The sequence below is a fragment of the Williamsia sp. genome (assembly GCF_036566845.1).
Taxonomy (GTDB): domain Bacteria; phylum Actinomycetota; class Actinomycetes; order Mycobacteriales; family Mycobacteriaceae; genus Williamsia.
Genome location: NZ_DATCVM010000109.1, coordinates 1 through 54,909 on the forward strand (window position 1 = coordinate 1; position 54,909 = coordinate 54,909).

The 54,909-nt window shown below is 65.6% G+C and carries 51 protein-coding genes, 2 pseudogenes and 1 riboswitch; of the genes and pseudogenes, 17 read left to right on the plus strand and 36 right to left on the minus strand.

The window, feature by feature from the left end; genetic code table 11:
- Nucleotides 1-471: 471 nt before the first annotated feature.
- Both VIQ49_RS09840 and hpt read right to left on the minus strand, forming a co-directional pair.
- Nucleotides 472-1,833, minus strand: coding sequence for an amidase (locus tag VIQ49_RS09840; protein WP_331883846.1), 1,362 nt, complete (start codon nucleotides 1,831-1,833; stop codon nucleotides 472-474).
- A gap of 10 nt (nucleotides 1,834-1,843) precedes the next feature.
- Nucleotides 1,844-2,419 carry a hypoxanthine phosphoribosyltransferase gene (gene hpt, locus VIQ49_RS09845; RefSeq protein WP_331883949.1) on the minus strand — a complete coding sequence of 192 codons (576 nt, stop codon included), beginning with the start codon at nucleotides 2,417-2,419 and terminating at the stop codon, nucleotides 1,844-1,846.
- A gap of 291 nt (nucleotides 2,420-2,710) precedes the next feature.
- Here hpt and VIQ49_RS09850 point away from each other — a divergent pair, with 291 nt between their 5' ends.
- Nucleotides 2,711-3,337 carry an ammonium transporter gene (locus VIQ49_RS09850; protein WP_331883849.1) on the plus strand — a complete coding sequence of 209 codons (627 nt, stop codon included), beginning with the start codon at nucleotides 2,711-2,713 and terminating at the stop codon, nucleotides 3,335-3,337.
- A 9-nt stretch (nucleotides 3,338-3,346) separates the two neighbouring features.
- Here VIQ49_RS09850 and tilS read toward each other — a convergent pair whose 3' ends face one another.
- From tilS to dacB, 3 genes are read right to left on the minus strand one after another with little or no spacing between them, the layout of a single operon-like run.
- Nucleotides 3,347-4,315, minus strand: coding sequence for a tRNA lysidine(34) synthetase TilS (gene tilS / locus VIQ49_RS09855; protein ID WP_331883851.1), 969 nt, complete (start codon nucleotides 4,313-4,315; stop codon nucleotides 3,347-3,349).
- On the minus strand, nucleotides 4,294-5,310 hold the full coding sequence (locus tag VIQ49_RS09860) for a zinc-dependent metalloprotease (protein ID WP_331883853.1): 1,017 nt from the start codon (nucleotides 5,308-5,310) through the stop codon (nucleotides 4,294-4,296). The genes tilS and VIQ49_RS09860 overlap by 22 nt, the downstream gene beginning before the upstream one ends.
- Nucleotides 5,307-6,617 (minus strand): D-alanyl-D-alanine carboxypeptidase/D-alanyl-D-alanine endopeptidase, encoded by a 1,311-nt coding sequence (gene dacB / locus VIQ49_RS09865; RefSeq protein WP_414731612.1) that lies wholly within the window; start codon nucleotides 6,615-6,617, stop codon nucleotides 5,307-5,309. Before dacB ends, VIQ49_RS09860 begins: the two co-directional genes overlap by 4 nt.
- Before the next feature lie 189 nt (nucleotides 6,618-6,806).
- Here dacB and VIQ49_RS09870 point away from each other — a divergent pair, with 189 nt between their 5' ends.
- Nucleotides 6,807-7,319 (plus strand): inorganic diphosphatase, encoded by a 513-nt coding sequence (locus VIQ49_RS09870; protein ID WP_331883856.1) that lies wholly within the window; start codon nucleotides 6,807-6,809, stop codon nucleotides 7,317-7,319.
- A gap of 63 nt (nucleotides 7,320-7,382) precedes the next feature.
- Here the strand turns inward: VIQ49_RS09870 and VIQ49_RS09875 are convergent, their stop codons facing one another.
- Complete coding sequence (locus VIQ49_RS09875) at nucleotides 7,383-7,859, minus strand: MarR family winged helix-turn-helix transcriptional regulator (protein WP_331883859.1); 477 nt, start codon at nucleotides 7,857-7,859, stop codon at nucleotides 7,383-7,385.
- 161 nt (nucleotides 7,860-8,020) lie between these two features.
- Between VIQ49_RS09875 and alc the strand changes: the two genes are divergently transcribed.
- Complete coding sequence (gene alc / locus VIQ49_RS09880) at nucleotides 8,021-9,046, plus strand: allantoicase (protein ID WP_414731608.1); 1,026 nt, start codon at nucleotides 8,021-8,023, stop codon at nucleotides 9,044-9,046.
- Nucleotides 9,047-9,082: 36 nt separating this feature from the next.
- On the opposite strand, the gene VIQ49_RS09885 is transcribed toward alc, so the two are convergent.
- The 6 genes from VIQ49_RS09885 to VIQ49_RS09910 form a co-directional block, all read right to left on the minus strand.
- Nucleotides 9,083-9,577: a hypothetical protein gene (locus VIQ49_RS09885; RefSeq protein ID WP_331883862.1), complete on the minus strand. Its 495-nt coding sequence runs from the start codon at nucleotides 9,575-9,577 to the stop codon at nucleotides 9,083-9,085.
- Nucleotides 9,574-10,389 (minus strand): aminotransferase class V-fold PLP-dependent enzyme, encoded by an 816-nt coding sequence (locus VIQ49_RS09890; RefSeq protein ID WP_331883865.1) that lies wholly within the window; start codon nucleotides 10,387-10,389, stop codon nucleotides 9,574-9,576. The genes VIQ49_RS09885 and VIQ49_RS09890 overlap by 4 nt, the downstream gene beginning before the upstream one ends.
- Nucleotides 10,390-10,418: 29 nt before the next feature.
- Nucleotides 10,419-10,534: riboswitch (SAM riboswitch) on the minus strand.
- Nucleotides 10,535-10,601: 67 nt separating this feature from the next.
- Entirely contained in the window at nucleotides 10,602-11,201 is a 600-nt protein-coding gene (locus VIQ49_RS09895; protein WP_331883867.1) for a DedA family protein, read from the minus strand.
- 96 nt (nucleotides 11,202-11,297) lie between these two features.
- Complete coding sequence (locus VIQ49_RS09900; RefSeq protein WP_331883869.1) at nucleotides 11,298-12,506, minus strand: O-succinylhomoserine sulfhydrylase; 1,209 nt, start codon at nucleotides 12,504-12,506, stop codon at nucleotides 11,298-11,300.
- A 37-nt stretch (nucleotides 12,507-12,543) separates the two neighbouring features.
- Entirely contained in the window at nucleotides 12,544-12,957 is a 414-nt protein-coding gene (locus tag VIQ49_RS09905; RefSeq protein WP_331883871.1) for a rhodanese-like domain-containing protein, read from the minus strand.
- Complete coding sequence (locus VIQ49_RS09910; protein WP_331883874.1) at nucleotides 12,954-13,457, minus strand: hypothetical protein; 504 nt, start codon at nucleotides 13,455-13,457, stop codon at nucleotides 12,954-12,956. The genes VIQ49_RS09905 and VIQ49_RS09910 overlap by 4 nt, the downstream gene beginning before the upstream one ends.
- Before the next feature lie 214 nt (nucleotides 13,458-13,671).
- On the opposite strand from VIQ49_RS09910, the gene VIQ49_RS09915 reads away from it, so the two are divergent.
- Nucleotides 13,672-15,060, plus strand: coding sequence for an FAD-dependent oxidoreductase (locus tag VIQ49_RS09915; RefSeq protein ID WP_331883876.1), 1,389 nt, complete (start codon nucleotides 13,672-13,674; stop codon nucleotides 15,058-15,060).
- A 90-nt stretch (nucleotides 15,061-15,150) separates the two neighbouring features.
- Here VIQ49_RS09915 and VIQ49_RS09920 read toward each other — a convergent pair whose 3' ends face one another.
- The 11 genes from VIQ49_RS09920 to VIQ49_RS09970 form a co-directional block, all read right to left on the minus strand.
- Complete coding sequence (locus VIQ49_RS09920) at nucleotides 15,151-15,573, minus strand: hypothetical protein (protein WP_331883878.1); 423 nt, start codon at nucleotides 15,571-15,573, stop codon at nucleotides 15,151-15,153.
- A gap of 147 nt (nucleotides 15,574-15,720) precedes the next feature.
- On the minus strand, nucleotides 15,721-16,200 hold the full coding sequence (locus VIQ49_RS09925; RefSeq protein ID WP_331883880.1) for a DUF456 domain-containing protein: 480 nt from the start codon (nucleotides 16,198-16,200) through the stop codon (nucleotides 15,721-15,723).
- Nucleotides 16,201-16,212: 12 nt separating this feature from the next.
- The gene (purT, locus tag VIQ49_RS09930) at nucleotides 16,213-17,646 is read right to left on the minus strand and encodes a formate-dependent phosphoribosylglycinamide formyltransferase (RefSeq protein ID WP_414731613.1); all 1,434 of its coding nucleotides are present in this window, start codon (nucleotides 17,644-17,646) and stop codon (nucleotides 16,213-16,215) included.
- 174 nt (nucleotides 17,647-17,820) lie between these two features.
- Nucleotides 17,821-18,147, minus strand: a complete 327-nt coding sequence (locus VIQ49_RS09935) for a UBP-type zinc finger domain-containing protein (RefSeq protein WP_414731614.1) — start codon at nucleotides 18,145-18,147, stop codon at nucleotides 17,821-17,823.
- 49 nt (nucleotides 18,148-18,196) lie between these two features.
- On the minus strand, nucleotides 18,197-19,774 hold the full coding sequence (locus VIQ49_RS09940; RefSeq protein ID WP_331883885.1) for an adenylate/guanylate cyclase domain-containing protein: 1,578 nt from the start codon (nucleotides 19,772-19,774) through the stop codon (nucleotides 18,197-18,199).
- A gap of 118 nt (nucleotides 19,775-19,892) precedes the next feature.
- Complete coding sequence (locus tag VIQ49_RS09945) at nucleotides 19,893-20,561, minus strand: response regulator (protein ID WP_331883888.1); 669 nt, start codon at nucleotides 20,559-20,561, stop codon at nucleotides 19,893-19,895.
- Nucleotides 20,558-22,189, minus strand: coding sequence for a sensor histidine kinase (locus tag VIQ49_RS09950; RefSeq protein WP_331883890.1), 1,632 nt, complete (start codon nucleotides 22,187-22,189; stop codon nucleotides 20,558-20,560). Before VIQ49_RS09950 ends, VIQ49_RS09945 begins: the two co-directional genes overlap by 4 nt.
- Nucleotides 22,190-22,373: 184 nt before the next feature.
- A complete protein-coding gene (locus VIQ49_RS09955; protein WP_331883893.1) occupies nucleotides 22,374-23,789 on the minus strand; it encodes a CitMHS family transporter in 1,416 nt (471 codons plus the stop codon).
- A gap of 143 nt (nucleotides 23,790-23,932) precedes the next feature.
- Nucleotides 23,933-24,565 carry a TetR/AcrR family transcriptional regulator gene (locus VIQ49_RS09960; RefSeq protein WP_331883896.1) on the minus strand — a complete coding sequence of 211 codons (633 nt, stop codon included), beginning with the start codon at nucleotides 24,563-24,565 and terminating at the stop codon, nucleotides 23,933-23,935.
- Between the two features lie 18 nt (nucleotides 24,566-24,583).
- On the minus strand, nucleotides 24,584-26,404 hold the full coding sequence (locus VIQ49_RS09965) for a hydroxysqualene dehydroxylase (protein ID WP_331883898.1): 1,821 nt from the start codon (nucleotides 26,402-26,404) through the stop codon (nucleotides 24,584-24,586).
- Nucleotides 26,405-26,616: 212 nt separating this feature from the next.
- Nucleotides 26,617-27,903 (minus strand): adenylosuccinate synthase, encoded by a 1,287-nt coding sequence (locus VIQ49_RS09970; protein WP_331883900.1) that lies wholly within the window; start codon nucleotides 27,901-27,903, stop codon nucleotides 26,617-26,619.
- Nucleotides 27,904-28,133: 230 nt separating this feature from the next.
- Between VIQ49_RS09970 and VIQ49_RS09975 the strand changes: the two genes are divergently transcribed.
- A complete protein-coding gene (locus VIQ49_RS09975) occupies nucleotides 28,134-28,808 on the plus strand; it encodes a hypothetical protein (RefSeq protein ID WP_331883902.1) in 675 nt (224 codons plus the stop codon).
- Nucleotides 28,805-29,593: a site-2 protease family protein gene (locus VIQ49_RS09980; protein WP_414731610.1), complete on the plus strand. Its 789-nt coding sequence runs from the start codon at nucleotides 28,805-28,807 to the stop codon at nucleotides 29,591-29,593. Before VIQ49_RS09975 ends, VIQ49_RS09980 begins: the two co-directional genes overlap by 4 nt.
- Nucleotides 29,594-29,674: 81 nt before the next feature.
- Here the strand turns inward: VIQ49_RS09980 and VIQ49_RS09985 are convergent, their stop codons facing one another.
- From VIQ49_RS09985 to VIQ49_RS09995, 3 genes are all read right to left on the minus strand, one after another.
- On the minus strand, nucleotides 29,675-30,595 hold the full coding sequence (locus VIQ49_RS09985) for a cation diffusion facilitator family transporter (protein ID WP_331883904.1): 921 nt from the start codon (nucleotides 30,593-30,595) through the stop codon (nucleotides 29,675-29,677).
- A gap of 86 nt (nucleotides 30,596-30,681) precedes the next feature.
- Nucleotides 30,682-31,785, minus strand: a complete 1,104-nt coding sequence (locus VIQ49_RS09990) for an FUSC family protein (RefSeq protein ID WP_331883963.1) — start codon at nucleotides 31,783-31,785, stop codon at nucleotides 30,682-30,684.
- 25 nt (nucleotides 31,786-31,810) lie between these two features.
- Nucleotides 31,811-32,227: a DUF3151 domain-containing protein gene (locus tag VIQ49_RS09995; RefSeq protein ID WP_331883906.1), complete on the minus strand. Its 417-nt coding sequence runs from the start codon at nucleotides 32,225-32,227 to the stop codon at nucleotides 31,811-31,813.
- Between the two features lie 163 nt (nucleotides 32,228-32,390).
- On the opposite strand from VIQ49_RS09995, the gene VIQ49_RS10000 reads away from it, so the two are divergent.
- A complete protein-coding gene (locus tag VIQ49_RS10000) occupies nucleotides 32,391-34,028 on the plus strand; it encodes a hypothetical protein (RefSeq protein WP_331883909.1) in 1,638 nt (545 codons plus the stop codon).
- A 54-nt stretch (nucleotides 34,029-34,082) separates the two neighbouring features.
- Nucleotides 34,083-34,637 (plus strand): hypothetical protein, encoded by a 555-nt coding sequence (locus tag VIQ49_RS10005; protein WP_331883911.1) that lies wholly within the window; start codon nucleotides 34,083-34,085, stop codon nucleotides 34,635-34,637.
- Between the two features lie 23 nt (nucleotides 34,638-34,660).
- Here VIQ49_RS10005 and fbaA read toward each other — a convergent pair whose 3' ends face one another.
- Nucleotides 34,661-35,698: a class II fructose-bisphosphate aldolase gene (gene fbaA / locus VIQ49_RS10010; protein ID WP_331883914.1), complete on the minus strand. Its 1,038-nt coding sequence runs from the start codon at nucleotides 35,696-35,698 to the stop codon at nucleotides 34,661-34,663.
- A 125-nt stretch (nucleotides 35,699-35,823) separates the two neighbouring features.
- On the opposite strand from fbaA, the gene VIQ49_RS10015 reads away from it, so the two are divergent.
- Nucleotides 35,824-36,552: a VTT domain-containing protein gene (locus tag VIQ49_RS10015; RefSeq protein ID WP_331883916.1), complete on the plus strand. Its 729-nt coding sequence runs from the start codon at nucleotides 35,824-35,826 to the stop codon at nucleotides 36,550-36,552.
- A 72-nt stretch (nucleotides 36,553-36,624) separates the two neighbouring features.
- Here VIQ49_RS10015 and VIQ49_RS10020 read toward each other — a convergent pair whose 3' ends face one another.
- A complete protein-coding gene (locus VIQ49_RS10020; protein ID WP_331883918.1) occupies nucleotides 36,625-38,478 on the minus strand; it encodes an alpha/beta hydrolase in 1,854 nt (617 codons plus the stop codon).
- A gap of 325 nt (nucleotides 38,479-38,803) precedes the next feature.
- On the opposite strand from VIQ49_RS10020, the gene VIQ49_RS10025 reads away from it, so the two are divergent.
- The gene (locus VIQ49_RS10025; RefSeq protein WP_331883920.1) at nucleotides 38,804-39,619 is read left to right on the plus strand and encodes a tyrosine-protein phosphatase; all 816 of its coding nucleotides are present in this window, start codon (nucleotides 38,804-38,806) and stop codon (nucleotides 39,617-39,619) included.
- A 12-nt stretch (nucleotides 39,620-39,631) separates the two neighbouring features.
- On the opposite strand, the gene VIQ49_RS10030 is transcribed toward VIQ49_RS10025, so the two are convergent.
- Nucleotides 39,632-39,760, minus strand: coding sequence for an AMP-binding enzyme (locus VIQ49_RS10030; protein ID WP_414731611.1), 129 nt, complete (start codon nucleotides 39,758-39,760; stop codon nucleotides 39,632-39,634).
- Between the two features lie 161 nt (nucleotides 39,761-39,921).
- Here VIQ49_RS10030 and VIQ49_RS10035 point away from each other — a divergent pair.
- Nucleotides 39,922-40,038 (plus strand): annotated as a pseudogene (locus VIQ49_RS10035) (short-chain dehydrogenase); the annotation flags it as partial.
- A 121-nt stretch (nucleotides 40,039-40,159) separates the two neighbouring features.
- Here the strand turns inward: VIQ49_RS10035 and VIQ49_RS10040 are convergent.
- The 5 genes from VIQ49_RS10040 to VIQ49_RS10060 form a co-directional block, all read right to left on the minus strand.
- Nucleotides 40,160-40,819: an RNA methyltransferase gene (locus VIQ49_RS10040; protein WP_331883922.1), complete on the minus strand. Its 660-nt coding sequence runs from the start codon at nucleotides 40,817-40,819 to the stop codon at nucleotides 40,160-40,162.
- A complete protein-coding gene (gene pyrE, locus VIQ49_RS10045) occupies nucleotides 40,820-41,386 on the minus strand; it encodes an orotate phosphoribosyltransferase (protein WP_331883924.1) in 567 nt (188 codons plus the stop codon).
- Nucleotides 41,379-42,302: a hypothetical protein gene (locus tag VIQ49_RS10050; protein ID WP_331883926.1), complete on the minus strand. Its 924-nt coding sequence runs from the start codon at nucleotides 42,300-42,302 to the stop codon at nucleotides 41,379-41,381. Before VIQ49_RS10050 ends, pyrE begins: the two co-directional genes overlap by 8 nt.
- 92 nt (nucleotides 42,303-42,394) lie before the next feature.
- A complete protein-coding gene (locus VIQ49_RS10055) occupies nucleotides 42,395-42,874 on the minus strand; it encodes a hypothetical protein (protein ID WP_331883928.1) in 480 nt (159 codons plus the stop codon).
- 65 nt (nucleotides 42,875-42,939) lie between these two features.
- Nucleotides 42,940-44,019, minus strand: coding sequence for a D-2-hydroxyacid dehydrogenase (locus tag VIQ49_RS10060; RefSeq protein WP_331883930.1), 1,080 nt, complete (start codon nucleotides 44,017-44,019; stop codon nucleotides 42,940-42,942).
- An 86-nt stretch (nucleotides 44,020-44,105) separates the two neighbouring features.
- Here VIQ49_RS10060 and VIQ49_RS10065 point away from each other — a divergent pair, with 86 nt between their 5' ends.
- The 6 genes from VIQ49_RS10065 to VIQ49_RS10090 all read left to right on the plus strand — a co-directional run bounded on the left by VIQ49_RS10065 (nucleotide 44,106) and on the right by VIQ49_RS10090 (nucleotide 53,715).
- Complete coding sequence (locus tag VIQ49_RS10065; protein WP_331883932.1) at nucleotides 44,106-45,368, plus strand: aspartate aminotransferase family protein; 1,263 nt, start codon at nucleotides 44,106-44,108, stop codon at nucleotides 45,366-45,368.
- A gap of 7 nt (nucleotides 45,369-45,375) precedes the next feature.
- A complete protein-coding gene (locus VIQ49_RS10070; RefSeq protein ID WP_331883935.1) occupies nucleotides 45,376-48,402 on the plus strand; it encodes an FAD-binding and (Fe-S)-binding domain-containing protein in 3,027 nt (1,008 codons plus the stop codon).
- A 13-nt stretch (nucleotides 48,403-48,415) separates the two neighbouring features.
- Nucleotides 48,416-49,921 carry an NAD-dependent succinate-semialdehyde dehydrogenase gene (locus VIQ49_RS10075; protein WP_331883937.1) on the plus strand — a complete coding sequence of 502 codons (1,506 nt, stop codon included), beginning with the start codon at nucleotides 48,416-48,418 and terminating at the stop codon, nucleotides 49,919-49,921.
- A gap of 90 nt (nucleotides 49,922-50,011) precedes the next feature.
- Nucleotides 50,012-51,211: a M24 family metallopeptidase gene (locus tag VIQ49_RS10080; protein WP_331883940.1), complete on the plus strand. Its 1,200-nt coding sequence runs from the start codon at nucleotides 50,012-50,014 to the stop codon at nucleotides 51,209-51,211.
- Nucleotides 51,212-51,250: 39 nt separating this feature from the next.
- Nucleotides 51,251-52,507, plus strand: coding sequence for a PLP-dependent aminotransferase family protein (locus VIQ49_RS10085; RefSeq protein ID WP_331883943.1), 1,257 nt, complete (start codon nucleotides 51,251-51,253; stop codon nucleotides 52,505-52,507).
- Entirely contained in the window at nucleotides 52,504-53,715 is a 1,212-nt protein-coding gene (locus tag VIQ49_RS10090) for a M20 family metallopeptidase (protein ID WP_331883945.1), read from the plus strand. Before VIQ49_RS10085 ends, VIQ49_RS10090 begins: the two co-directional genes overlap by 4 nt.
- A gap of 143 nt (nucleotides 53,716-53,858) precedes the next feature.
- Here VIQ49_RS10090 and VIQ49_RS10095 read toward each other — a convergent pair whose 3' ends face one another.
- Together VIQ49_RS10095 and VIQ49_RS10100 are read right to left on the minus strand one after the other, a co-directional pair.
- The gene (locus tag VIQ49_RS10095) at nucleotides 53,859-54,239 is read right to left on the minus strand and encodes a hypothetical protein (RefSeq protein WP_331883947.1); all 381 of its coding nucleotides are present in this window, start codon (nucleotides 54,237-54,239) and stop codon (nucleotides 53,859-53,861) included.
- 302 nt (nucleotides 54,240-54,541) lie between these two features.
- Nucleotides 54,542-54,909, minus strand: a pseudogene (locus VIQ49_RS10100) (MFS transporter); the annotation flags it as partial.

Consider the following 54,909-nt stretch of genomic DNA (forward strand, 5'->3'; position numbering starts at 1 on the left):
GACCGCGCTCACACGGAGTGACTTCACCGGTACGCCGCGTACGGTCCATGACCAGAAAAGAGCCGGCCGTGGTGAACGGCGAAGCACCCGGATCACAGGGCGTGGGCCCGAAGGTCTCGCCTGTCGACAGATCCAGCGAGTCGTCAAGACACTGCCCGGTGCCGCGAGGCCCAAGGTCGCGAGTCGTCGTGTCGAAAATCTCCGTGCCATGGTGGCCAAATCCCAATAGGCGGAGCGCCACAGACAAACGTGATCACCGCTGCGATCAGCAGGACATAATCAACGAACGCATCTGGCCGGCAATCGCCTTCCGGCTGAACAGCTTTGCCGTGGATTCGACCTACGGGACCACCGATCCCCGTCCGCGCCGCAACGCGACGTTGTCCCCCATCGATCCCCGCCCCCGGTTTCACAGTGTCCCGTGACATGGGACGCACGGAGGGCGCGGGCGTTTCCGGTGAGTTCTCCGGCTCAGAAGCCGGGTGCGACTCGCTGCCAGGGGCGGGCGGCCTCGATCTGAGCAGCCAGCGTCAGCAGCAGGGCCTCAGACCCGGGACGGCCGGCGAAATGCACGGCCAAGGGAGTACGGGTCACCGGGTGAACACCGAACGGGACCGACATCGCCGGCCATCCCAGCATGTTGAACAGTCCGCAGAACGGCGCATAGTTGACGTTGGCCCACATGTTCGCCGCCCATCCCCTGGCACTCCACTCCTTGGCCGGCGGCGGTGACGTCGCCAGTGCGGGGGTCAGGAGTACGTCGGCCTTGTTGCGGTCGAGGTACGCGAGCACTTTTCGTTCGATCTTGCCGACCTGCTTGTCGTCGACCAGATCGAAGCGGGTGACGGTGCGGCCCAGTGAAGTGTGAACTTTGCTGCGCCGCTGCAGCTTTCCCAGATCTCCACCGGATGCCGCGACGTCGTCGGCATCGGCAGCCGCACCGGCCAGCCATCGCATCAGCAGCGGCGCGGGATTGGCGGGATACGGCAGGTCCGCGTGAGGCACGTGGTGCCCCAGCCCGGCCAGCAGGGAACTGCAACTCGCCTGCGCCTGCGCCCAATGCTGGTCGGTTTTGCCGACGGCCAGCGGAAAGTTTTCTGCCACAACAATTCCCAGCGGGCCCGGATCGGTCGAGAGACCCGCCTGGGCAAGATCCGGTGCGGCGGCCATGACCGACAGCATGAGTGCGGCATCGCCGACCGTGGTGGCCAGTGGTCCGTTCTCGGCCATACCGAACCAGCCGTTGCCACCCATCTCCGACGGCACCACACCGCGGCCCGGCTTGAAGCCGAACAGCCCGCAGTCGGCCGCCGGGATCCGGATCGACCCCAGCCCGTCGTTGCCGTGGGCGATGTCGACCTGGCCGCTCGCGACCGCCGCCCCGGCTCCACCCGACGAACCACCGGGGGTTCGCTTGGTATTCCACGGATTTCGCGTCACCGTGTCTTGATTGTCGGTGGTCCCCCACAAGCACAATTCCGGTACCGCCGTGGTCCCGACAACAATTGCCCCGGCCGCCCGCAGCCTCCGAACGACGGTGTGATTTCCCAGCTGAGGCGCCCGGCTGGTGGCCTGCGATCCGATCGTCATGATCTCGCCGGCGATCGGGATGTTGTCCTTGATGGCCACCGGAACACCGGCCAGTGGCAGGTCCGCGAGTTGGGGGTGGGCGGTCAGGACTTCGGCTTCGGCGACCGCCCGGTCGGCCCGGACTGCGACAAATGCACCCAGTTCCGGGTCCCGCTCGGAAATGCGGGCCAGCGCCGCACGGGTGACCTCGACTGGGTCAAGCCGTCCCGCGCGTACTCCGGCGGCGGTCTGGACTGCAGTCATCGATCACCTTTTAGTCTGTGTAGACGGACGGATTCAATCGGCCGACGTAGGGCAGGTCGCGGTACCGCTCGGCGTAGTCGAGACCGTAACCGACAACGAACTCGTTCGGGATGTCGAAACCGACATCGGCCACCGGCACATCAACCCGTACGGCGTCGGGTTTGCGCAGCAGTGTGCAGACCTCCAGCGACCGCGGATGGCGGGTCCGGAGGTTCTTGATCAACCACGACAGGGTCAGACCCGAATCGATGATGTCTTCGACGATCACCACGTCGCGATCATTGATGTCGCGGTCGAGATCTTTGAGGATGCGCACCACACCCGACGACGACGTCGACGAACCGTACGAACTCACCGCCATGAACTCGAGTTGCGAGGGGATCGGGAGCGCCCGGGCGAAGTCGGTCATGAACATGACCGCACCTTTGAGGACCCCGACGAGAACGAGATCGTCGGGAGCGTCGCGATATCGCGAGGCAACACTCTGGGCCAGTTCGACGATCCGCTCCTGGATCTGCTCCTCGGTGACCACTACCGCTTCGATGTCATTGCCATATGGATCGCGCTGCGTCGTCACAAACAACATCATGCCTCAAACGCCGCGGTGGCAATTGCACGGGGCGAACAATCCGCCCGTGCACAACGTGTACACCGAACGAATGAACTTCACGATCATAAAGTTTTCGCGATCTCAGTTTGCTTTACTGGCTAGATCCACGAACCGCTTCGATTTTCACGGTTACGGGAACGGTCGGCCAAAAGTCGGACACCCATTCGATCAATCGGACACCCTTTCGATTCAATCGAAATCGGAGACGTGGACGCATCGTTCACCTTTCGGGTGACTTTTGTCACCCGCCGATCCCAGGACGTACCCATGAAACGCAGAAATGGATTGATCGCACTTTGTGCAGCAGCGGTGACCGCAGCCGGGTTCATCACGGCAATTCCGGCAAATGCCGCACCCACACCTACCGACATCAGCTACGAAGCCGAGATCGTGGACAACAGCAAGATCGTCTTCACCACCGATATAGGTTCACTCCGCACCAATGACGATGAGCTCGAGATCGTCGATTCCGCCGGCAACGTGGCCGCCACCGTTCCCCTTTTCTTCAATCTCGACGACCTGCAATTCCCGATTGCAACAGAGGTCGACGGGCGCACCGCCACCCTCACCCCGGTGGTGGACCGGTCCGCTGCGACACCTGTCGCGGCGCCCACCAGCAGAGAAGAACGTGACATGCAGGCGCTGGAGACACTGGGGACCTACGTATCGGTCTCCGTGGCGATCGGCGGGCTGGTCGGCACCATCATCGGCGCCGGGATCGGTTGTGTGGCCGGGCTACCGGCGGCAGGAGTCGGCTGTCTCCCGGGCGCCGTCACCGGTGCCGGTATCGGCGGCGTCCTCGGCACCATTGCCGTCGGCGGACCCACCCTGATCGGTGCCGCCATCAATTACTTCAACACGATCAATTCGCCGTTCGTGCCGCCGAAATCCTGATCAGGCCTCTCAGCGGTCGCGGTGCTCGATCACAAGTCGGGCGCCGCGTCGCGCGACCTGAGTCCGGAACGCGGGTTGCCCACCGATCGCGACAGCACCTTGCCCGTGCCAGCCCGTGATCAGTGCATCCACCGCCCGGACAACGGTTTCGGTGGGTTCGGTGGCCCCGTTGGCAAGAAGCCAGCGGCGTAGCAGTCGCAGCCTGATCGCCCCTGGCAACACCTCGAGGTCGCGGCATTCGGCGGTGTCGCCCGCGACCACTGCCGAATGGTCGTCGACCATGCCTTCCAGCACGTCCACATCGAACTGGAGGTGCCGCGCGGTGCGGGCCAGCGCCTCGGCGACGCCACCGGAGAGCACCTCCTCCAGCAGTGGCATCACCTCACGCCGCAACCGGACGCGGGTGAACCGCGGGTCCTCGTTGTGCGGATCGTCGTACGGCGTCACATCGAGTTCGGCACAGGCGGCCACCGTCGTCGCACGTCGCACACCGAGGAGGGGGCGCGCGAACGGCGGTGCCCACGGCCGCATCCCGGCCACCGACCGGGCTCCCGAACCACGCGCGAACCCCAATAGAACGGTTTCGGCCTGGTCGTCGAGTGTGTGCCCGAGGAAAACGGGCCGGTCAGCGCGGTGCGCCTCGAACGCGGTGTATCGCGCGCGGCGGGCCGCGGCTTCCGGACCACCACCACCGGTGACGTCCACGGCGACGATCACCGGCTCCGCACCCAGCATCTCGGCCACCGCGGCCGCCTTGTCGGCCACGTCAGCCGAACCGGCCTGCAGACGGTGGTCGACGATCAGTGCCCGCACGTCGAGCCCGGCCCGCACCGCGGCCGCGGTCAGCGCCGTCGAATCGGGACCGCCGGAGAGCCCGACGCAGACCGGTGGACCGGTCAGGTGCTCTTCGGCGAAAGCCTTTACCGCCCTGACGATCTCGGAGACCGCACCGGAGGTCACAACACGCGGTCGATCCACGCCCGCGGGGCCTGGATCTCGGCGGGCAGCGGCATCGTCTCCGGTCCGGTCCAGATCGTGTTGAAACGCGTCATGCCGACCGTGTCGACCACCTCGTCCACAAACGCCTTGCCCCGCGTGTACTGCGCGATCTTGGCGTCCATTCCCATCAGCGCGCGCAGCAACCGTTGCACGGGGTTCTGGGGCCTGGCGCGACGCTTGTCGAACGCGGCACGAATACGGTCGACGGTCGGCACCTTCGCCGGGCCCACCGCATCCATCACGTGGTCGGCGTGCCCTTCGAGCAGCGTGCCGAGCATCATCATCCGGTTGAATGCCTCGTACTGCTCGGGCGACTGGAGCAGTTGCATCGCACCCACGATGCCCTTCTCACGCGGCAGGTCGCTGCGCAGCGACGCAGTGATCCGACCCACCATCTCACCGGTCGACTCGGTGTCCTCCGCCGTGAGCGCCTCGACGTTCGATTGCATGTATCCGCGCAGCCACGGGTTCGCCGAGAACTGCACCCGATGGGTCACCTCATGCAGGCAGACCCACAGGCGGAAGTCCGCCGGCACCACCCGCAACCCACGTTCGACCGCAATGATGTTGGGCGTCACCAACATCAGCACGCCGTCGTGGCCACTGGCCGGGTCCGGCGTGAACGGGTCGTACTGACCCAGGATCGCACCCGAGAGCAGTGCCAGCAGTCCGCCGGCCTGCACACCCGCGATCCGTCCGGTGATCCCGGGTGCTCCATCGGATTCGCCCGGGTCGAGCATCGCCGACATGGACAGCGCCGCTGCCTCGATCCACTCACCACGGTCGAGGACCCTGGCAGCGGGCACCGGAAGTCCGTCGGCCAGACCGGTGATCTCCCGCACCGGGGCCTCCGAAGCCACCGCTGCTGCCGCGAGTTCCTTGCGGGCGGCCTCGGTGGTGTACGCGGTGGTCAACGGACCCGGCCGGGCGACCTTCTTGCCCACCGTGGCCGCGAGGTTCCAGTCGATACTCATCGGCAACCGCACTCCCGAAGGGCCACAGCCACCTCGTCGAGCGCGGGCCTGGCCTCCGTCGGACCGGTTCCGTTGGACATCAAGGCAAAACTCAGCACGCGACCTTCTCTCGTCTGCACAACACCGGCCAACGCACTGGCGACCGTCAAAGTTCCGGTCTTTGCACGAATCCATCCGGCGCCGTCTGAGTTCTCGAGAACAAAACGCTCCGCAAGGGTTCCGGTGGCGCCCGCCACCGGCAGCATGTCCAGGATCGGCCGCAGTTTCGGCTGGGCCGTCCCCGCACCGGCGACCAGCACCTTGTCGAGCAATCCGGCCGATACCCCGTTGCCTTCCGACAATCCGCTGACGTCCTCAAAAGCAGTGCCGTTCATGTTGAAGCCGTTGTCACTCAAAACTTTTCGGACCGCGTCGATCCCGCCGGCCAGTGTCGGCCGTCCACCGATGGCCTTGGCGATCTCGATGGACACGGTCTCGGCGAGCACGTTGTCGCTCGCGCGCATCATGTCTCCGAGCCGGGTCACCAGCGGCGCAGAGGTGACCGAGGCGACCACGGCGCCACCGGCAGGCACTGTTCCGGAGGTGACGGGGCTGTCGACGCCGAGTGCAGCGGCCAACGCCGACCCGGCTGCCAACGCCGGTGTCGCGGTGCGCGGTGAGTCGATCTCCAAGGGCTCGACCCGTCCGGAATCGGCGATGAGCGCTTCGATCGGCGTGATGTTGCCGGCGGCGATCTCGACCGGATCCCAACTCGTCGCCATGGTCGGCCCGTTGAAGGCGCTGGTGTCGACCGCCACCGAGGTGACGTCGATGCCGGCCCTCTTGATCTGATCGGCCAGCGCGGCGATCCGCGGTGCGTCGGTGAAGAACGTTTCCTCGCCCTCCGGCTGTACGGACAGTGTCGGGTCTCCGGCACCCACCAGGATCACCTGTCCACCGGTACCGGCAACCACCGTGGTGGTGATCCGCTGATCGTGTGGCAACGCGAGCAGTGCGGCCGACGCCGTGAGGATCTTGATCGTCGATGCCGGCACCATCTGCTGATTCGGGGTCTGCGACCACAGCGTCTGTCCGGTGATCGCGTCGGAGACCTCACCCGACAAGTCGCCCAGACCAGGATTCGAGAGTGCTTCGGCGAGACCGGCGGTGATCCCGGCCGTCGTCGGCAGCGGCGCATCGACTGCCACCGGGTTGATCTGGGGGATCAGCGACACCGGCGATGGCTGCGCGGATGCACCTGCGGGAAGACTGTTGTGCCGCTCGTCAACCCGCAATGCGATGACCAGCACGATCGCTGCCACGATGATGAGGACTGCGACAGGAAGTAGCGTCCACAGGAGCCCCTTGCGTCTTCGCGAACTGCCTGGCACCAAATACCTCCGGTCGAAGTTCTTGCCGCTCGCGGCGGGCCCGAGTCTCCACAGTATCGTTGAGTCGATTTGCTGACCGGCTAGCCAGAACACATTCAGTGGGCAAGAACATACGAGGAGTACAACGTGGACTTCGACGTCACGATTGAGATCCCCAAGGGACAACGCAACAAGTACGAAGTGGACCACGAGTCGGGGAAGATCTACCTCGACCGGTACCTGTACACATCGATGGGTTATCCCGCCGACTACGGCTACATCGACAACACACTCGGCGAGGACGGCGACCCCTTGGACGCCATGGTCCTGCTCCCCGAGTCCGTCTACCCCGGCGTGATCGTCCGAGCTCGGATCATCGGCATGTTCCGCATGACCGATGAGGCCGGCGGCGACGACAAGCTGCTCGCGGTGCCCGCCGGAGACGTCCGCTGGGACCACATCCAGGACATCGGCGATGTCTCGGACTTCGAGCTCGGAGCGATCGCCCACTTCTTCGAGCACTACAAGGACCTCGAGCCCGGCAAGGACGTTCAGGCCGGCGGCTGGACCGGTCGGGTCGAGGCCGAGAAGGTGGCCCAGGAAGCGATCGAACGCCTGGCCGAACATCCCGACGAGGTCAACGAGCCCTCGCGCGGCTGATCCCCGGCATGAGAAAGGCCCGACCCGCCCCTGTGAGGTCGGGCCTTTTTCGTCGGTGCGGGCTCAGCCCTGGGTGCTTTCCGCAGGCACGTTGTACTCGGTGAGGCTGCGTTCGGCGGCGACGACGTAGCGGCCGAGCAGCCTGGTCAATGTGTCCAAATCGCTGTCGTCCCAGTCCGACAGCATCTTCACCAGCTCTGTCGAGCGGCGGGTCTTGAGTTCGGCCACCCGTTCGGCCCCTGACTCGGTGACCACGAGAATCGTCGCGCGACCGTCACTCGGGTCGGCTTCGCGGCGGACGTATCCGAGTTTGACCAGATGGGCCACGTGGCGGCTGATCGTCGATGGGTCGCTGAAGAGTGCATCGGCGAGTTCTCCGGAGCGCGCCGGAGCCTCGTTCAGGCGGAACAAGCAGTGATACGCCGCGGTTTCGACGACTTTGTCGGCGGTTCGCCACTTGGTGACCGCCAATCGGTCACGGATCCGCAGGTGCCTCGCAAGGACCTCGATGAGGTCCGAAATCTGATCGTCTCGCGACATCGTCTCCGACTTGATCCTTCCCGAGTTCAACGAGTTTCGGCGTACAACTAGTTGGTACGTGAAAGTATGGCCCGCGCCACAGCGCTTCCGCAACATCGGTCCGAAGAAGATCGGTGTAGCCAAGTCGCCCTCCGCCGGCCCGACCACTAGCCTCAGATGTCGTGACTCCTTCGCCGCCGAACTCGCGCCCCCACTTCACTTCGATGCCCGACCTCGCTCTACGCGCCCTCGGCGGAGCCGTCCTGTGGACCAACGACGACCTGTTCGCAGAGTCGGAGAACCTCATCAAGACACCCGACGCCGAATATCAGCCCGCGACGTTCGGGCACAAGGGCCAGGTCTACGACGGCTGGGAAACCCGGCGTCGCCGTGAAGCGGGTGTCGACCAGGCGATCATCCGCCTCGGCGTTCCCGGCGTCATCTACGGCGTGGTGGTCGACACGTCCTGGTTTGTCGGCAACTACCCGCCTTACATCTCGGTGGAAGCTGCTGCGGCCGAAGGCATTCCGACCACGGATGACCTTCTCCAGAACACCAAGTGGCAGACGATCGTCGACCGCGTCCCGGTCAACGGCGACACCCGCAACCCGTTCCGGGTGGATTCCAAAGAACGCTTCACCCACGTCCGCCTCTCGATCCATCCCGATGGCGGGGTGGCCCGGTTCCGGGTGCACGGTCGCGGCACCCCCGACCCGAAGTTCTTGTCGTACGGCCACTTCGACCTCGCCGCACTCGAGAACGGCGGCTTGATCACCGCCTGCTCCAACATGTTCTACGGCTCGCCGAACAACCTCCTGATGCCCGGCCGAGCCCGCACGATGGGTGAGGGCTGGGAGACCTCACGCCGCCGAGACGACGGAAACGACTGGGTGCAGGTGAAATTGGCCGGCGAGTCGACGATCGGTCTCGCCGAACTCGACACCAGCTACTTCCTCGGCAATGCGCCGGGGTCGGCGATGATCCGCGGCCGAGACGGCGACGACGGTGAGTGGTTCGAGGTCTTGAAACGGACGGCGCTGCAACCCGATACCCGCCACCGGTTCCTGGTGGAGGCCGACCGCCCGATGACCGAGGCGCGCCTCGACATCTACCCGGATGGTGGCATGGCCCGGCTACGGCTGTACGGATCGTTGACGGAGAAGGCCCGCGCAGAGATCATCGATCGCTGGGAGAACGGCGAGAGCTGACGCCGCTCGCCAGGCTCCCTCGTGGGGCGTGGTGAATCAGGCTGCGGCGGCCCGCTGCAGCAGCCCGGGCAGCACCTTGTCTGCGATGAGCCGGGCCGAACCCGAGCCCTGCCCCCGATCGAGTGGCCGCAGGATGACTGCGTCGGCGACCTCCGCGGCGTAGACGTCGAGAATCAATGTGAGCAGACCATTGGCGGTCCCCACGTAGCGCACGGTGTCACCGAACCGCGACTCTCCCAGGCGGATGAGCTCGGCGCGCGCGGCGGCCGCGTCCTCGGCGATCACGACATCGATCTCCAGCGCCACTACCAGGTCGGCGGGGTCATCGCCCAAGGCCTGCCAGCCCGCCCGCAGCGCAGCACGTTCTTTGATGCCACCCCGCAGTTCCGGCTGACGGATCCGGCGAACCACCGAACTCCGGGCCTCGGCGGGACGGGGCCCGCTCCAGGCGAGGGGATGTTCGTCACCATCGATGGCAACCTGCAACTCGGGACGAGTTCTGGGTGTGTGGGGACGGCGGTCTTCGGTCATGACTTCTCCTGCTCAAGAACGTTCTCTGCGAGTGAGTTCAGTTGCCGGGCGAGATCCTCGATGCCGGTTGCGGCATCCCAGCGAACGGCCACGGGCTCGGAATGGCCCGCGACGGCCAGTGAGGCGATTCCCACGCGGTCGCGGGCATCGGTCCACAGCTGTAGCCGGCGGATACCGGGAAACCGACCGATTTCGTCGTCAAGCCAATCGGACAACGCCTGCTCATGGAGCCCGGCCCATTCATAGCCGTGCTCCGGGATCAGGTCTCGGGCCAGCGGCAGGGCGGTGCCGCCGTGGGTGGGGTCGCGGGTGTCCGCGAGCCAGTCGGCACGACCGACGACCACGGCAGGTCCGGCCACCGATGATCCGGCTACTGACGGCCCGGACCACACCAGGTAGTCGATGCCGTGGCTGGTGAGGTTCACCGCGCGCCGGGCGAGGATCTCGCTCGCGTCGACCAGGATCCGTCCACCGCGCCGGTGCGCGATCGCTGCCAACGCGGCCAATGGCAGCACTTCGCCGGTGGCCTTCGCGACTGCGGGCACGATCAGGAGTGCGGCCGGCCGTCGTTCGAGTTCACTGTCCACGGCGGCCAGCGTGGTCGACAGATCGATCTGAGCCGGCACCACACGGCGGGCACCGGACGCGAGGTCGGCGGTCAGATCAAGAGTCAGGACGTCACCGGGCGCTGCATCGGAGACCAGCGCGACGGCTTCGGCGAGGTCGGATACCGGCAGAACCCGGTCGGTCGGGCGGGCCTTCACAATTCGGGCGATCTCTACCCTGAAATCGCTGGTGGAGGAACTCGTCACCCGCCATCCCTTCGATCAGGACTCCGGGGAGTCCGCGCTTGCCGCCGTCTGAACAGACCGCAGCCAGGTTGTCACCCGGAGCACCCCGCCGCGAGAGGAGGGTTGCCGGTCAGCAAGCCGGGGCTTGTCGCTGACACTCATCACCATCAACAACATTGCCGCCCCGCTGATTTCCATGTCAATCGAGCGGCCCATTAAACGCGGCGTGAATGTTATTCCGCGCTGGCAGCGGTGTTTTGTGATCCGCTCCGGTTCCGCCACCAATGAAATGCGAAGTAGCCGAGCATCACGACACCGGCACCGACGGCCAGGTAGAACAGCAGGTTCGCACCGACCGTCTCACCGAGCGCATAGCCGGTCACACACACGACGATCACCCAGACGACACCGCCGACGACGTTCGCGAACAGGTACTGCCGGGTCGGCATCTGGCTCATCCCGGCCACAAACGGGGTCACCGTGCGGACATATCCGATCCAGCGCGCTCCGACCACCGTCGCGATGCCACCATCTCGGATGAGCGCCTCGGCGCGGGCCCAGCGTTGCTCCCCGACCCAGCCACCGAGCCGCGATCCGGTGATGCGGTCACCGGACCGGCGCCCGAACCAGTAGCCGGTCCAGTCCCCCAGAACGGCCGCCACGCAGGCACCGACGATGAGCCATCCGATGTTGGTGTCACCGATCGCCGCCGCCACCGAACCGGCCAGCATCACCGTCTCACCGGGCAGTATCAGCCCGAGCAACAACGCGGCCTCGCCATAGACGACTCCGAACACGACGAGATATATCGCCCACGGTGGTGTCGACTGCACAATCGAGATGACCCAATCGGCCAGAGAATGAAGGATGTGCGCTCCGATCTCCCGTGCCCGGCGACCGTTCGGCGGCGCGCCGTTCGCGATGCCGGGTCAGAGGGCCTGATCCAGATCTTTCAACAGATCGTCGACGCCTTCTAGTCCCACCGAGATGCGAACCAGTGAATCGGACAAACCGATCGCCGCCCGCCCTTCGGGGCCCATCGCGCGATGCGTCGTCGTGGCAGGGTGTGTGATCAGCGACTTCGAGTCGCCGAGGTTGTTCGAAATGTCGACGATCTTCAGTCCGTCGAGCAATTCGAAGGCACGCGCCTTGCCGGAGACCGGACCATTGTCGGCGAGTTCGAAGGTCACCACGGTGCCGCCACCCGACATCTGCTTCTTCGCCAGGTCATGTTGCGGATGCGATCCGAGGAACGGGTACCGCACCGCGGCCACCCGCGGGTCGGCCTCCAGGAACTCGGCGATGCGCAGGGCCGAGGCCGTCGAATGGTCCACCCGAAGGCGCATCGTCTCGAGGCCCTTGAGCAACGTCCAGGCATTGAAGGGGCTCAGCGCGGGGCCGGTGTGGCGCATCAGCGTCTGCACCGGACCGTCGATGTACTCCTTGGTGCCCAGTACCGCCCCGCCCATCACGCGGCCCTGACCGTCGATGTGCTTGGTGCCCGAGTACACGATCACGTCGGCGCCGAGTTCGAGACCGCTCTGGAGCAGGGGGGTGGCGAAGACGTTGTCCAGCACCACCTTTGCGCCGGCTGCGTGGGCGAGCTCGCACACGCGTTCCACGTCGACCAGGGTCTGCATCGGGTTGGACGGGGTCTCGAAGAACACCGCGTCGGTCGGCTTCGACAAGGCCTGTTCCCACTGCTGCAGGTCTTCACCGTCGACGAAGACGGTCTCGATACCCCAGCGCGGAAGGATCTCGTTGCACACCACAAAGCACGAACCGAACAGGCTGCGTGCCGCCACCAGCCGGTCACCGGCCTTGAGCAGGGCGCCGAGCGCCACGAACACTGCCGCCATGCCACTCGCCGTGGCGAAGCACGCCTCAGCGCCCTCGAGCTGACGGAGTCGCTCCTGGAACATGGCCACGGTCGGGTTGCCGTAGCGGGAGTAGACGAATCGTTCGTCCTCACCGGTGAACGCGCGCTCGGCCGCGGCCGCAGACGAGTAGACGTACCCCGAGGTCAGGTACATCGCTTCGGAGGTCTCCTCGAAGCCGGACCGCATGAGCCCCCCGCGCACGGCGAGGGTGTCGGGCGAAAGCCCCTCGGGCAGGTTGGCGTTCAACTGATCCTCCATAGCGCGGTGTCGGCCTTGATCGAGAATGTGGCGTTGGTCACGATTGGCGCCATGGGAGGCCGGTTGCCTTCCATCCGACTACACCGCGATGCCCTGCGGGGTCGATGGCGCCTTCGAATCCGTCGAGAACGTTGTAGGCCTTGGCGACCCCATCAGCGGTCGCGGCCTCGGCGGCCCCGATCGAGCGATGACCGGAGCGACACAGGAAGACCACTTGCTGGTCGTCCGCGACCCCCGCCGCGCGCAGTTCGCCGACGAAGTCGGAGTTGCGGGCACCGTCGGGAAAACTGACCCACTCGACGAAGACCGTCTTCTTGGCAAGACCCGACAGGTCCGGCACGCCCACGTAACTCCACTCGGCCTGCGTCCGACAGTCCACCAGCACCGACGTCGGATCCTCGGTGAGGATCTTCCAGGCCTCTTCTGGGGTCAGGTCGCCTGCGTATGTCATGCGCAAACCTTCCAATTGCCGTCCTCGTTGACGAGAACAATAGGGGTGATCTTGGTTTCGCTCTTGTGTTCCCGGAACCAGTGGACGTTGGCCGTTGCTCGATCGCCGTTGACGACGGTCTCCGAGATGTTGCTCACCTCGATCTTGCCGTCAGCGTCACGCGCGTCCCGGTTCTCGTTGGTGAACGCTTCCTGGGTTGGGAAGTCGGCGGAATTCAGCTCGGCGGAACAGAAGACGGCGCGGTAGCTCGTGTAGTTGATCGCGTTCTGCGCCGTGTAGTAGTCGTTGACGACGCGGGTCACCTTCGCCTGGTCCGTCAGGCGTTCCTCAGCCGGTCGGAGTACCTGCATGAGAACGATCGCGATCAGGACAACCACCATGATCGTGGCAGCCACGAGGAACGGCCAGATCGTCCGTCGCTCGTCGTCGAAAACTTCTGGTTCCGTCTTTTTGCCCCCCACCGACCGCGCGCGGCCGGCTCCGGAGTCACTTCCTGCCATGGCCGCGAGCTTAACGCCCGTATTTGCCCGAGCTGCCACCAGCGTGAGACGGTGGGCGAGATATTTGGGCAGCCAAACCTTACTTGACTGCCCGTTAAACCGCCGTTTTTGGTTCCGGCCAGGTCCAGCGCCTACCGTGGGGTGAAAGTAGCCACACCAGGTCGCGTCAGTGACGTCCGCCTGGACTATCCGCACGAGAAAGCAACTGCGACTCATGAGCGATCAGAACCGCCCGCTTCGCGTGGCCATCATCGGTGCCGGCCCCGCCGGTATCTATGCCGCCGACGCATTGATGAAGTCGGACAAAGCCAAAGACCGTGGTGTCTCGATCGACCTGTTCGAGCGGATGCCGGCCCCATTCGGCCTGATCCGATACGGCGTGGCCCCCGACCATCCGCGGATCAAGGGCATCATCAACGCCTTGCACAAGGTCCTCGACAAGCCCCAGATCCGGTTGATCGGCAACGTCAACTACGGCAGCGACATCGCGCTCGAAGATCTGCAGTCGATGTACGACGCCGTGATCTTCTCCACCGGCGCCACCGACGACCGGGTCATGCAGATCCCCGGCATCGAGCTGGACGGTTCCTACGGCGCCGCACAGTTCGTCGCCTGGTACGACGGACACCCCGATTTCCCGCGCACCTGGCCGCTGGAAGCGGAGAAGGTCGCCGTCATCGGCGTCGGCAACGTCGCCCTCGACGTCGCACGCGTGCTCGCCAAGACCGGCGACGAACTCCTACCCACCGAGATCCCGGCCAACGTCTACGAAGGCCTCAAGGCCAACAAGGCACTCGAAGTCCACGTCTTCGGACGCCGCGGCCCCGCACAGGCCAAGTTCACCCCGCTCGAACTCAAAGAACTCGACCACTCCCCGACGATCGACGTGATCGTCAACCCCGAGGACATCGACTACGACGAGGGCTCCACGGTCGCGCGGCGGTCGTCAAAGATCACCGACCAGGTCGCCACGATCATCGAGCAGTACGCGATCCGCGACCCCAAGGGCCGCCCACACAAGCTGTTCCTGCACTTCTTCGAGTCCCCCACCGAGATCCTCGGCGAAGACGGCAAAGTCGTCGGCCTGCGGACCGAACGGACCGAACTCGACGGCACCGGCAACGTCAAGGGCACCGGCACCTTCACCGACTGGGAACTCGGCGCGGTCTACCGGGCCGTGGGTTACCTGTCGGACAACCTCCCGCAGATCCCGTTCGACGACCAGGCCGGGGTCATCCCCAACGAGGCCGGCCGAATCTTCGACCAGGGCTCACACATGACCGGCATGTACACCACCGGCTGGATCAAACGCGGCCCCGTCGGCCTCATCGGCCACACCAAGGGCGATGCCAACGAGACCGTCGACTGCCTGCTCGACGACATGCACGAAGGCAAGCTCCTCGATCCGGCCGAGCCGGGCGAGGACGCCATCGTGAAATACCTCGACGCCAAGAGCGTCGCCTACACCACCTGGGACGGCTGGTACCGCCTCGACGAGCACGAACGCGCACTCGGAGCCGCCGAAGGTCGTGAGCGCGTCAAAGTCGTCGAACGCGACGAGATGTTCGCCGCCTCCGAGCCCCACAAGGTCGAAAAGGGCTGAGGCCCCCAACCCAAAATTCGCTCCACCTGCTCGCGTGTGCTCCTGTTGCGACAGGAGCGAACGCCGGGAGGTGGAGCGAATTTGGTGGTGCTAGTTGTCGCGACGCTGGACGTTGGCCCAGTAGCCGATGTTGTTCTGCAAGGGATCGATGTTGCTGGAGATGGTGTAGCCCGAGATCGAGCTCGGGAAGCAGCCGAACCATTTGGTCTCGATGCGGAGTGTTTCGTTCTTCTTGAGTTTCGGCGTGAACTTCTGCGCGCCGTTGAACTCCTGCAGGGTCACGTTCGGGAAATCGGCACCGTAGGCCTTGACCTCCATCCAGCGAACCATGTACCACGAGTTGACCCACGGGTCACCAGGCTTGCCGAACGAGCAGTACACGCCGCCGGTCAGATCTAGATCGACCGCACCCACGGGGGCAGCCTGCGCCGGGGCGGTGGCGATGGCACTGCCGGCGGCGATGCCGACAGCTGCAGCTGCGGCGACGGCAGCGCGAATCAACTTCTGCTTCATCTCTTCACTCCTTTGGTGGACCACGTTGAGGTGGCTTTTGATGTTCATCGGCGATGCCAGCCTGAGCGTTAGCCAAGAATTCACTGAGAGCGACGTTACAGGGCAGTCGTTATCATTTCGTTATAAAGGCTCGTACCGGCGGACCCACTAGTAGACGAACGCGGCGCCGAGCCACAGCGACGCCGCGAACAGCGCGCCGGCGAGTTCGATGATCATCGCCAGCCCGGCGGCCTTGGTGGCTGCCACCGCGCCATTCCAACCACCTCGTAAGTCCTTGCAACGCCACCATTCCGCCAGGAATGCGCCGAGGACGAACCCGATGACGAGGCCGACAACCGGGACGACGAAGAATCCGACTATCCCGAGGAGCCCGCCCGCGATCACCGTGCGGCCGGGCACACCGGAATCCTTCATCGACTTGTTTGCGACCAGATACTTGACGATCGCGGCTGCGCCGAGGAAGCCGGCGGCGATCGCGAACACCAGCCAGGCGGTGCCGCCGACCACAAACGCCCACACCGCGATGGCGCCGAGGATCAGGATCAGTCCGGGCAGAACCGGCACCACCACACCGCAGAGCCCGATGAAGATGATCGCAGCAACAACGAGCTCACCCGTCAACGGCACCCGAAGACTCCGCTACCGCTTGTCGTCGGACGCAGAAGACGGCTTACCCAGCCCGACGGGCGCGCGCTGCGCCGCAGACGGAGGCGGTGGTGATTGGGATGACTGGGATTGGGGAGCCTGGGGAGCTGGGGCCTGGGGTGGAGGCGGCGGTGATTGGGGCCGCGCCGCGGCCGGTGGACGCCGTGTGATTCGGGTCTGGGCCGCGTCGTTCGGGGCGGTATCCGGCTCCGGCGACTGCACCTGCGCGGGAGGATCCGACGCCGGAACCGAGCGGACGGTACTGACCGGACGAACCATGCGCGCCGCCGCCGTGGCCCGCTGCCGGGCGGTGGCGACGTCGTCGGCAGTGGCGATCACCACGCCCATCCGGCGCCTGGCGAAACTCTCCGGCTTGCCGAACAAGCGGATATCGGTTTCCGGAACGGCAAGCGCGGCAGCAACATTCTCGAATGCGATTGCCGGTTCATCCAACCCGCCGTAGATCACCGCGGAGGCTCCCGGCGAGGCCAGTGTGACATCGACAGGCAGTCCCAGGATGGCCCGCGCGTGCATCTCGAACTCCGAAAGCCGCTGTGTACCAATGGTGACCAGGCCGGTGTCGTGCGGGCGCGGACTGACCTCGGAGAAATAGACGTCGTCGTCCTTGATGAACATCTCGACCCCGAAGATGCCGCGGCCACCGAGGTAGCCGTCGCCGAGAGCCGCCGCGATCCGGGCGGCCACCGAGGTGGCACCGCCGAGTGCGGACTCGCTCATCGGTTGCGGCTGCCATGATTCGACGTAGTCGCCCTGTTGTTGCCGGTGCCCGATCGGAGCGCAGAAGTATGTGCCCAACTTGCCCGTCGCCGGATCCACGGCACGGACGGTGAGAAGAGTGATCTCGTAGTCGAAGTCGACAAACCCCTCGACGATGACCCGGCCGCCTTTCACCCGGCCGCCTACGACCGCGTAGTCCCAGGCCCGGTCGATCTCGTCGGGGCCGCGAACCACGCTCTGCCCCTTGCCCGACGACGACATCACCGGCTTCACGACGCAGGGGTATCCGACCCGGGCGGTGGCAGCACGGATCTCATCGGCAGAGTCGGCAAAGGCGTAGGGCGAAGTGGGTAGGCCGAGTCGCTCGTCGGCGAGGCGGCGGATGCCCTCACGATTCATCGTCAGCGCGGTCGCCCGCGCCGTGGGGATGACCTCCGTGGATCCTTCCTCGTGGATCTCGACGAGCACCTCGGTCGCGATTGCCTCGATCTCGGGTACGACAAAGTCGGGACGCTCGGCCTCGATCACCCCGCGCAGCGCGACCGGGTCGGTCATGTCGATGACATGGGAACGATGCGCGACCTGGTGGCCGGGCGCATCGGGGTAACGATCCACCGCAATCACTTCGACACCGAGTCGCTGGAACGCGATGACAACTTCCTTGCCCAACTCGCCTGCGCCGAGGAGCATCACCGTGGTGGCACCGGGTGTCAGCGGCGTGCCAATGCGCTGCGGTACCGAATTGATGACGACGCCGAATTCCGAATTGCTGTTGGTCACGTGTTCAAGGCTAACCCCTGCGGGTCCGCTGATTGCACAAGGAAACCCTGGTCCGAGCGGATCAGGTCGATCACTGCGGCGGATTCAGGCCATCTGGGCATGTATATAGCACCAGCGCCAGCTCTCACCGGGCTCCGCCGAGCGGATGACGGGATGCCCTGTCACCTCGAAATGCCTGCTCGCGTGGCGGCGCGGGCTCGTGTCGCAGCAGGCAACATGACCGCAGGTCAGGCATCTGCGCAGCGCCGCCGGATGGCGCACCCCCTCGGCAGCGCAGTCCTCGCAGCCGGCGACCGCCTCGTCACCCGAGGTCTCTGACACCGGATCCTGGCCCGGATCGAGGGGTGCCTGCGCCAACTCCGGGCACCGCGCCGGTTCCATCACGTCCTCGGGCTTGACGAGCCGGTGCATCGCCGACCGGTGGATCGGCTTCATCGCCCGCTTCCCCTCGTTCACCTCATCACCTCATCACCGGTGAGGTGTGGTGATCAGTGTCGACCGCCGCGACATAGATCTCGGTTCTCTCCGAACGGCCGCGCAGCAGAACCGATTCGACACGCGACCAATGCCCGGCCTCCGAGTCGGTGGCCGATGAGATCGCCCGGCCGGAGGCCACCGGCCGGCTCGGATCCTGCTTGGCGAACTCGCTCAGACGTGCCGACTCGTTGACGGCATCGCCGATGACCGTGTACTCGAATCTCTGTATGGCCCCGACATTTCCGGCCACCACCGATCCGTACGCCACACCGATCCCGGCGGAGAGCTCGGGGATCTCACCGGCCAACCGCACCGAGATCTCGCGCGCGGTGGACAGTGCCGCGCTCGCCGGGTCATCCAGTTCCAGTGGCGCACCGAACGCCGCGAGCACCGCGTCACCCTGAAACTTGTTGACCAGACCGGAATGCGATTCAACCGCCGAGACGACCACCGCGAAGAACTTGTTCAGCAATGCCACGACCTCATCGGGCGGTCGCGATGCCGCGATCGCGGTGGAACCGATGACATCGACGAACACGATGCCCACGAACCGCTCGGCGCCACCGAGTTCGGGATTCTGGGCCAGCGCCGCTTCGGCGACGTCCCGGCCGACGTGCCTGCCGAACAGGTCTCGCATCCGTTCGCGCTCTTCGAGTCCGGTGACCATCAGGTTGAAACCCCGTTGCAGGTCACCCAATTCGGTTCCGTCGTAGACCACCACCCGGACGTCGTTGTCGCCGGCACTGACCCGGGTCATCGCCTGGCGGACTGATCCGACGGGCGCCTTGATCGCACTGATGCTGAGGTAGTTGAGCAGGAATCCGGTGAACAGGCCGATCACCCCGAGCACGGTCACGGCGACGAACACATCGGTCTTGGTGGTGGTGTCCCGCAGGACCGAGAAGAAGGCGACCAGCATCGTCCCGACAATCGGGATACCCGATCCGAGAACCCAACTCAACATGACCCGGGTCCGCAGTCCGCTGCGCCGTTTGATGCCCGGATAACCCGCCTCCAGCGCCTGAGCCGCCACCGGGCGTAGCGCGAACTCGACGAGCAGGTACGAGATTGCGGAAACCACCGCGCCGGAAAGTCCGACCACAAGCGCGATCTTCGGGATGAGCTCGGGGTCCGGGATGCCGTAGCAGAGGGTGAAGAACACACCTGCGATGAACCACAACATCAACTGCATCCGCGTCAGGACCCACGGCGCCCGCAACGCCCACCGTGCCTCGTCCGGCGTGGGCTGCTCATCACGGAGCGCCCACCGCAGATGCCGCAGCACCCGAGCCGTCCCGAATGCCCAGCCGAAGCAGAACGCGAAGGCCACATACACCGGAACGGCAATGTAATTGACCCACCACAGCTCAGGTTGGAGGACACTCGGTTCGGGTATCCCGACCACCACCAGCAGGATCGCGATCCCGGCACCGATCGCGTTGGCGGTCAGGACCGACACCGTGATCAGCAATTGGATCCGGATGCGCTGGCGGCGGGGGGTCTCGGTTGCCGAGCCCAGCAACACCGAACCGAAATCCGACTCCTGCCCTGGAAACCTCACCCGTCACCCCCTCCCGATCCACCGACACCCGATTCACCGACACCCGCAATCTACCTGCGCAACCAGGTGCGCTACGCCCCCGCCACGACTCCCGAACAAGTCCGGGGTCAGGTCGAGTTCAGGAATGCCGGCGGTACTCCTGCTTCGGCCGGCCGGTCGCCCCGTATCGCAGACGCATCGTCAGTTTCCCAGATGCCACCAGGTTGGCGAGGTGCCGTCGGGCGGTGGGCGGCGAGATGCCGACGGCGGCCGACACCTCATCGGCGAACATCGACGTGTCCGTGTCGGCGAAGGTCCGCAGGATCAACTCCTCTGTCCGAGAACCGGTTTCGATGATCTCCCGCGACGCCCGGCCGAAACGGAGCGCGCCGAGCGCCGCGTCGACGGCTTCCTGCTCGAGGGTCGGCTCGGCGAGAATCCGGCGGTACTGCAGGTACGCGGAGAGTCGGCGCGCCAGCTCGGTGTTGTCGAAAGGCTTGATCAGGTACGTCAGCGCGCCCATCCGCAGCGCCCGGCGGACCGCTCCGCCGTCGGTTTCCGCGCTGAGCACAAAGGCATCGCAATCGATCCGGGCCAGCAGGTCGAGGCCGAAGCCGTCCGGGAGGTGGACATCGATCAGCGCCAGCGAGATGTTCGGATGATCCGAGATCGCCGCCATGGCCTGCGCGATGCTGCCGGCGCGGGCCACCACGGCGAGCCCACCGACGGCGTCGACAACACCCGCGTGCAGGGCCGCGACGCGGAAGTCGTCGTCGACGATCAGCACCTCGAGTGGTGGCGAACTCATGGCGCCGCCCCTTCGAGCATGTGCGGGAGCCGGGCCAGGAAGACGGCACCGCCGAGCCGATTGTCGGCCGAGACGCCGCCGCCTCGGTCCACCAGCGAGAGGTCACCGCCCGATTGCCAGGCGAGCAGCCTGGACAACGCCAGGCCCATCCCCCGGCCGCCGGGGACCGTCCGGTCGTCGTGGGTGGTGACGCCTTCGATGAACACCTGCTGTGGATCGTCGAACGCTACGCCCCGGCCCGAGTCGGCGACGGTCACCAGGAGTGTCTCGTCCTCGCTGATCAACTCCACGCACACCTGGGCTTCCGGCAGTCCGGCAACTGCCTCGATCGCGTTGTCGATGAGATTGCCGACGATGGTCGTGACCACCACGGGTTCGACCAGTATGCCTTGAAGGTAGGTCTGCTCGTCCAACGTCAATAGCACGCCGCGTTCACGCGCGACGGCGGCTTTGGCATCGATGAAGGCACGCAGATGAGGTTCTCCGATGTTCTCGATCCCGGGGATCTCCATGCCGTACGGCCCGGTGCCCATCACCTCGTCGAGGTAGTCTAGTGCGTTCGCACTGTCGCCTTGTCGCAGCAACCCCGCGATCAGGTGCATCTGATTGGCGGACTCGTGACGCGAGGCCCGCAGGGCGTCGCTCATGGCCTTGATCGAGTCGACCTGGCGGGTCAGCGATTCGACGTCGGTGCGGTCGACCACCGACAGCACCATTCCGAGGTCGCGGTTGTCGCGGCGGACCGGATGTGAGCTGACCAGGACGATGCGGTCGCCGACGGTGGCCGATCGCGGGTCGGACACCGGCGTTCGCGCGACTTCCAAAACCCTCGCGGTCAAGCCGATTTCGTCGACCTTCGCACCGACGTCAGCGGTGATGGCCAGCAGTTCGCGGGCTCTGTCGTTGATCACCCGGACCACGGAATCACCGTCGATCGCGACCACACCTTCGGAGATCGAGTGCAGCACCGCGCCTTGCTCCCGGACGAGTTCGGCCAGCTGATCGGGTTCCAGACCCAACGTCAGTCGACGCCAGCGCCTGGCCAGCAACATCGAACCGATCGCCCCCACGAACAGCGCACCGGCGGCGATACCCGCAAGCGCCAGCAGGTCCCGCCTGACGTCCTCGCGAACCTGCTCGGTCGAGATGCCGACGCTGACGAGCCCGACCACCCGGTCGCCGTCGAGCGAATACACCGGCACCTTCGCGCGAACCGACTCGCCCAGGGTGCCACTGTCGGTGGCGAGGTCCTCGTCGCCGCTCAGCGCCTCCGACGGATCGGTGCTGAGGGGTTTGCCCAGTTCGTCGGGATCGGGGTGGGCCAGACGCAGCCCCTCGTCGTTGCCGATCACAACAAACAGTGCCCCGGTGCGTTCGGCGACCTCGGCGGCCTGCCGTTGCAGGGCGCCGGCTTCCAACTCCGACCGGACTGGCGCACCTCCCAGGCCCTCGACCTCGGCCTGCACCTGATCGTCCGTTGCAACCGATCGGGCGATCGCGAGGGCGCGTTGGGCGTACTCATCCCGAAGCCGGCTCGTACTGCCGGAGATCACCAACCCGAATCCCAGGCCGAGGCTGACGGCGAGGACCACCATCTGCAGGAGGAGCACCTGGCTGCGTAGCCGCATCTCGTCAGCCTAGTGTCGCGAGTCGAAAGTCTCTTGCGAGTATCCGGTGGAGCGATTGCGCTCTGGCAAGGCGGAGGAGGGAGACATAGCGGAGCTATATCGACCGACGACAACGTAGCCAGGCGGCAATCGAACGCCGGAGACTGCAAAAGGACTTTCGACTCGGGGCACTAGTTCCGTGCGATCAGAATGGAATCGATCCCACCGCGACTCCGACCACCAACATCGCCACCGACACCGCCACGGCGCGCCAGAGTACCTTTTTGTGGTGGTCTGCCAGCGAAACTCCCGCGAGGGACACCAGCAACAAGATGGCCGGCACCAGCGGACTCTGCATGTGCACGGTCTGGCCGGTGATCGAGGCCCGCGCCATCTCCGCCGAATCGATGCCGTAGGCCGCGGCCGTCTCCGAGAGGACCGGCAGCACACCGAAGTAGAACGCGTCGTTGCTCATCAGGAACGTCAGCGGCATCGACAGCAGTCCGGTGACCACCGCGAGATGAGGTCCCATCGACTCCGGAAGCGCTGAGGTGAGCCACTGCGCGATCGCCTCGACCATCCCGGTACCAGCGAAGACCCCGGTCAACACGGCCGCGGCAAGGACCATCGCAACCACCGAGACGATGCTGGAGGAGTGGCGTGTGATGGCTTCCTGCTGGCCTTTGACGTGGGGGAAGTTGATGACGAGGGCGATCGCTGCAGCCACCATGAACAGCACGGGTATCGCGATGACATCCATGCCCAGCACCGCGAGCAGACCGACGGTCAGCGCAGCATTGACCCAGAAGAGCTTCGGCCGCAAAGTGGTTCGGCCCGGATCAAGTACTCCGCCGAATGCCGTTCCCCCACCGGACTCATCAGCGCCATTTCCACCCGATCCCGTTCCGGCCTCTGGTCCACCAGCTCCTGTTCCACCAGATCCTGTTCCGCCCGAGACCGTCACCGTGTCACGACTGCCGACGAGAACCGATTCCCGGATCGTGATGGATCCGATCCGACGACGTTCGAGCACACCGAGGTGATAGGCGAACAAGAGCACCATCACCAGGCCCACCACGAGGGACGGGATCATCGGGACAAAGACCTCCGACGGCGAAATCCCCAGCGCCGCAGCAGCACGTGCGGTCGGACCGCCCCACGGCAGGATGTTGAGGGTGCCGTTGGCCAGGCCCGCGGTCACGGTCAGGACCACCGGGCTCACACCGAGTTTGAGGTAGAGCGGAAGCAGCGCGGACGTCACGATGATGAAGGTTGTCGACCCGTCGCCGTCGAGCGAGACCACCATCGCGAGCAACGCGGTCCCGACAACAAGTCTCGCCGGATCTGCCCGCACCGCTCGCACCACACCGCGCACGATGGGGTCGAACAATCCGACATCGATCATGATCCCGAAGTAGATGATCGCGAAGAAGAGCATCGCGGCGGTCGGCGCGAGGTCCTCGATACCGTCGGTGATCATGTCACTGATTCCGAGTCCGGCACCGGCGAACAACCCGAAGGCCACCGGCACCAGGATCAACGCCACCACCGGGGTCGAACGTTTGGTGATGATCAGGACCATGAACGTGGCCACCATCAGGAGGCCCAAGGCTACTAACATGACGACACTGCTCTCGGTTGACCGGCGATGAACGCGGAGTGATCTCCGTTACATCAAGAGTCTTGGCCGCCACGCGATCACAGTCACGCTTGAGTGCGTTAGTCGCGTTTTGCGCATTTTCGAAAGTCGGACGACCACGGCCGTCAAGTGTCGAGCAGGTACTCCGCGGTCAGCTGTTTCCACAGCGGTAGATGCGGATCCTCCAAGGGGTCGCGACGATCGAGCAGATAGGTGACCGCCGCACCCCGCATGCTCGATAGCAGGATCGGATAGAGCTCGCCGTAACGCGGAGCCGAGGTCAGTGCCGGACCGAGAAATGATGCGACCGCCGTACGGACAACGGGGCCGAGTTGTTTCTCGGCCGGCGGCAGCGCACTGCGAAGTCTCGCGTTGGTCCGCGCCGCGGTCCACAATTCCATCGAGGCCACGAAGTAGGGCTGATGGAACGTGGACCATCCGGTGTCGACACCGATCGAGATCCGGTCGATCGGGTCGTCGGGCCAATCGATCGCGATGGGCAGCTCTTCGATCCTGACCACGGCCAGGTGATGCACCGCGGCCATCAGGAGGTCGTCGCGGGACGGAAAGTGGTGCAGGAGTTTGCCACGCGAGACGCCGGCCTCCTCTTGGATCGCCAGCGTGCTGGCGTGCGCATAGCCCTTGGCCACGAGTACATCGATTGCCGCATCGAGGATCTGAGTGCGGCTCCTCGTGCTCTTCGCACTCCGGATGCCGAGTTCGCTTGTGCCGGCAATGGGTTCGGTCCGGCCAGTCATGGCACGATACTAGCGCCATCAGACGTCCATGAAGTGCGGCAGCCCGGCGCGGTAGCGGTCGCGGTCGACCTGCTTGAACGGGTCAAGAATCGGCAGCTCCCACAGCGGATGCACGGGAACCGACGCCGCCCCGCTGTCGGCTGCGGCCAGGATCGCGTTGGCAACCCGCCGACCGGATTCGTTGGCACCCTCCATGGTTGCGAGGTCGATGTTGGTCCGCACGTGGTCGCCGGCGATGAAGAAGTTCCCGATCGCGGTGTCGGCCGTCGGCCGGTTCCGGTAGGAGTCGGCGGTGTTGACCATCAGCGGCGTTGCGTTGGAGACGGTGGGCGACCACGTGATCCCGGGATCGAGGTGCCAGCTCACCAACTCACTGTCGCGCATGATCGCTGTCGCACCACGATTCATCGCACGACTCAACTGAGCCCAGACCTCCCTGGCGATCTCGTCTTTCGTGCACTGCTTCGCAGTCTTCCGGTACAGGATCCCGGGGGTGTCCCAGTCGGAAACGTCGACCGACAGGCAGTCGTGGACCGTGCCGTCGCCGTACTTCCGACCGAAGTCCACCTCCCAGGGCGAGGCCTGGAACAGCCCGGTCAGGGCCCATGGGGTGCCCAGCGCCGCGATGTGGCTGGGCGGAACGTCGGATCGGCGCGACAGGTAGTACTGGATGCCGACCATCCAGTCGTCCTGCAGCGACCGGATACCTTCGAGCTCCGGGGCGGCCGAGAGGATCTGTTGCTGGAGTAGCGGTTTGAGCCGGTCCAGTGGCATCGCTGCGACGTACCAGTCCGCGGTGACCGACGACGCCCCGGCGTCACCACCGACGCGCGCACCGACGATGCGACCGTCGGTGACATCGAATCCGGTTGCCCCTTGCCCCATCACGAACCGCACCCCGCGACTCTTCAGGTATTCGACCCACGGATCGATCCAGGCATGATTGGTGGGAGCGTTGAGGATTCGGTCGACCCCACCGCTGACGAGGGTCGCGTCGTATTGCCCGATCAGCCCGGTGGCCGAGGTGGCCAGCGCCAACCCGATCTGTCCGATCGTGCGTGCCGAGCCCATATCCGGCTTGGCCGCGACGGTCGCTCGCGTGAGCGCACTGACCAGATACTTCTGGTACGAACTCGACTTACCCTTTGCCTTGACGAACTCCATCCACGATTGCTTCTCCCACTGCCCGATCCGGCGCTCTTCGCAGCTCGTGGCGATGATGAGTTCACGGCCTACGAAGTAGGCGAGTTCGGCAGGCGGGATGTCGCCGGTGAGCGTCAGCCCGGTCATCAGGGCGCTGCGCAAGTTCTCCAAATCGGTGACGGCACCGGCATGTTCGATCATCCCCTCGATCGACTGCGGCGCGATCACCGGCGCGTAGCCGGGTTCGTCGAAGACGATGACGGCGCCCTCGACGTTGATCAGGTGGGCATCGCGCACATTCGAGCCGCCGGCAACCGGGATGCGCGACATCGTGTCGGGCACATGCTGATAGCAGCCGGGAAAGAAGCGGAAGCCGTGTTCACCGGGCAAGGCCTGACGGCCGCCGGACACCGGGCCCGGCGCGTCCATACTGCGGGCCTTGCCGCCGAGGTGGGCCGGCTCGTAGACGGTGACAGAGAACCCTCGTTCGATCAGCTCGTGCGCGACGGTCAGGCCGGACATGCCACCACCGAAGACAGCGACCTCCCGCCGCGGCCGGCCGGCCGGTGGCACCCCTGCGGCCTCCGGTCCGACGAACGACGGGATCACCATCGCCGCCCCGGTGACGGTGGCCGCAGCACCGACCCCCTTCAGCAGCGACCGCCGCGACACCCCACTGTTGATCGTCGTGTTCATCCCAACCCCCGTTGATTACAGTCAACACTGACTGCTTGATGTCAGTGATTTGTATCACGCCAAGACTGCGGGTCGGGATGGTTTTCCAGAATCGTCTCAGATCGGGCGGTCCATTGTCACGCCGCGAAACAAAAAGCCGCCGGTCAGCAACATCTGCTGACCGGCGGCCTGGTGTATCTGTGAATCTGTCGACCGAGCTCACGGGCCCCGGATCAGAGGATCTCGCGCCGAACGATCGTCTGATCGCGACCGGGACCGACACCGATGCACGAGATGTGGGCTCCCGAGAGTTCCTCGAGACGCAACACGTAGTCCTGGGCGTTCTTGGGCAGGTCGTCAAAGGTCCGGCAATGCGAGATGTCTTCCCACCAGCCGGGCATCTCCTCGTAGATCGGCTTGGCGTGGTGAAAACCGGTCTGGCTCATCGGCATCTCATCCACCCGCTGTCCATCGACCTCGTAGGCGACACAGATCGGGATGGTGTCGAGGCTGGACAGGACGTCGAGCTTCGTCAGGAAGAAGTCGGTGATTCCGTTGACCCGGGTGGCATACCGCGCGATCACCGCGTCGAACCAGCCACAACGACGGGCGCGCCCGGTGGTCACACCGACCTCGCCGCCGGTCTTGGCCAGATATGCGCCCCACTCGTCGAACAGTTCGGTGGGGAACGGTCCCGATCCCACACGCGTGGTGTACGCCTTGAGGATTCCGAGCACGGTGGTGATGCGGGTGGGGCCGATGCCCGAACCGACCGATGCGCCACCGGATGTCGGGTTCGACGAGGTCACGTACGGGTAGGTGCCGTGGTCGACGTCGAGCAGGGTGCCCTGCGAACCTTCGAGCAGCACGGTCTCGCCGGACTCGAGCGCCTGGTTCAGCAGCAGGCGCGTGTCGGCGATGCGGTGCTTGAAACCGTCGGCCTGGCCCAGGACCTCTTCGACCACCTTCGCCGGTTCGAGCGCACGACGGTTGTAGATCTTGGTGAGGATCTGGTTCTTGATCTCGAGCGCGGCCTCGACCTTCTGGGTCAGGATGCTCTCGTCGAGCACGTCGGCGACACGCACTCCCACGCGGGCGATCTTGTCCTGATAGCAGGGGCCGATACCCCGTCCCGTGGTGCCGATCTTCTTGTTGCCCAGGAACCGTTCGGTCACCTTGTCGATGGCCACGTGGTACGGCATCAGCAGGTGGGCGTCGGCCGAGATCAGCAGGCCGGTGGTGTCGACGTCCCGGTCTTCGAGCCCACTGAGTTCGGTCAGCAGCACCCCGGGATCGACAACAACGCCGTTGCCGATGACGTTCTTGACGCCGGGGGTCAGGATCCCGGACGGGATCAGATGCAGGGCGAAGGTTTCGCCGTTGGGTAGGACGACGGTGTGCCCGGCGTTGTTTCCGCCCTGATACCGCACCACCCACTGCAGGCGACCACCCAAGAGATCGGTGGCTTTACCTTTACCTTCATCGCCCCACTGGGCGCCGATCAGCACGATCGCAGGCATTTACGCGCTCCTTCCGGCCGGCGCACGTCAGATGCGACACCGAACCGTGGGTCAACCCTACTTGGTCGTGACCGGATATCTGCTACCGGACCTCCCCCGCATGTCAGACGGCTCGCAAATCACCCGCGGCCTCCGATCAGTAGGATCGCGGCAGGAAACGCATGCGACAGCAGGCATGCGACAGCAGATGTGGGACACACAGGGGTCCACCGAATGTGAGCGAGGGCCGGGTGCGATCTGCAGAGGTACGGGTGATCGCCGAGGAGTCCGCGCCGGACGAGCTGATCCCCGCAGGCCCGAAGTGCACGCGGACAGTCCGCGAGCGTGGACCGATCATCACCACCCTCACTTCGGTGTTGTCCGATCCCCACGTCAAACGACTGATCGTGGTCGCCGGGCCGGATCTGCCGGACGCGTTCTGCGCCGCGGTCATCGGCCGGTTGATGCTGATGGAGCGGCTCGACGTCGAGGTCGCTCTCGTCCTGCCGTTCGCGACCCCGGCCTCCGGCGTCTACGGACTGCCGACCGGTTCGGCCGCGGCCGTGCTGGCAACGGAGGGATCGGCCGCCGAGGTTCCGCTGATCCGCGACGACATGGCAATCGTCCTGCTCGGCGCGGCCCGGCAGCGCGGCATCGACGGCGACCTGGACGGCGAGAGCTACGTGGACAGCACACTGCTTTTCCGCGGTAAGGCCAAGGCGGTGATCGTCGAACCGATCGCCGAGATGCCCGGTGTGCGGGCACGTCTGGACAAACGTTTCCGTTCGCGCTGGCATGCCGGCCGGGCCGCCCAGACCGGTGCGACGCAGCTGATCGTCGAGCGCGACGGCATCACCGCCCCACGTCCGACAAAACGGTCGACGTTCTACCGCAATCAGCAGAACTGGCATCTGGTGCGGCCGTGACCCCGGGAACCATGGGCGCCGTGGCCCGTGCCGTCCGGCCCGGACCGGTATTCCTCGCCGTTGTCGCGGCCACGGCCATCGGCGCGGTGATCCTGTGGAACGCCGGCGGCGAACGCACACCGACGGCCATCTTCGGCGCGTTGCTGATGGTGATGGGCGGCTGGGTCATCTCGCTGTGCCTGCACGAGTTCGCCCATGCGGTAACCGCATTCAAGTTCGGCGACCACGGAGCCGAACTGCGGGGTTATCTGACGCTCAATCCCCTCAAGTACGCACATCCGGGGCTGTCACTGGTCTTGCCGCTGCTGTTCATCATCTTGGGCGGCATCGGTTTTCCCGGTGGCGCGGTGTACGTCAACCAGTCGGGATTCACGAAAGCCCAACGCAGCGGAGTCTCGGCCGCGGGACCGTTGACGAACATCGTGCTGGGCGGGGTTCTGCTGGTGGTGATCGGCAGCCAGGATCTGTTCGCGCTGCTGCCCGAGCTCAACTTCTGGTCGGCGCTGTCGATGCTGGCCGTCCTCCAGATCACCGCTGCCCTGCTGAATCTGCTCCCGATCCCCGGCCTCGACGGTTACGGGATCATCGAGCCGCACCTGTCCGACCAGACGAGACGTTCGGTGGAACCGATTGCGCCGTACGGGTTTCTACTGATCTTCGTCCTGCTGTTCATCCCTACACTGAACCGGATCTTCTTCGACATCGTCTACGGGATCTTCGAATTGGGCGGCGCAGACCGAGCATTGGCCTCATGGGGCTGGCAGCTCTTCGTCTTCTGGCGGTAGCGACTCCCAATTCTGGTGGCTTTTGGCGCCGCTCACCTGGGTTTTGCTCACCAATAGCCACCAAAACCGGACGTTCCGGGGCTACCAGGTGATCTTCTTGTGGCAGTCCTCCTGCATGCCGGCCGGGTCGACCTGAATCGTGGCGTGGTCGAGCCCGTGGGCTTCGAGTACTTCGCGTGCCGCCACCAGGACGGCGGCGTTGTCGGAGGTGGCGGTCACGTGCACGGTCGCCACATCCATGCCGGTTGTCAAGGTCCACACGTGCAGGTCGTGGACGTCGGTGACACCGTCGATGTCGACGAGTTCTCCCCGGATCCTGTCCACGTCAACATGTTGCGGCGCCTGCTGCGCCAGGATGCGCAGGGCATCGAGGGCCAGCCGAACTGCCCGCGGCGCCACCCAGAGCGCGATCAGGACGGCGACGACGAGGTCGGCGTACGGCCAGTTCGTGGTCATCGTGACGATGCCGGCGATCAGGACGCCCACCGAACCCACCGCGTCGGCGAGGACTTCCATGTACGCACCCCGCACCGCGATGCTCCCCTTGGAGTCACTGCGGAGCAGCAGCATCACAACGATGTTGGCGGCCAGGCCGACCAGGGCGACGATCACCAGCGTCAGGCCGGGGACGTGCGGATCGGTTCCGATGCGCTCGATGGCCTCGTAGAGGACGTAGGCCGCGACACCCAGGAGCAGGATTGCGTTGGCGATGGCGGTGAACACCTCGGCGCGATGCCAGCCGAACGTCTTCACGTCGTCTGCAGCGCCGTGGCGGGCCAGCAGGAGTGCCCCGAGTCCCATCAGCATCGCAACGACATCGGTGAGCATGTGCCCGGCATCGGCTATCAGTGCCAGCGAGTTCACCATCACGCCGACGGTGATCTCCAGGACGAAGAACACCGAGATGATGACGGCGCCGACGACCATGGGCCAGATCCTGCGTTGCTGCCCCGGCATCGCAGGTGCGTGGCCATGGCCGGAATGGCTGTGCGAGTGGCCCACGAAAGGTCCCTCCAGTCGACGAATGCGGCTTGATCAGCCGAATCCCAATATATGCACGATCATGCATGTGTTGCAAGCGCGGGAGATCACCGCAAGGTGGCGAGGGCCGACACCCGCGTCAGACCGCAGACCATCAACAGATCGACCAGAGTCGACCTGACCTGCGCCAGGATCACGGTCTCGGTGAGCCCACTGTCGGCGACCAGACCTTTGCCCGACCGCCTGGCGATGCTCCGCAGTACCCGCGCTCCCTCGGCCTGATCCGGCGACTGTCCCGGATCGGCGAGCATCATGTCGTTGAGCACGTAACAGGCGTGTCCGAGGTCGGCCACCAACTCGATGATCTGGGGTTGGATCCGATCGTCGTTGTCGACGGCCCCGGCGGCACGACGGGCAAGCACCCGGACATTGCGGACCGCGTTGTCGAGTGGGTCGGCCACCGCCGCCACCCGATCGAAACGGGAATGATTTGCCCAGTGCAGCGGTGAGATCTTGCTGATCTCCTCACCCCCGGAGATGTCCGACCGCATCTCGTCGATTCCGGACTGGGTTCCGCGTGCACGTTCGAGTGCCGACCGCACACGATCGGTGTCCATCGCGCGCAGACCGGCTGCAACGTCCGACAGGACATCGGCGGTCGTGGCGAGCACGGCGGCGGCGTCGCTGCGGGCCCGCAACACCGGATGTGTCGGCATCAACGCGATGACAGCGATCGCCACCACTCCACCGGTGAACGCGTCGATCATCCGGTTGAATCCTTCGATTCCGCCGGGCGGCAGCAGGGTTGCGACCAACACCGCGGAACTCGCCGCCTGCATGGGAACCAGCGGACCCTTGTCGAGAAGGACTGCCGCCGACATCGCGATTGCGACAACGACCATGATCTGCCACGTGCCCGACCCGATCACCGAGATGATGAGGTCGCCGACCGCGACTCCCACGGTGACACCGAAGGCCACCTCGAGCGCACGACGCTGTCGTCGGCCCGCCGACAGGCCCAGCGAGATGACCGCGGCGATCGGCGCGAAGAACGGCTGCTTGTGCCCGAAGACCTCGGTGGCGATCAACCACGCCAGACCCGCGCCCAACGCACATTGCAGCACCGGCACGATCGACACCCGCAAGCGGTGCAGGGGCGCGCGAAGGCGTGCGGGGACCCGACTGCGATCGATCCGGATCCGGTCGATCAGCCGACGCCCCCGCTTGCCGTCATGGTCAGGCGAGCCCGAGCTCGCCGGCGGCTGCGGGGTCACTGTCGTTCAGCAGGTCGAGACAACGGAGGTACTCGTCTTCCTCGCCGATCGTCTGTGCCGCGCGGGCCAGGACTCCGACGCAACGCAGGAATCCCTGGTTCGGCTCGTGGCGCCACGGCACCGGACCGAATCCCTTCCACCCGTGGCGGCGCAGCTGGTCGAGTCCGCGGTGATAGCCGGTGCGCGCATAGGCGTAGGCGGTGATGGTTGCGCCCTCGTTGATGGATGCCTCGGCCAGATAGGCCCAGGCGATCGAGGCGGTGGGATGCGCTGCGGCGACGGCGGCCGGATCGGCCCCGTTCAACAGGTCCGATTCTGCCTCGTCATCTCCGGTCAACAGGGTGGGTTGGGGGCCGAGAAGATCTCCGAACGACGTCATCGCTTCATTGTCGCAGCTCTGCTTCAGAACCGGTCGACCCGTCCACCTCCCTGCCGGTTCGATAGGGTGGGCGCAGCGCTGCGCGGGGGTATTTCGTGATCCAGTTGTCGACCGGCCTCTGCGCGCTGAAATCAGTTGTCGGTCTAGGGACAGGGCTGGGTGGATGTCACATCCTGACGATGAGGGTAATTCTTTTGTGAACCGGACGTTTTCGACGTTCCGGAAACGTCGCGAGGAGCGGTACGAACCGGTGGCACCGACCGAGCCACCGAACCGCCTCGAGCGACGCCCGCAGCAGGTCGATCAGCCACCGGCCGAGCCTGCCGTCGAGTCGACTGTCGCTCCTTCGCAGGACACCCCCGACACCCCCGCCCCTTCGCACGACACCGACGCCGGGCTCACCAAGCCGATCTCGACGCAACAGGCAGAAGCCCCGGCGGAGGTGACGAACACCGGGACTCCCGAGGCGCAATCAGCAGACACCGAAACGCCGGCTGCGGACGACACCGAACCGGTCGCCACCGAAACCCCGGCCGCAGAAAACCCGGCCGACGAACCAGCCACCGCCGAAGCCACCGAAGCCGGCGCGGACGAAACCCCTGGCACCGACGATCCGGCCGAAGCCGCCACGCCGGCAGTCGAGGACAACGTGGTCCGTGACGACGTGACCCCAGACGAGGTCGTCCCCGACAGAGTGGCCGACAACCAGGCGGTCGGGGCCGACGTCGCCGAAGCCGAAGTCGCCGAGGCCGAGCCGGTCAACGAGGTTCCAGACCCCGTGGCGTCCGACATCGACGCTCCCGGAACCGACGCCGACGGACACAAAGCTCCAGAGGATGACTCGTTCGCGCCTGAAGCTGCTGCGGCGGCCGCCGCCGCCGCGGAAGCATCTGATGCCGACGCCCCCGACACCGAGGCACCCGAGACCGACGCCCCGGAGACGCCGGCACTCGATGCCCAGGCTCCCGCGACAGAGAACGCCGGGACCGAGAACGCCGATGCCGCGGCCACCGCCGGAGTGGCTCAGCCCGTCGCCGAGGACCCGGCACCCACGCCTGCGCCCACCCCGGAGTTCAGCGACGAGGCCACCACCCGCTTCGCTGCGGTGACGCCCGGCCCGCCGCCCGCGGTCGTCGCACCCGCAGGGTCACCCGCCGACGACAGGGCAACCGAACGGATCGACACCGGATCGGACGCCACCACCGAGAAGATCAACATCGGCAAGGTCGCTCCCGTGGCCGCGGCGGCAGCGACGCCTCCCCCAGCCCGGCCTGGCGGCAACTGGAAAGCCGAACCGGCTGCGCCGCAATACATTCCAGCTGGCGGCAATCCGCAAACTCGACCACCGGAAAGCACACCCAAGAAATCCCGGAAGGGACTCTGGATCTCACTGGTCGCACTCCTGGTGATCATCGCGGCAGTGGTCGTGGCGTTCGTCCTGGTGGCCGGTGGCGACGACGCCGACGCACCACCGGCCGACGTCGCCGCCGATCGCGCACTCGAATACGTCACCGCATTGCAGGACGGCAACATCGTCGTGCTTCGCGAGATCACCTGTGGTGAGGCGCAGCAGCGATTCACCACGATGTCGGACTCGGAGTTCGCCGCGGACCACCGTGCGCAGGAGGCCAACAACGAGCTCGTCGGAGTCGACGGGGTCAAGGCTTCGAAGATCGTCGACGACGGCAACAGCGCGGTGGTCGAAGTGATCGCCTACAAGACCGCAACACCCGACGAGAAACTCGATGTGGCATTGACGCTGAGCAAGATCGACGGCGAGTGGAAGGTCTGCAAGGGCTGATGGCTCCGGTGAACGTCCGCACACCTTCCGCCCCGCGAAGCTAGGCTTCCTCAGGTGCCCTCATCACCAGATCGGCCATCGGTACATACGCCCGCCGACCACCACGTGGTGAACGCTCCGACCGCTGCCATGCCATCGGCTGCCGGTCAGCCCGGGCGCACGGACGTGGACAACTCCCACGCCACCACCGCCCCGGTTCCCGCAGCCCCAGCCATCCCGAGGCGTCGGATACAACTGCCACCGACTCCGAACCTCGCACCGAATCCGGCCGCGACAGCCCGGTTCCCCGGACCACCGACGGCGGCGCCGCGCCCCGGCGCCTATTCCCCACCGCCCGCCTATTCGGCGACGCCCTATCCGGCCCAGCCCAATCACGCCCGGCCCGGTTACTCCCGGCCCGAGCCCACACCGGCATATCTCGCCCAGCCGTATCCGGGCGGTCGACCGAACCCACCGTCGGCCTATCGGCCAACCGGCGTCGAACCCGCTGCGGTTCGGATGACCACAACGACGCAGCGGCCGCACCGCCGGGTGGATACCTCGGTCGTGTGTGCAGCCGCTGCGTTGGTCTTGCTGGCGCTCGCAGTCCTTGTCGGACTGATGCTCTGATCGCCGGGTGAAGCCGGGGTGTGTCAGCCCAGGATCGACTTGCCCGTCGACTTGAGGTCGTTGCAGGCCTCGACAACACGCTCGCTCATCGACGCTTCTGCCTTCTTCAGGTAGTTGCGCGGGTCGTAGACCTTTTTGTTGCCGACCTCGCCGTCGACCTTCAGGACGCCGTCGTAATTCGCGAACATGTGACCGGCGATCGGGCGGGTGAACGCGTACTGGGTGTCGGTGTCGACGTTCATCTTGATGACGCCGTAGCTCAGAGACTCCTCGATCTCGCTCTTGAGCGAGCCCGATCCGCCGTGAAAGACGAAGTCGAACGGCTTGGCGTCGTCGGACAGACCGAGCTTCTTGACGGCGACTTCCTGACCGGTCTTGAGGACCTCGGGACGCAGCTTGACGTTGCCGGGCTTGTAGACACCGTGGACGTTGCCGAACGTCGCGGCCAGCAGGTAGCGGCTGCCGGTGTCGCCGGCGCCGAGTGCCTCGATGGTGGCCTCGAAATCTTCGGCGGTGGTGAACAGTTTGTCGTTGATCTCGTTCTCGACACCGTCTTCTTCACCACCGACAACGCCGATCTCGATCTCGAGGACGATCTTTGCGGCGGCGGCCTTTGCGAGCAGTTCCTTGGCGATTTCCAGGTTCTCCTCGAGCGGCACCGCGCTGCCGTCCCACATGTGCGACTGGAACAGCGGGTTCTGGCCGGCGTCCACCCGTGCCTGTGAGATCTCGATCAGCGGGCGGACGTAGGTGTCGAGCTTGTCCTTGGGGCAGTGGTCGGTGTGCAGCGCGACCAGCACGTTGTACTTCTCGGCGACAACGTGAGCGAACTCGGCGAGCGCAACGGCGCCGGTGACCATGTCCTTGATGCCCAGGCCCGAACCGAACTCGGCACCACCGGTCGAGAACTGGATGATTCCGTCACTGCCGGCGTCGGCGAATCCCTTGATCGCGGCATTGATGCTGTTCGACGAGGTGCAGTTGATCGCGGGGAAGGCGAACCCGCCTTCTTTCGCCGCGTTGAGCATCTGCGCATATTGTTCGGGGGTTGCGATGGGCATAGGTCCTCCAGAGCTGCAGTTTCGATTATGTCTCGGGACAAGTATGTCAAGTGCACGCCTGCCCTGCCGCTCCCGGACCCGCCGGATTGAGTTCAGCCGACGATCACCCGGTACGCTTGGCTTCTGTGATCGAGACTCTTCTTGCCCAGACCACCACCGAAGTGGCCCTGTTGCCTGGGTTCCTGGACCCGGTCAACCTGCTCAACTCGTTCGGGACATGGATGTTGGGCGGATTGCTCCTCGTCGTGTTCATCGAATCGGGGCTGCTGTTCCCGCTGCTGCCGGGCGACTCACTTCTGTTCACCGCCGGCCTGATCGTGGCCGCAAAATCCGATGAGATCGAGCCGTTTGCCCCGCTCTGGGTGCTGCTGGTCACCATCCCCATCGCCGCATTCCTCGGCGACCAGGTGGGTTACTTCCTCGGCAACCGCTTCGGTTATTCGCTCTTCAAAACCGATGCGAGGGTCCTGAAGAAGAAGTACATCGACGAAGCCCACGAGTTCTTCGAGAAGCACGGTCCCATCACCATCGTCCTGGCCCGTTTTGTCCCGATCGTGCGCACCTTCGCGCCGCTGGTGGCCGGCGCCGCGCGGATGCGCTACTCGACGTTCCTCCTCTACAACATCGTCGGCGCGATCTTGTGGGGTGTGGGTGTGACCCTGCTCGGCTTCTGGCTCGGACAGATCTCGTTCATCCAGGACAACATCGACTACATCTTCTTGCTCATCGTGTTCGTCTCGGTGCTGCCGATCCTCAGCGAGATCTACAAGCGCTGGCGCCGGCGTGACGTCAAAGAGCCGGCCGCCGATCCGACCGCCGATCCGGCGACCGAACCCTTCGACACCACTCGCTGACCGGGTCTGCTCAGCACGGTCCCTGTCGTCCCCCTCACGGGTCACCGAGGGCATATTGCCCTCAGGTACTGCTCAGGGGGACGCCTGGTCACCGGCTTCGAAGATCCGGTCCGAGAGTTCCTGATCGTTCAGGTCGAGGATCTGGTTCCAGAAGTACACGGCTTCGGGGCCGTATGAGTGCCCGTGGCCGTTCGGTACATCGGTCGAGAACACCTGGTCGAGGGTGACCTGCCAGAACGTCACGAACGGAATCCATGTCATGCCCTTGTCGACATCATCCCCGCGTGGTTCCTCGAGCCAATCGGGCTTGTGCAGCAACAGATCCGGTGACCACCACACGATGGGGTCGCTGGGGTGCTGCCAGTAGACGATCCGCGGCGTCTCCCACGGCCCCAACTGCGGCGGATTCAGATCGTCGGGTGATGAGGCGAACCGTACGTTCTGCCCGCCGTAGATAACGGGCTGGATCTCGGGGCTGCCGGGATCACGAGAATCGGTGATCTGCCGCCACTGTTCGGTGAAGTTGGGGGTTCCGACAAACAGCGCGCCATCAGTTCGGGCGAGCATGTCCTGAGCGCCGGAGAACGCATCCTGTCCACCGTAGGATCCGAGCGATTCTCCGAACACCAGGAGTTTTGGCCGATCGTTCTCGGGAAAACTGCTCCAGCGCTCGTATACCGCCTCGAACAAGGCCCGGCCGGCCAGACGCGGCGTTTCGCGGTCCGCGATGAACGCCAGTGGGCTGGGCAGGAAGGAGTACTGCATGGCTGCGATCGCCGAGTTGCCACCCGCGAGGTATTCCAGTGAAGACGCGACATCCTGATTGACCCAGCCTCGTCCGGTGGTGGTGACCACGGCGAGGTACTCGCGGCTGAATGCGTCGGTTCGATCCAGTTCGGCCACCACACCTTCGGCGAGTGCGTTCACCGTCGCCTGGCCCTCTTCGAATCCGCTGTCGTCAACCGATGCGCGACCGGCGTACACCCGGATCGGCGCCTGCGCCGGCTGTCCGGTCACCTCGGCGATCTGCTGCTGACGCGGCCCACCGTCCACAAAGGTCCGCCCCTCGCGGCCCAACGAGTCCCAGGTCTCCAACGATTCGGGGGAACCCGAACGCTCGGGCTCGGTCGGCTGCACCACGCCGTCCGCGGTGCCCTCGTCCGCCACCTTGGCCGACCCATTGGCGATGCGGGTGACACCGGTGGTCACCAGACCGTCGACCGCGAGGAGGAACACCACCGCGACCACCGCGACGCTGATCCCGATCGCCACCGGGCCGGGGAGGAATCGGCCGACCAGTCGATTGAAGAGGTGTGCCAGCGCACGGAGACCACGGCCGAGGTACAGACAGACAAAAAAGACCACGAGACCAACAAAGAACACTCCGATGTAGTCCCAGTTGCTGCCGGGCTCGATCCCGACCAGTTCGCGGGTGATGTCCTGCCACCACGAGCCCAGGAAAATGAAGAGGGGCAACACGATCAGCGCGGCCAGCGCCATCCCATACCACCCGATGCGCTTCCACTGCGGCGACCACTCGCGGGTCAGGCCGCACTTGCGGAAGATCCAGACGAACAGAACTCCGATGCCGTAGCCGATCGCCACGCTGATACCGGTCGCGACCGCCTGTAGGTTCCACTGACGCGGCAGGAGCGAGGGTGACATCGACCAGGCGTAGAAGACCAGCCCGACCACCAGTCCGACGGGCTCGAACTTGCTGAGCCACCCCCGAATTCGATGAAACCTCTCCTTCTGTGGTTCCTCGCCGCCGGCCTGGCCCGGGGACGGGGAGTCGTCCGAGGGCTCAACTGCGTGCTCTCGGTCAGCCGCTTCGGCGTCGGTCGAAGCCCTCTTGTTGACGTCGACGTCGGTCGGATCGTCGCCGGATGACGCCCGGGTCGACGACTGCTCGGGAAACTCGTTCATCTCCGTCTTTTCTCAGGTGCGCCCCTGATTGATCAAGTCCCAACAGACCTGCAGGTGACGCGCACACCCACAACCGGAATCGTCGTGGGTCCGCATCAGGTCACGACGATCCGAAGTCATTCAAACAGGCTGGGCAAAACCGCAGCGGGTAAGGGTGCGAGCGCATACACAATGATCCACCCGCCCCGCCGAACCCGGCTAGTGTCGATCAGCGAAGGTCCCGATCGTCGCCGGATCCGGCGTCGGCACCTTACGGGTAACAAGAATCCCGTCCCCGGTCTCGGGCAGTGAGCCAGAGGCGAACTACGTATGCAGGAGTTACGACATGACCGACACCACGGCGGGTCATCCTTTGACGGTCGCAGGCGTTCCCAATCTGCGTGATCTCGGCGGCTGGACAACAACCGGCGGCGCTCGGGTGAGACCTTCGACCGTCTACCGCTCCACCGAGTTGTATCGCCTCGGCGACAGTGGGCGGCCCGCTTTCGATCGGCTCGGAATCAGGACTGTCTACGACTTGCGCACGGCGGCAGAACGGTCCGCTGCGCCGGACCCACATCTGGACGGGGTGATCGGTCTGCCCCTCGACGTGCTCGCAGACTCGTCCACGGCGGTGCCGGCCAACCTGGGGTCGTTGTTCACCGACGCCTCGGCGGTGACCGAACTCAGCGAACGCCTTCGCGACGGACAAGGGTTTCGCCTGATGGCCGACACCTATCGCCAGATCGTGACGTTGCCCAGCGCGGTGACGGCGTACAAGGCACTGTTCCTCGGTCTGGCCGGCGCCGAGCAACGCCCCGCGCTGTTTCACTGCACCACGGGCAAGGACCGGACCGGTTGGGCGGCAGCATCACTGCTCACGCTTCTCGGTGTCGCCGAGGAGGATGTGTACCGGGACTACCTGCTCACCAACGATCAGCTGCTGCCTGCGCTGCATCCGGCATTCGCCAAGTTCGAGGAAGCCGGCGGTGACCCCGAGGTCCTGCCGCCGGTGCTCGGGGTCGACAAGGCCTATCTCGATGCCGCTTTCGACGAGATGCGCAGCGAATACGGTGACATCGAGGGCTACTTCATGAAGGGATTGGGCATCGACGAGGCAACCCTGCGGTCTCTACGCTCCGACCTCACCGAATCACCCTGACCGAGTTCGGGGTCAGCCGACGAGCTGATCCTTCAGGTCGCGCTTGACGAGTTTGCCGGTGGGTGTCCGCGGCAGGCTGTCGACGAACACAACCCGGCGGGGAACCTTGAACCTGGCCAGCCGGGAACCGGTGAACTGCAACAGTTCTCGCAGACCTGGGTACCTACCATCCGGCCGAGTTGAGCAACGTCTTCGCCTTCGACCACCTGGTGCATCTGAGTTCGGACCTGCTGAAGCCGTACGGCCCGCTCGACCGCTCTCCTGTCCCGACGGACGCCGACCGCATCGAACCGGCCCTCGACTGGGCGATGACGCCGACCGAGCTCGCGAAATCGGTTGTCTACGTAATTGATCAGCCGTGGGGCATCAGCATCAGCGACATCACCGTGCGCGCCAGCGGCGACGACTACATCTACTGAGTCCGCCTGCCCTACTGAGTCGAGGCCCGGATCGGCCCTGAAAACTGGTGAACAGCGGGGCGCCGAGGGATATTCGGCCATAGCTCCTCACTATTGTGCTGATCTCAGGGCCGGTTTCCGTTCACCACGCCTGGTCGAGATCGGCGTGCCGGCTGATCCAGGCATGCATGGCAATACCGGCCGCAACACCGGCGTTGATGGATCGGGTCGATCCGAATTGTGCGATCGACACGGTCAGGTCGGCCTGCTCCTGCGCATCGGCACTGACACCGGGCCCTTCTTGACCGAACAGCAGCACACATTCCCGTGGTAGGTCAGCCGTTTCGAGCGGGACGGAGCCCGGGGTGTTGTCGACGGCAACCACCGACAGCCCGTTCTCGCGAGCCCAGACCATCAAATCGTGTACCGACTCATGGTGCAGCACATGCTGATAACGGTCCGTCACCATCGCGCCGCGCCGGTTCCACCGGCGCCGTCCGACGATGTGAACGGCTTCGGCCATGAACGCGTTGGCCGTTCGGACCACCGTGCCGATGTTGCCGTCATGACCGAAGTTCTCGATGGCCACATGAAACGGATGCCGGCGGGTGTCCAGATCGGCAACAATCGCCTCGCGCGTCCAATAGCGGTACGCGTCAACCACATTGCGCCGATCACCGGCGGCGAGCAATTCCGGGTCGTAACGCGGATCCGCGGGTGGTTCGGTGCCGTGTTCGTCGGTCCAGGGGCCGACTCCGACTTGCGGTTCGCCCCACTCCGTCGGGCCGGCTTCCTCGGTCACTCAGGCCAGACCGATGTCACTAAGACCCAGGAGCGACCGGTATTCCACACCCTCGGCGCCGATGATCGCGTCGGCGCCGGTGTTGCGGTCGACCACGGTCGCCACACCCACCACGATCGCGCCCGCGTCGCGCAGTGCGCGGACGGCGGTCAGCGGCGAGTTGCCGGTGGTGGTCGTGTCTTCCACAACCAGCACCCGCTGCCCTACGATGTCGGGGCCTTCGATCTGTCGTTGCATGCCATGCGCTTTGGCAGACTTGCGGACCACAAATGAATTGATGGGACGGCCGGCGGCATGCATGATCGCGGTGGCCACCGGGTCTGCGCCCAGCGTGAGTCCGCCGGCCGCAACGTAATCCCAGTCGGCGGTCAGCTCACGCAGGAGAGCGCCGATGAGCGGGGAGGCCTCGTGGTGCAGGGTGGCGCGGCGCAGATCGACGTAGTAGTCGGCTTCGGCACCGGACGACAGCGTGACCTTGCCGTGCACCACCGCAAGCTCTTTCACCAACTCGGCCAACCGCTGGCGCCCACCGGCGGGAACGATCACGGGGGCGGCAGGGTCAGTCAACGGGTCCTCCAGGTCGGCGGGGTGCGGTTCCGGGTGGGCCCGGCTGGCGAGGGATCCGGCCCGACGATCGGACCGGTGGGACCGGGCTGCGGCCGGTCTGGTCGCCGCCGACCGGGGGTACCGACGGACGGCGGATCGGAGCGGAGTCACGGGCACGAGTTCCGCTGTCGGGGCCGGACGGCCGTACCGGCGGCCGCTGCGGGAGGTCTTCCCGTCGGATGCTCTCGGTGCGCGGCTCGGCGAGGCCACGACGTGAACGTCCGGTGGGGCTGGACGGATCGCGCGGGTCGGGTGCGCCCTGCGGATCGACCACCGGCGGGAGCACCCGCAGCAGATCGGTGAAGCGGCGCACGGTTTCCAGTGCGGTGTCGAGCCGGTCGGGATCGTTCGTGAGGGGCATCGATCCCAGCGACCAGGCGCCTTCGTTCCACAGGATCTGGATGTAGTCCGGTGCGTTGGTGGCCAGCGCCACCATCCGGCGGTCGCACACCCGCCGCGCCACGTCGAGGTGGCTCGAGAACATCACGCGCCTGCCCATCGCACCGAGTAGCTCGACATCGGGTTCGGCGGGGGCGAGGGTCTTTTCGTGCCGCACGTCGATGATCACGTTGGACGCCGTGGTCCTCCGGATCGCGACGATGGTGGCGGTCTCGGCGAGATCGAAGACAAGCGTCTCCTCGCCGTAGTACGTGCCGTATGCGACATCGAGGACCTCGATGTGGTCCTCGACGTCCATTGCGGCCCGCACGAACTCGGTTTTGAGGTCGGGATCGGTTGCGCGGTATGTGAACCCGTGCGCATCGCCCCAGATGGCACGTTCCTGACGGACGCCGGTGGTGCGTTTGCGATCGAGCCACAGCAGAGCGAGGGCACCGGCGAGCGCCACGGCGGCGATCAAGAAGTAGACGGCAGTCATCACGGCTCAGCTTACCGTGGTGTCTGTGATTGACCTGCGAACGGATGACCAATTGCCCGCGGTGTCCGGGGACGGGTGAGCGGCCGGACGGGTCAGTTGTCGGGGATCGACGACGATACGCGCCCGTCGACGATGAGGTCAACGGTGGTGGCGGTGTCGCTCTCGATCACTCTGACCACGACCAGGTCGCCCGTTGTGAGGTCCGCTACCTCGTTGCCCTTGGCCGATTCCACGTGGGTGTCGGGGCTCAGGGTCAGTTGGTGTTTGCGGCCGTCCGGGGTGTGGACCGACAAGACGTCGGTACCGATCTTGTCGATCGTGCACAGCATGATCTTCGACCGCACGGTGTCGAGCTGCTCGGGCACCTCATCGGATTCCGGCGTGACGTCGTCGGCGGCCAGTCCCGCCTGATTCGGGGGAATGTAAGTGAATTCCGCTGCGGATTGCCCGGTGTCATCATCGCGCTGGGCACCCAGATGGACACAATAGGCCAACGCCACGCCGGCGACGGCCAGCCCGGCAATACACAACAACGTCACGACGATCGTCGAGCGCGGTCGGATTTCAGGCACGTGTCCGAAGATAGAAGCCAAGTCTGAGATCCGACTGTGAATAGGCCCAGGTTGGACAAAACATCTCAGCCCGCCCGGACATACCCCAGGGCCTTGTCGACCTGATTCGCCGGCGCCTCGCCCTGCGCGTACGTGCGCAGGTTGTCGAGGAACCGGTCGGCGAGTTCGTCACGCCAGCCCACCACGTCCCCGCTCATGTGGGCGGAGATGTGCACGTTCTCCATGTCCCACAGCGGGCTCAGCTCGGGTAGCGGCTCGGTGTCGAACACGTCCAGCGACGCCGCCGCGATCGCGCCGGTCCGCATCGCCTCGATGAGCGCGAGTTCGTTGACGAGTTGACCCCGGCCGACGTTGATCAGGTGCGACGTCGGTTTCATCGCCGCCAGGACCTCAGCGCTGATCAGGCCCGTGGTCTGCTCGGTCAAAGGTGCAATCGTGATCACGTTGTCGAACCGCCCCACATATCGGGAAAGGTCATCGGTGGCCAGCACCGTCCCGAAGTCGGGGTCGCCGGTGCGTTCGGTCCGGCCCGCCCCGGTCACCTGCAGGCCGACGGTCCGGAGCAATCGGGCCACGGCCCGGCCGATCCCACCGGTGCCGATCACCAGTGCGCTGCGGCCGGCGGTCCGGATGGTGTCGCGGCGCTCCCAGCGCTTTTGCTGTTGGAGTCGTTGTGACCGGTGGAACTGTTTGTCCTGCGCGATGATCGACCCGAGCACGAACTCGGCGATCGGCCCGTCGAAGACACCGTGGGCGTTGGTGACGATGACGTCGGACGACCGGAGTTCGTCGAACAGCATGGCGTCGACGCCGGCTGCACACACATGCACCCAGCGCAGGGTGTTCGCCTGCGCCCAGTTGTCCCGCAACGCTGCGGAGAAGAAGTCCCAGAGCAGCAGTACATCTGCCCCTTGCCCGTCCGAGAGCGCCGGACCCAGGCTGTTGGTGGTGCAGACGCGCACCTCCGCGACCTCGCGGATCTGCGCCAGGTTCGCGGGTTCGTCCAATCCGTCGCGAGTCAGGATCGCGACCACCGGTTGTCCGGTGCCGGAGACGAAGCCGGAGGCGGAGCTCGACCCTGTGCCGGAGACGAAGCCGGAGGCGGAGCTCGACCCTTTGCCGAAGGTGTTCTGTCCAGTTCCCATGGGGCCACGGTAGGGCAGTGACGCGACAACCTCGACCCGACTGTCCAATTGTTGACAATCCTTCAATCCGGCGTCACGGTGTACCAATGAGCCCTACCAAGCTGAGCCCCGCGCTGAAGCAAGCGACGCCTGTGGTCGTCGACCACGCCAAGGGATCATGGATCCACGGCACCGACGGCGTCGACTACCTCGACTTCACCACCGGCATCGGAGTGACCAGTACCGGTCACTGTCACCCGAAAGTGGTTGCGGCAGCCCAGGAACAATGCGGCAAGATCATCCACGCCCAGTACACGACCGTGATGCACAAGCCACTTCTCGAGCTCACCGACAAACTCGGCGAGCACCTGCCCGCCGGCCTGGATTCGGTGTTCTACGCAAACTCCGGGTCCGAGGCGGTCGAGGCCTCGGTACGTCTGGCCCGCATGGCCACCGGGCGTCCCAACATCGTGGTCTTCCAGGGCGGCTTCCACGGACGCACCGTCGCCGCAGCCACGCTGACCACCGCCGGAACCCGGTTCTCCGCCGGCTTCTCACCGCTGATGGGCGGCGTCCACATGGCCCCGTTCCCCTACGCCTTCCGGTACGGCTGGGACGAGCAGACCGCGGTCGACTTCGCGCTGCGTGAACTCGATTACCTGTTCGCCTCCCGGGTCGCCCCGAACGACACGGCCGCGTTCCTGATCGAGCCGGTTCTCGGTGACGGCGGCTACCTGCCCACCCCACCGGCATTCCTCGCCGGCCTGCGCGAACGGGCCGACAAGCACCGCATCACCCTCATCCTCGACGAAGTCCAGGCCGGTGTCGGGCGCACCGGGAAGTTCTGGGGCCACCAGCACACCGCCGGACTGACCCCGGACATCCTGATCACCGCCAAGGGGATCGCCTCGGGCTTCCCCATCTCGGCCATCGCCGCGCCGGAGTCGATGATGGCCAAGGCCTGGCCGGGGTCGCAGGGCGGCACCTACGGCGGTAACGCCGTCGCCGCCGCGGCCGGCGTCGCGACCCTCGAGGTGATCGCCGAGGAAAACCTGGTCGACAACGCCCGTGTCCGGGGCGACCAGATGCTGCAGGGGTTGACCGAACTCGCCCCGAAGTTCAGCCAGATCGGCAACGTTCGCGGGCTCGGCCTGATGGCGGGCATCGAGTTCGTCAACGACACCGGTGCCCCGGACGCGGCCGCGGCCGCGGCCGTCCAGCAGGCCTGCGTCCCCGAACGGCTGCTCACCCTGACATGCGGCCCGATGGGCAATGTCGTACGCCTGATCCCCGCCCTCGTGGTCACCGAAGACGAGATCGCCACCGGGCTGAACCGGTTCGAATCCGCGCTCACCGCGGCCCTTGGATAGTAGGGTCATGGATCTTGCGCCATCCCCCCACCGCATCTGCGATGAACTCACCGCCCTCGGCCTGAGCGCCGATGCCTCATCGCGCCGCCGCACCGAGTACTCGTACGACGCATCGAACTACCGCCTGCCGCCGCTGGTTGTGGTGTTCCCCCGCACTGATCAAGAAGTCGCGGCGGTGGCCTCGTACTGCCACCGCAATCACCTCACGCTGACCGCACGTGGTGGCGGAACCGGGATGGGCGGCAACGCCATCGGCACCGGCGTGATCCTCGACTTCTCCAGGTTCATGAATCAGGTCCTCACCGTCGACGCCGAACAGCGCACGGCTGTGGCCCAGGCCGGGATCGTCCTGACCGCGCTGCAGGGCGAGGTCCGCGGAGCGACCGGCGGCTCGCTCACCTTTGCCCCCGATCCGTCGAGTCAGTCCCGGGCCACTCTCGGCGGCGCCATCGCCAACGACGCCTGCGGGAATCACTCTGTGCGCCACGGCCGGACCACCGATCATGTCGAATCACTGAACCTCGTCACCGCCGAAGGCCTGCTCCTGACCGCGACCCGCACCGGCCTCGTGGCCACCGATCCCACCGACGCCGACGCGGCCGACCGTGCCGCCGAGCTTTCCGCGCGCCTGACCGAACTGACGGCGTCGCACCTGGGCGCCATCCGCACCGAGATGGAACGCATCCCACGCCAGGTCTCCGGATACCATCTCGGCAAACTCCTGCCGGAGAACGGCTTCGACGTCGCCCGCGCCCTCGTCGGCACCGAGGGAACCTGCGCGATCGTGGTCTCGGCGACCGTGCGACTGGTGCCTAGGGCCACCCGGCCGTTGTTGCTGTGCCTGGGATACCGCAACGTGGTCGACGCCGCCCGCGACGTCCCAACCCTCCTCGAATTCGCGCCGTCGGCGATCGAAGGCATCGACGAGCGGATCGTGGCGACCATGAGAGCTCGCCGCGGCGACGACTCGATCGCCGGACTGCCGGACGGAAATGCCTGGCTCTACGTCGATCTCGACGACGAGAGCAGTTCGGACAGCTCGGCGGAAGCGGCTCTGGATCTACTCGACAAACTGCGCGCCAACGGTCGTCTGGTCGACGGACGTACCGTGCCCGACCCGTCGCAACGGGTCTCGCTCTGGCGGATTCGCGAGGACGGCGCCGGCCTCTCGTCTCGGCTGGTCGATCCGGAGGACATCGCGCCCGAGGAGGGTGGTCACGGCGGGGCGTACGAATCCTGGCCGGGCTGGGAGGATTCCGCCGTCGCTCCCGAGAATCTCGCCGAGTATCTCGAGGGTTTCGAGCAGCTCCTCGACCAGCACGGGCTGACCGGTGTGATGTACGGGCACTTCGGGGCCGGGTGCATGCACGTACGCATCACCTTTGATCTTCGCAGTGACGAAGGCCGGGCAACCATGAGGCGCTTCTGCACCGAGGCCGCAGAACTGGTTGTCGCCCACGGTGGTTCGCTATCCGGTGAGCACGGCGACGGTCGGTCGCGGTCGGAGTTCCTGCCGATCATGTATTCCCCCGAACTCATCTCGGCGTTTGCCGACTTCAAGAAGATCTGGGATCCGACCGGCATCCTCAATCCCGGCAGCATCGTAGACCCGGATCGGATCGACGACCATCTCGCTCTTGCCGATGTGCCGAACCGGATCTGGAAGACCGCCTTCGACCTCGGGACGCCTGGACTCTCCGACGGCGGCAAGCCCGGCCTCGACCCCTTTGTGCACGCCGTACAGGGATGTATCGGAGTCGGGAGGTGCCGGTCCGCCTCGGGCGGCGTGATGTGTCCGAGCTACCGGGCGACCGGAGACGAAAAGGATTCCACACGTGGCCGGGCCAGGGTTCTGCAGGAAATGGTCCGCACTGCACCGGACATCAAGGCGGGCTGGCGAGACGCCGATTCCCGCGAAGCCCTCGATCTGTGCCTGTCGTGTAAGGCCTGTTCCACCGACTGCCCGGTCGGCGTCGACATGGCCACGTACAAGTCCGAGTTCTTCTCCAACTACTACCGGGGGCGCCTGCGGCCGCTGTCGCACTACTCGCTGGGCTGGATGCCGGCCTGGCTCAAGGCCGCTGCACCCCTGGCACCGCTGATCAACAAATCGCTGTCCGGACCGCTGGCCCGGGTTGCCGCGAAGGCCGGCGGTCTCGACCCCCGGCGCACGATGCCGGCGTTCTCTACCCGGAAACAGGTGCGGGCGTCGATGTCCGGGTTCCGGATCGACTCGTCCGCCGACACCGTTCTGTTTGTCGATTCGTTCACGAAGGCCTTTCGCCCGCAGGTCGCGGCTGCGGTTGCGGGCGTGCTGGGCAGTGCCGGCCGGACGATCAGCTGCGAGTCGGACAACTGTTGTGGACTGACCTGGATTTCCACCGGTCAACTCGGTCGCGCGAAGAAGGTGCTCGAACGCACCGCAACCGCGCTCGACGACGGCACCGACCGACCGATCGTCGTTCCCGAGCCGAGTTGCGCTGCCGCCCTGCGTAAAGACCTGCCCGAACTCGTCCACACCGACGCCGCCAAGCGGGTCGCCGCCCGCGTCCGCAGCTTTGCCACCGAGGTCGGCCATCTCCTCGACAGCGGATGGCAGCCCCCGGTTCCGCTCCCCGCCGAGGTCACCGTCCAGACACATTGCCATGAATACGCGACCTTCGGGCCGAACACACAAGCGGCAGTGCTGCGCAGACTCGGCGCCACCACCGTCCACCAGGCCGACGGTTGTTGCGGCGTCGCAGGCAATTTCGGTTTCGAGAAGGGCCACTACGAGGTGAGCATGGGGGTGGCCGAACAGGCCTTGGCACCCGCTCTGCGCGCTCACGCCGACCACACGCCGGTCTTGACGGACGGATTCAGTTGCGCGATGGCGGTCCAGCACCTGACCGCCACCGACGCGACGGTGCCCGATGTGCCATCGGTGCATCTGGCCGAATTGCTCGACCCGCGTGGGCCGCGTGGGCCGCAGCCACCGAACCATCCACAGAGCACTCCATCATCCATCACTCGATCGTCCACAGAGCACCACTGAAGGAGGTACACCGATGACATCGTCCCCGGTACTGAGCACGGATCGAAAGGCTTTGGCGGCCGGGCTGATCGGCTCGCTGCCCACCGGCCTGTACATCGACGGTCAGTGGAAGCCGGCCGCGTCCGGTGCCACCTTCGACGTCGAGAACCCGGCCACCGGCCAGGTCATCGCGAAGGTCGCCAGGGGTGGCGCGACCGATGCCGCGGCAGCGATCGAGAGCGCGGCACGGCACCAGAAAGCCTGGGCCGCCACGTCTCCCCGCGAGCGGAGCGAGATACTGCGCCGCGCCTATGAACTGATCCTCGCGCGTCAAGACGACCTCGCCCTGATCATGACCACCGAGATGGGAAAGCCACTGGCCGAGGCCAAGGGCGAAGTCGCCTACGCCGCGGAGTTCTTCCGCTGGTTCTCCGAAGAGGCCGTGCGGATCGACGGTGACCACACCACCACCGGCGACGGCAAGAACCGCATCATCGTGACCAAAGAACCGGTGGGCCCCTGCATCCTGGTCACACCGTGGAACTTCCCGCTGGCGATGGGCACCCGCAAGATCGGACCGGCGATCGCCGCGGGCTGCACCATGGTGTTCAAGCCTGCCGAGCTGACACCGCTGACCGCCCTCGCGCTGACCGAGATCCTCACCATCGCAGGCCTGCCCGCCGGTGTACTCAACATTGTCACCACCGACGACCCGGGGTCGGTGGTCGAGACCTGGATGGACAGCGGATTGGCCCGCAAGATCAGCTTCACAGGCTCGACTCAGGTCGGAAAGCTGCTGCTGGCGCAGGCATCTCGAACCGTCATGCGCACGTCGATGGAACTCGGCGGCAACGCACCGTTCATCGTCTGCGAGGACGCCGATCTCGACAAGGCGGTCGACGGCGCGATGGTGGCAAAGATGCGCAACATGGGTGAGGCCTGCACCGCGGCCAACCGATTGTTCGTCCACCGCAGCGTTGCCGGCGAGTTCGCTGCCCGGCTGGCCGAGCGGATGGGTTCGTTGCGGGTCGGTGACGGGGCCGAGGACGGCACCGATGTCGGGCCGCTGGTGGAGGGCAAGGCGGTCGACAAGGTCAAGGAGCTGGTCGCCGACGCCGTCGATCGCGGCGCCACGATTGTCTGCGGCCAGGGGCCGGACTCCGCGGACGGAATCGGGACCGGTTACTTCTATCTCCCCACGGTGCTGGCAGATGTCGACGCAAAATCCGACCTGATGGGTACCGAGATCTTCGGTCCGGTCGCACCGGTGATCCCCTACGACACCGAGGACGAAGTGCTGGAGCTCGCCAACGACACTCCTTGGGGCCTGGTCGGATATCTGTTCACCCAGGACATCGACCGCGGTCTTCGGATGTCGGCGGCGCTGGAGGTCGGAATGGTGGGACTCAACACCGGCCTGGTGTCCAATCCGGCGGCGCCGTTCGGCGGTGTCAAACAGTCCGGACTCGGCAGAGAGGGCGGACGGGTCGGTATCGACGAGTTCCTGGAGATCAAGTACTTGGCGATCCCACGAACCTGAGCGTTCCAAATCCGCAGCGTCGCAGTACCGCAGCGTCGCGGCACCGCAGACGGCATCACGAAGATCAGACGCAGAAGGAGGTGTTGGTGGATGTATCTCGGCTCCCAGTTGTTCAGTGACACGGAATATCAGAACCGGCTCGCCGGAGTCCGGCGCCTGATGGACCGGCAGGGGTTGTCGGCGATCATCGTGACCGACCCGGCCAACATCTTCTACCTCATCGGGTACAACGCGTGGTCGTTCTACACGCCTCAGATGTTGTTCGTGCCGATGGACGGCGACATGGTGTTCTTCGCACGAGAGATGGACGCCCATGGCGCGCACCGCACCACCTGGTTGCCGCCCGAGCAGATTGTCGGATACCCGGAGAGCTACGTGCACCGGCCGCATGTCCATCCTTTCGACTGGGTGGCCTTTGCGCTGCGCCAGCGTCACCTCATCGCCCCGGCATCGCGGGGCGGGTCGGTGGGCCTGGAGATGGATTCACACTTCTTCTCCCCCAAGGCATATCGGGCCCTCGTCAACGCAATACCGGAGTGGAAGCTCGTCGACTGCTTCGAACTCGTCAACTGGGTGCGGTCGGTCAAGTCCGTCGCGGAGATCCAATTGATGCGGCAGGCGGGAATGGTCTGTTCGGAGGCGATGCGGGCGGCCATCGACACCATCGACATCGGGGTGCGCCAATGCGATGCGGCCGCAGCCATCTCGCAGGCACAGATCACCGGTACCGACCAGTTCGGTGGTGACTATCCGGCGATCGTCCCGATGATGCCCACCGGCGAGGCCGCCGACACCCCGCACCTGACGTGGAACGAGGGCACGTTTGTCAGTGGGGAGGCGGTGGTCGTCGAACTCACCGGCGCTCACAAGCGCTATCACTGCCCCTTGGCCCGCACCGTGGCGCTCGGGCCGGTCAACAAGGACGTCGACTACGTCGCAGGGGCCACCGCGGAAGGCCTGAACAACGTCCTGGAGGCCATCGCCCCCGGGGTGGCCACCCGGGAGCTGGCCTCGACATGGAACTGGACGCTGGCCAAGTACGGCCTCGAAAAGCATTCGCGGCTCGGCTATTCCATCGGCATCGGGTACCCGCCGGACTGGGGTGAGCGGACCATCAGCATCCGCACCGAGGACGAATCGGTCCTCGAGGAGAACATGACCTTCCACATCGTCTGTGGCATGTGGATGGACGGCTACGGATTCGAACTGTCGGAATCGGTTCGCGTCAGCGCCACCGGTGTGGAGACATTCACCAGTTTCCCCAGAGAGCTCATCCGAAAGGCGAGCTGACCAGAGAACGGACTGATCGAACAAGTGAGAGGAAAACGCATGACCGCAACCGAACTCTCCCACGGACCAACCGACTTCCCGCTCGCGGGCGGACCGACTTTCCCGCTCGCCGGCCGCGCCAAAGATCTGGTGGGATCGATGATCGATTCCTCGACGTCGCTACTTGCCGCGCAGAAGCACGACATAGTCCGGTTCGCCATGGGTTCTCCGGCCGACGAAGCGGTTCCGGCCGACGAGTTCCGCGAGATCGCGGGCAGCATCCTCGATCAGTCGTCGTTCACCTACGGCGCGTCCGAGGGTGAACCGCGATTGCTCGACCTGCTGGTGAAATACCTTGCCGGGACCCCGGATCCGGCCAGCGAGGATCGGCTGGTCATCACCACCGGCGGCATGCAGGGTCTCGACCTGGCCTGCAAGCTGTTCGTCGATCCGGGCGATCTGGTGATCACCGAGTCCCCCACCTACACCAACGGCAGCGCCACCGCGTTGTCGTATGGAGCGCACCTTCTCGAGGTGCCGGTCGACGACGAGGGCATGCTGGTGGACCTGCTCCCCGACCTCGTCGCCCGCACCCATCGGACACCCAAGGCGATCTATACGATCCCCAACTTCCAGAATCCGTCCGGTGTCACGTTGTCCCTGGAACGCCGGAAGGCGTTGCTGGAGCTGGCCCACAAGTGGGGCGCTTTGATCATCGACGACGACCCCTATGCGCTGCTTCGCTTCTCCGGTGAGGAGATCCCGTCCTTCCGGACCCTGAGCCCGGACGATCCGCTGATCTTCTCGGTCCGGACGTTCTCGAAGATCCTCGCGCCCGGATGGCGCGTCGGCTGGGTCGACGCCGATCCGGCGCTGCGTCAGCTGCTGATCAACGGCAAGCAGGCGATGGACACCTGCACCAACGTCCCGAACCAGCACATCGTCGCCGAGTACATCTCCCGTGGCGGCCTCGAAGACCACCTCGTCTCCCTGCGCAGCCTCTATCGCGTCCGGCGCGACGCGATGCTCGCATCGCTGAAACGCCATCTCGGCGAGAACTTCTCGACCACCAACCCCGACGGCGGCTTCTTCCTGTGGGTCACGTTGGATGGCAAGTATGCCGAACTCGACACCCGCGAACTCTTCGAGATCGCGCTGGCGCAGGGCGTGGCCTTCATCCCCGGACCCGCACTGTCCCCCGGCGGACACTTCCGTAACGCGTTGCGGCTCTGCTTCGCATCGAGCACTCCCGAACGGATCGACGAGGGGGTGCGCCGGCTGAAGAGCGCACTGGACCTGGCGGTGGCCGCCTCGTGACCGAGCAGATCGTTGATGCGGCTGTCGCTGCGGCTGCGGCTGCGGTGGTCGACCTCATCGACGAGGCCGAGCTGGTGTCGCTGACGCGGTCCCTGATCGACGCCGGCGGCGAGAATCCCGGCGGTACCGAGGGTCAGACCGTGGCGGTCCTCGACCGCGCCTGCCAGGCACTGGGTTTCACGGTCGAGACCTGGGATGTGACCCCGGGGCGGCCGAATCTGACGGCCACGTTGCCCGGCACCGGTGCCGCTCCCGGCCTCATGATCCTCGGGCACTCCGATGTGGTGCCGGCCGGCGATGGCTGGACCAGACGTCCCTTCGAGGCCAGTGTCACCGACGGCCGGATCTACGGGCGCGGTGCCACGGACATGAAGGGCGGCCTCGCGGCGGCGGTGATCGCGATGGCGGCCCTGTCGCGCACCGGAGTGCACTTGCCCGGCCCGGTGCAGCTGGCCTGCACGGTCGACGAGGAGGACCTGGGTATCGGCATCCGCGACTTCGTGACCCGTTCGTCGTCGTACCGGTTCGCCGGCTGCGTGGTCGCCGAGCCCACCGACCTCGAAACGGTGATCGCGTGTCGCGGTGCGTCATACATCGAGGTCGGGATCACCGGCCGGGCAGCCCATTCCGGACGGCCCGCCGACGGCCGTAACGCCATCGACGCGGCCGCCGCCATCATCGATCTGGTGCGCGCCGATCAGCGGCTCATGCTCGAGTCCCCGGATCCGTTGCTGGGTACCGGCACCTGGAACACCGGTCTCATCGAAGGCGGACAAGGTATTTCCGTTGTCGCGCCCAGCGCCACCGTCAGTTTCGATCGGCGACTCATGCCGGGTGAAGACGCATTCGAGGTCGCGAAATGGCTTCGCGGAGCCATCAACGATGCCGGTATCGATTCGGACGGCATCGCCGTCGATGTCGAGGTCACGATGGCGATGCCGGGCTTCCAGACCGATCGCGACCATCCGCTGGCCCGTCACGCCGCCGACGCGATCCGCGACGCCGGCGGCAGCACCTCCATCACCGGTTGGACAGCTGCCTGCGACGGAGGTTTCATCAACCGCGACTTGGGCATTCCGGCAATCGTCCTGGGACCGGGAGGCCTGAACGATCAGGCCCACCGCCCCGACGAATCGGTGTCGATCACCGAACTGGTGACGGCGGCAAAAGCCTACGCACTTCTGGCACTACGCCTGCTCTCACTCTGACTCTGCCGTACCACCCACCGCCGACCGTGCCCTAATCTCCGTCGACCGTGCCCTAATCTCCGTCGAGCGTGCGGAAATTCCGCCGACCGGGCCCTTGTCGTCGCCGAGCGTGCTGCCGGGTGCTCGGATCGTTCGCCGCTGGACTACCCACGGTAGCCGCGCTCTCGCAGAACCTCGTCGATGGCGCGGGTGTGGTTCATCGCGTAGTGTTCCGCCCGGACACGAATGATGTGCCACCTGATGAGCAACCTCAGCCAACTCTCCGGCGGAGATTCGGACTTGGTGTCGATGTGCGGAATCAACCCGCGAATCTGCCTGATTCCGCGCATACCAGGATGCTCGACGATGTATCTCCACAGGTCGCGCACTTCGAGACCTGTCGCCTTCAACAGGTCATCGAGGTGTCCCAACGCACGCCATTCCGGAGGCCGACGCCCCAGGTCGTAGGCAGTTCGAAGCACCGACAAAACCGGGATCCCGTCAATTGTGGTCACATCGGCAGGCGCCAGATCACTGCGAACCACGTTGATCCCTCCGCGGCGTTATAGCGTTCGCCCGAGTTTCGCACTTGCACCCGAACCCCAGAGTGATTTCTCATCCGACCTCATACGGAATCGACGCGGAAGCGTCGATTCCGGTTCCACCAAGATTCAGAACGGCACAGTCGGTGGCAACAGAGGCACGCTCGACGGCAGCAAGCGCACGCTCGGCGGGGTTAACGGCACGCTCGGCGGGGGGGAAAGGCCCGGTGGACGGCAACAAGGGCACGGTCAGCGGATTGCCCGCCGATCGTGCCCTTGTTGCCGCCGCGCTTGTCAGTTACAACTCAGTTGGAGCCGACCAATTTCTTCTCGGGGTCGGTTTCCTCGCCGGGCACGTCGGTGCCACGGATCGAGCATCCGGCAGTCTCACGCAGGAACGGCAGTGCGATCATGCCGACGACGCACGCCAGCATCATGTAGGCCGCCGGGAACAGTTCCCAGCCCTCGTTGGCCGTCACCGCATCGTTGATGAGTGGCGCCGTGCCACCGAATGCCGCAGTCGCGACGTTGTACGAAATCGCGAATCCCGCATATCGAACCTGCGTCGGGAACATTGCCGGGAACGTGGCCGAGATCGTGGACAGCTGCGGGATGTACAGCAGCCCCAGCACCAGGAACCCGATGATCGCCCATCCGAACCCCTGACCCATCA

Bases quoted from the DNA above. Each gene is read 5' to 3' on its own strand.
- VIQ49_RS09840 (WP_331883846.1), bottom strand. From the start codon at position 1,833: ATGACTGCAGTCCAGACCGCCGCCGGAGTACGCGCGGGACGGCTTGAC.
- hpt (WP_331883949.1), bottom strand. From the start codon at position 2,419: ATGTTGTTTGTGACGACGCAGCGCGATCCATATGGCAATGACATCGAA.
- VIQ49_RS09850 (WP_331883849.1), top strand. From the start codon at position 2,711: ATGAAACGCAGAAATGGATTGATCGCACTTTGTGCAGCAGCGGTGACC.
- VIQ49_RS09860 (WP_331883853.1), bottom strand. From the start codon at position 5,310: ATGAGTATCGACTGGAACCTCGCGGCCACGGTGGGCAAGAAGGTCGCC.
- VIQ49_RS09875 (WP_331883859.1), bottom strand. From the start codon at position 7,859: ATGTCGCGAGACGATCAGATTTCGGACCTCATCGAGGTCCTTGCGAGG.
- VIQ49_RS09885 (WP_331883862.1), bottom strand. From the start codon at position 9,577: ATGACCGAAGACCGCCGTCCCCACACACCCAGAACTCGTCCCGAGTTG.
- VIQ49_RS09900 (WP_331883869.1), bottom strand. From the start codon at position 12,506: ATGGAGGATCAGTTGAACGCCAACCTGCCCGAGGGGCTTTCGCCCGAC.
- VIQ49_RS09905 (WP_331883871.1), bottom strand. From the start codon at position 12,957: ATGACATACGCAGGCGACCTGACCCCAGAAGAGGCCTGGAAGATCCTC.
- VIQ49_RS09910 (WP_331883874.1), bottom strand. From the start codon at position 13,457: ATGGCAGGAAGTGACTCCGGAGCCGGCCGCGCGCGGTCGGTGGGGGGC.
- VIQ49_RS09915 (WP_331883876.1), top strand. From the start codon at position 13,672: ATGAGCGATCAGAACCGCCCGCTTCGCGTGGCCATCATCGGTGCCGGC.
- VIQ49_RS09920 (WP_331883878.1), bottom strand. From the start codon at position 15,573: ATGAAGCAGAAGTTGATTCGCGCTGCCGTCGCCGCAGCTGCAGCTGTC.
- purT (WP_414731613.1), bottom strand. From the start codon at position 17,646: ATGCTCCTCGGCGCAGGCGAGTTGGGCAAGGAAGTTGTCATCGCGTTC.
- VIQ49_RS09935 (WP_414731614.1), bottom strand. From the start codon at position 18,147: ATGCACCGGCTCGTCAAGCCCGAGGACGTGATGGAACCGGCGCGGTGC.
- VIQ49_RS09945 (WP_331883888.1), bottom strand. From the start codon at position 20,561: ATGAGTTCGCCACCACTCGAGGTGCTGATCGTCGACGACGACTTCCGC.
- VIQ49_RS09950 (WP_331883890.1), bottom strand. From the start codon at position 22,189: ATGCGGCTACGCAGCCAGGTGCTCCTCCTGCAGATGGTGGTCCTCGCC.
- VIQ49_RS09955 (WP_331883893.1), bottom strand. From the start codon at position 23,789: ATGTTAGTAGCCTTGGGCCTCCTGATGGTGGCCACGTTCATGGTCCTG.
- VIQ49_RS09960 (WP_331883896.1), bottom strand. From the start codon at position 24,565: ATGACTGGCCGGACCGAACCCATTGCCGGCACAAGCGAACTCGGCATC.
- VIQ49_RS09965 (WP_331883898.1), bottom strand. From the start codon at position 26,404: ATGAACACGACGATCAACAGTGGGGTGTCGCGGCGGTCGCTGCTGAAG.
- VIQ49_RS09970 (WP_331883900.1), bottom strand. From the start codon at position 27,903: ATGCCTGCGATCGTGCTGATCGGCGCCCAGTGGGGCGATGAAGGTAAA.
- VIQ49_RS09995 (WP_331883906.1), bottom strand. From the start codon at position 32,227: ATGACGTCGTTCGGAGATCTTCTCGGCCCCCAACCCACCCTGTTGACC.
- VIQ49_RS10000 (WP_331883909.1), top strand. From the start codon at position 32,391: ATGTCACATCCTGACGATGAGGGTAATTCTTTTGTGAACCGGACGTTT.
- fbaA (WP_331883914.1), bottom strand. From the start codon at position 35,698: ATGCCCATCGCAACCCCCGAACAATATGCGCAGATGCTCAACGCGGCG.
- VIQ49_RS10020 (WP_331883918.1), bottom strand. From the start codon at position 38,478: ATGAACGAGTTTCCCGAGCAGTCGTCGACCCGGGCGTCATCCGGCGAC.
- VIQ49_RS10025 (WP_331883920.1), top strand. From the start codon at position 38,804: ATGACCGACACCACGGCGGGTCATCCTTTGACGGTCGCAGGCGTTCCC.
- VIQ49_RS10050 (WP_331883926.1), bottom strand. From the start codon at position 42,302: ATGACTGCCGTCTACTTCTTGATCGCCGCCGTGGCGCTCGCCGGTGCC.
- VIQ49_RS10060 (WP_331883930.1), bottom strand. From the start codon at position 44,019: ATGGGAACTGGACAGAACACCTTCGGCAAAGGGTCGAGCTCCGCCTCC.
- VIQ49_RS10065 (WP_331883932.1), top strand. From the start codon at position 44,106: ATGAGCCCTACCAAGCTGAGCCCCGCGCTGAAGCAAGCGACGCCTGTG.
- VIQ49_RS10070 (WP_331883935.1), top strand. From the start codon at position 45,376: ATGGATCTTGCGCCATCCCCCCACCGCATCTGCGATGAACTCACCGCC.
- VIQ49_RS10075 (WP_331883937.1), top strand. From the start codon at position 48,416: ATGACATCGTCCCCGGTACTGAGCACGGATCGAAAGGCTTTGGCGGCC.
- VIQ49_RS10080 (WP_331883940.1), top strand. From the start codon at position 50,012: ATGTATCTCGGCTCCCAGTTGTTCAGTGACACGGAATATCAGAACCGG.
- VIQ49_RS10085 (WP_331883943.1), top strand. From the start codon at position 51,251: ATGACCGCAACCGAACTCTCCCACGGACCAACCGACTTCCCGCTCGCG.